This is a genomic window from Blastomonas sp. AAP53 (assembly GCF_000331245.1).
Taxonomy (GTDB): Bacteria; Pseudomonadota; Alphaproteobacteria; order Sphingomonadales; family Sphingomonadaceae; genus Blastomonas.
On sequence record NZ_ANFZ01000014.1, the window covers coordinates 114,878 to 172,548 of the forward strand.

Sequence of the window (57,671 nt, forward strand, 5' to 3'; positions counted from 1 at the left end):
GTAGCCCGCGGACACCGGCTTGTGGGAGATGATCAATTGATCGTCGATCCAGTGACCGCCCACGTGCCCTCGGGTATGAACGCAATGCGTCTTTGGCAGGATTCAGCGCACCGCCTTGGCGATACAGTTTCGGAAGGAGCGCGCATCGCTTCTGGATACGACAAATATTATGTGGACCTTGGCAGCCCGTCATCGATGGATAGTTCTCCTCTGGAGCTGGTGCTCGCCCTCGGCTGCGACCCGAGTCGGGACCGCCCGCACTACGTGTCGCTCAACAGGCAGCAGGCTACTGTCATGCTCTGCACCCATGTTTATCAGCGCCATGCGGCGTATGCGGCCGGTTACGCGCCAGCCGTGCTCGAGTGGAGCGCGCAAGTGGCCGTCAAGGTCCCCGTAATAGCGCTCGATCGACCAAACAATTTCGAGGCCCTCACCGGCATCTGCGAAGACATTGAGCGTCTGGTCGCAGGCCAGCAAAGCGCGGCGAGATGAGTGCAATCTGCGGGCTATGGCTTGAAAGGGGTCATTCCGACGCCGCTCAAGGCGTAGCAGCAATGCAGGCTGCCCTGGCGATGTACGGCCGCGACCGATCTGCCCGATGGGAAGGCGAGGACGGCTCCGTTGCCATTGCCTGCCAGCTCATGCGCCTGGTGCCGGAAGATCGCTTCGATCGGCAGCCCCTGGCGGATGAAACGGGGCGCTTTCATCTTGTGGCGGATGCGCGGATCGATAACCGCACCGAGCTGGCGGCAGATCTGGCCATCGCGCCTGAACGATTGCAGAGCATGTCCGACTCCGCGCTGATCCTGGCCGCGTGGACAGCCTGGGGCGCTGCCTCCATCGAGCGGTTGTACGGTGATTTTGCCTTTGCCGTCTGGGATCTCGAACAACGGCATTTGCACCTGGCCCGCGATTTTCCCGGTGGCAGACCGCTGTTCTATGCCCGAACACCCAACGGGCTCGCCTTCGCGTCCATGGCAAAGGGTCTTCATGCCCTGCCGGACGTCGCTTACGCAGCGAACATCACCACAGTGCGCGATCTTCTGGGCTTCGTGCCGATGAAGGGAACCGGGAGTTTTTTCGCAGGAGTCGACCGTGTCGAGCCAGGCACCCATGTCTGCTTCGCCGCAGGCGGCGAACGATCGATCAGGCGCTGGTATGTCCCGCCGCCACAATTGCCCGACACTGGCGATCCGCGGCCACAGATTGAAGCCTTTCGCGCAGTGTTTGATCGTGCAGTTGCCGATCGGTTGCGAGGGAACGCAGGCTTTGCATCGTTGTTGAGCGGCGGTCTGGATAGCACCGCCGTCACGACCTCCGCCGCGATGAAGTTGGCCGAAACGGGTCAACGGCTCACATCCTTCACCCATGCACCCCACCCGGATGCGCGCGTGCTTGAAAGGCCAGACCGCTTTGGTGACGAGAGCCAACACGCCCGCCGCGTGGCAGAGCTATATCCCAACATTGACCATGTCATTGATCATGCGCCCGGGCGGATGATTGGCGATGACCGCGATGCAAGGTTCCATTATCAAGAGTATCCGTCTCTCAATCTCTGCAACGAGGTTTGGATGACCGAACTCGCGCGGCAAGCGGGGGCGCTTGGCCGCGGAACGGTCGTCGTCACGGGCGCGTGGGGCAACATGACAATCAGCGATCATGGATTGGAGCGGCTGAACGCACTGCTTCATGGCGGCAAGCTGTTGCGCTGGCTGATCGAGGCATTCGCTGTACTGCGCAGGGGCGCGATGACCCCGTTGGCGCTGGCCAACTGGAGCCTGCGGCCTTTCTTGCGGCGCAAGCATTTCGAAGCACTGCAGCGACGGTTTGGCCGGCCAACAGGTCATCCGCTCAACGTTTCCCTGCTTCGCGCCGATCAGGTGTCTGAGGATCGATACGATAGCACCGGGAAAACCGCTCGTAGTCGGCGCGATCGGATCTTGGGGCTATTTTGGCAGCAGGAACTTGCTGCCCTGTCCAACAAGGGGCTGCTGGCAAGATTTGGGGTCGATTATCGGGATCCCACATCTGATCGGCGCTTGATCGATCTGTGCCTTGCCTTGCCGGACTCGCTGTTCTTGCGCCATGGCCAGCCAAAGTGGCTTTACCGCCAGGCGTTCCACGACCGGTTGCCAACTACAGTTCTGGAGGAGCGCAGGAAGGGGTTGCAGGCAGCCGACTGGGCCAGCCGATTGGCAGTGGCGCGCGACGACCTCCTCGATGAAGCGCTGCGTGCCCAATCCAACCTGCAGGCCCAGACGTTGTTTGATCTCGACGGCCTCGAGCGCCTCGGCCGCTCTATTCCGGATCCGGACAAGGCAGCGCCATCTGATGACCTGAAGTATCGATTGCAGTTTCTGCGCACATTATCGGCCACGCATTTCCTACGCAAAGTTCAGCGCGATAACTCCTGATTTGCGAGACGAACAGATTAAGGACCGCAATGACGCCGCGATGATCGATCATTGGTTTTCGTCCACTTTCACCGATCAGCGGAACTGAGGGGATATGCGCAGGCGATATTGGGCCGATCCTGTGCGCGGCCTTGTCATGGACAGTTATTGCAGCGCGAACGCTGCAAACTTCTCTCACGCGGCTTTCGTGAGGATTTTTCGTGGGAAATCCGCTACGGTGCGCATGAAAGCAGCGCGGAACGGGCTTTGACGGAGAACTGTTCAGGCCAACTCGAACAACAGCGCATGTTCTGTAACAGCGCCATCGATGCTGCGCTACACGGTCGCCAGATGTTTCCGGGCGTACTTCAGTTGCCTCACTTCAAGCTTGCGCTCGAAAACCCGGCCATTGGCCGCCACTTGACTGGGTGCCAAGTCGGCGTGTCGATGTCAGACGAGACCGCCATGGGGAGGCGCTGATGAGGAGCGGAACGATGCGGGAGCATTCATTGACCACCGGTCAGCCAAGCCCCCGCAATTGCGCACTCAGGAAAGAAAGCCCCCGTCCACAAAATCAGTGGGGGCAGCTGACATCGTGATGCTTACGATGTCGACTTCATCCAGGGTGGGCTTGCTCCAAGTGCGACGTGCTGAATTTATTTTATCATCTGCCGACTGCACCACACCATCAGTCGATCCGCAGTTAGCTTCAAGTGCATCAATACTCATGAGCACGTTCCCCTGTCCTGACCATTTACTGGTCTCGAGAGCTACCTAGCCCACATCAATGGGTCAAGGTTCTTTTGTGTTTCCGGCCCCTCGGGGGGTGGCGGCTTTCTGGAGAGGATGCTGCGCCGATCCCGACCTTATGAATTGGTTCGGGGGTGACAATGAAAAAGCGCTACGGCGCGGATTTCAGAGCCATCTGGCTGTTTGCATCATCTTGCCGCCCGCGTCGGCTTTGCCTGACGGCAGACTAACCAAGCGCCCGAAAAGTTGTCATGTTCCAATCAGGAAAGAATAGTCGAATCGGTAGTACCGGGGCCACCTGCCATTGTGACACTTGCGATGTCGACTTCGTCCAGGGCGGGCTTGCTCCAAGTGCGACGCGCTGCATTTATTTTGTCATCCGCCGACTGCACAACACCATCAGTCGATCCGCCTTTACCTTCAAGTGCATCAATACTCATGAGCGCGTTCCCTTATCCAAGCCATTTACATCGGTTTGAAGCTACCTAGTCCACTCCACGGGGTCAAGATTATTTTACATTTACAGCCGCTCAAGAGGTAGCGGCTTTCTGGAGAGGATGCGGCGCCAATCCCGACCTGATGGATGGGTTCGGGAATGAACACGACAAAAAAGCGTTACAGCACGGATTTCAGAGCCACCTGGCTGCTTGCATCACCTTGCGCCGGCGTTGTCTACGGCCCTGCGGCGAAGGCGCATCCAGCACAACTCTGACATAGGCCATGCCTTCACCCGGCAAGCCAGGCGCTGATCCGCGAAAGAGCCGTAGCTTCTGCCACGTTGTGCTCCGTGCGCACGTTGGCGATCAGGTCGGGAAGGCGCTGCTGGAGGAGACGGCGCCACAGCACCGGATAGCACATCACGATGGCCAGCGAATTGGGTGAGCGCGGGAACTGCTTGGCAAGCTCTGACGGCGCCGGAAAGGCCTTCGAAAGAACGAACGACAGCTTGCCCGCCAGCGTCGGCTTTGCCTGAACGCCCTCCAGGATCGCGACATCGTTTCTTGCAGCAAAGCTCCGCAACATCATGTCCGCTGCCTGATGGGCCACAGTGTCGTCAACATCCGCCAGCGGCAGCAGATCGTGCGGCTGGCCTTCCAGCGAGCCCGGCCATTGCTGTTGCAGCACCCGCAACACCAATGCCACGCCGCGGGTCACCCCCTGCTCTGCCGCATCGGCCCACACGGTCTTCCAATCGATGGAATGCGTTGCCAGCAGCCAGTGAAGATCCGGCAGGATCAGGGGGCCAATGTTGAATTGATGCTCGTAGACGGCATGGACGCACAGATGCACCAGCATGTCTTCGGGCGTGGGGAACCGGATATCGTGATGGGCAACGCGGCTGGACTGCGCGCGCGCCAGGACGGCCTCGGCCCGCAATGTCCGATGCGCGTCCGAATAGCGCGTGCTTTCGGTCAATTGCACGTGCAGTTCCACCGCCGCGCGGCCATCGGGCGCGATCAGGCGCGGCAGGTGCTTTGACCCTTCCAGATAGGCCTCGATATGCCCGGTATAATACGGATCGCGCGCAAACCCGGCTGCCTGCAGCCGCTCATAGGCGTCGATGGCCTCGGGCCTTGCCACAAGCACATCGATATCGCGCAGCGGTCGCAGGCTGGGCTCGGGATAGGCAAACTCGGCAAGATAGGCGCCCTTCAGAAAAACATGGGCAATTCCCGCATCCTCCAGCGTCTGGTGGACGCGAACCATATCGCCCTTCGCGGCCAGCGCCCGCAGGGCCATGCTACGGCGCAGCGGCTGCAGCTGGTCGCTGAGGTCTGGCGGAACAAGCTCGAGCAGATGCGCCTGCTTGAGCGCGTAATGCAGGTAGGGAAGGAAGCGATGCTCCTGCCCCCAATCGAAAATCTGGGCCCAGTCCGCTGCAGAAAGGGCACGGACCTTTTCCGGGCTCAGTGATCCGGGGCGGCAGATGAGCGCAAGCGCAAGCGCCTTCAGTGCGGTACGTTCCATTATGACCCTGCCTTGACCAGTCGGTCGCTGACCTGCGCCCAGGGACCGGCAGCAACGAGCCGGCCGTTTAGCATGACGAGGACCTGATCGGCAATCATCGCCGCCGCTGGTGTATGCCCGATCAGCACGACCGTCGTGCTCCCTCGCAGCGCAGCAACCGCTTCCAGAATGCGCGCTGCGGCCGCCGCGTCCAGCGCACTGGTGGCCTCGTCCAGGATCAGCAGCTGGGGTTGCTGCAACAACGCCCGCGCCAGCGCAATCCGTTGCCGTTCGCCACCGGACAGGCCCGCGCCGGCCTGACCGATCTGCGTGTCGAGACCGTCAGGCAGGTCCAGAACGAAGTCCGCAGCCGCCCGGCGCAGTGCCGTTGCAAGGCTGGCATCGTCAGCAGATGAACTCGCCCAGAGGAGGTTGTCGCGGATCGTGCCGGGAAACAGGAATATTTCCTGCGGCATATAGGCGATCGAACGCATCCAGCCTTGCCGGTCGGCGCCTGACACCGGCTTTCCGTCGACCAGCAACTGGCCGGCATCTGGCGTGACGAGGCTGATGATGACATCGGCCAGGCTGCTCTTGCCCGCGCCCGATGGGCCCATGATCGCCGTGATCTGCCCCGCCGTTATCGTCAGGCTAACCCCATCCAGCACCGGTTGTTCGCGACCAGGAAAGGACACGCGGACGTCGCGAAGCTCGATGGCCCGGGAAAGCGGAACGGGTCGAGGCTCGCTTGCGATATCCGTCTGCCGGGCAGCGCGGCTGGCAGCCAGAAACTCGGCGACCTCGGCAAAGGCAGGCAGCATGTTGATGCTCCGGCTCGCGTGCTGCTGCGCGTTCATCAGCAGGGGCATGAGCCTGGCAAACACGATTACCAAAGTCAGCAGCTCCGGCAGAGGAACCGCCAGCAGCTTCAGGCCCAGATACACATACAGCGCGAGCAGCGCGCCCCCGCAAACCTGGAACATGGCCCGCGACAGCGATGTGTTGCGGGCAAACGACAGCTGCGCATGGCGAACCCCGGCAATCGCATCCTTCACCCTTGAAAGGTGACGGCGTTCATTCCCCAGTACCTTGGCCAGCTTGATGCTGCCAATGCTGTCCTGCAGGGTCTGCAGCAGGCTCCGGTTGGCCGTGCCCTGCAACTGGCCCAGCGCATAGGCTTCACGGTTGAACCGCCCCAATGCCAGAAGGATCACTCCGCTCGAAACAAGCACGATGGCCGTCAGGCCGGGCGCGATGATCAGCGCGGCACCGAGATAGGCGAGCGCTGCAGCAATGGCCGCAAGCAGGGCCAGTGCAGACTGGACACCAAGGCCGACCCGGCTCATTTCGACCAGCATCAGATTGGCAAGGTCTGCAGGCCGATGCGGCGCAATCCAGCGCCATTCGGCTGACAGAAGCGCTTCAAAACAATCCTGCCTGAGCCCATCAACAAAATCGAACTGCAGCTTGACGATGGCTTGATCGCGGGCATAGCCCACGGCAGACTGCAACGCGATCAGGCCGACAAATACGCTGAGCAGCCCCTCTGCGGTTGCAGGAATACCCAGATAGGCCAGAGCGGCCATCACGCCGTTGATGACGGCGTTGTCCGTCACCTGCCCCCCGATCACCGACAACAGTTGCACGAGCAGAATGACGCCGACGCCTTCTGTCGCGCTGGCCGCTATCGTCAGCAGCAAAACGCCCGCCGCTCTGCCCGCCGGCACGCGGGCAAACAGAGCCGCAAGGTCAGGCAGCGCCTTCAGCCATGGCATCAGCGCGTCAGACCCTGGGGCACGTACATGCCAACCACCGTGAAGGTCGAAAAGCTTTCATTGCCCGTAACCTTCACCGGTCCGGTGGCAACCCAGGCATGCGCCTTCAGGCCGGCGGCGAGCTGGTCACGCGCGACGCCGAAAAACAGCGCATAGGGTATGCGGTACAGACCCAGCAGCGCGCGTGCGGCCAAAGCCTGAGTAAAGCAATTGGCATCGAAGGGCGTGTAGCTGGCCGCCAGACGAATGACCTGTCCGATGGCATCTGCGCGCCTGCATTGGGCCTCGGTCGCCAGTGGAACCCACGCATTGACCCCAGCTGGCACGCCTACAAAACGCCCAAGATGACGGAAGGGCACCAGAAGCACAGCAAGCCGCGCGATCCCCAGGGCCAACCAGGTCGGGGCCAGCCAGAGTTTCTGGAAACGCGGCAATGCCAGAAATGTGGCCACCTTGCGCGAAAGCCGGAATGTCATGTCTGTTACCTGTCGTCCCTGCGATGTGTTCGCTCCGGGCTAGGTATCTGGTAAACAATGCGAAGGATAGTCCGTCAAATGGCGGCTGATCTCATTCTGCACGTGCTGGCGCAGGAACGACCGCTAACGGGCGTCTCCCCGACACAGAGCGATGCTGGCTGCAGGGTGCTTGCAGCAGGCGCAGGCACCACTCAGCACGCGAAGATCGGCCACGTGTCCGCAGATGCCGCTTGATGGCCACGAAAGAACTTGAGCCGCATGTCAGCGTTCAGCAAGAGACCGGCGGCTGCGGCATGTACAATGGTGGGTGGAGAGATGCCGCCGAACACGACGTCTTGTGAATGCGCAGATTTTGAAGCATAGGGAGTGCATAGACGGACTTGCGCACGGCGCGAGTGGCTCGGCCCGGCGCCTATCCCCGGGACAATCCGGCATCTTCCTGCCGATGATCGTATCTGGATTTCTTCATGAACTTTACTGCCACGCTTCGCCGCGACTGGCTTTCGAACCCGCGGGCCGAGATTCTGGCCGGCATCGTCGTTGCACTTGCACTGATACCCGAGGCGATCGGATTTTCGATCATTGCAGGTGTCGATCCGCGCGTCGGGCTATATGCCTCGGTGGCGATCGCGATCGTCATTTCCTTCACCGGCGGGCGGCCCGGCATGATCTCTGCGGCGACCGCTGCGGTGGCGGTGCTGGTGGTGCCGCTTGTCCGCGATCATGGGGTCGAATACCTGTTCGCCGCGACGATCCTGATGGGCATCATCCAGATCGTGGCGGGACTGATCCGCCTCAACCTGCTGATGCAGTTCGTCTCGCGCTCGGTGATTACCGGCTTCGTCAATGCATTGGCGATCCTCATTTTCATGGCGCAACTGCCACAGCTGACGAACGTGACATGGCAAGCCTATGCAATGGTCGCAGGCGGTCTTGCAATCATCTACCTTTTGCCGCGCCTCACCACTGTCATCCCCGCGCCGCTGGTCGCGATCATCATTCTGACCATCCTCGCGGTGTGGACCGGCGCTCCGGTGAACACGGTTGCAGACATGGGCAATCTGCCCGAAGGCTTGCCCAGTCTCGTGTGGCCTGATGTGCCGCTCACCTGGCAAACGCTCCAGATCATTGCGCCCTATTCGGCAGCGATGGCGGCAGTCGGGTTGCTGGAATCGCTTTTGACCGCGCAAATCGTCGACGACATGACCGACACAGGCAGCGACAAGCGCCGCGAATGCGCCGGGCAAGGCACAGCCAACATCGCAGCCGCGCTGGTCGGTGGCATGGGCGGGTGCGCCATGATCGGGCAATCGGTGATCAACGTCACGTCCGGCGGGCGCGGACGGCTTTCGACCTTCACCGCAGGCGCGGTCCTGATGTTCCTGCTGGCGGTACTCGGCCCCTATGTGGGGCAGGTTCCGATGCCCGTGCTGGTGGCGATCATGATCATGGTGTCGATCAGCACTTTCAGCTGGAACTCGATCCCCAACCTTCGCCGCCACCCCTGGCCATCATCCGTGGTGATGCTGACCACAGTCGCGGTGGTGGTTGGCACCCATGACCTCTCGCTTGGAGTGCTGGCGGGCGTGCTGCTTTCGGGGATCTTTTTTGCCGGCAAGGTGCAGCGGATGTTCGGCGTGGAGCGGACGCTGTCGGAGGACGGCCAGACCGCGCACTACCGGGTTCGCGGGCAGATCTTCTTCGCCTCGGTCGAGCGTTTCGTTGATGCCATGAATGTCGAGGAGGCCGCCCCTAACGTCACCATCGACATGACGGCGGCGCATTTCTGGGACATCTCGGGCGTTGCCGCGCTTGACAAGATCGTCGCCCGGCTGAGGCGTGACGGTCGCAATGTGGAAGTGGCGGGCTACAACCGTGCAAGCGCGGACATCGTCGACAGGTTCGCGCTGCACGACAAGACCGGCTTCGAGCTGGGGGCGAGCCCGCACTGATGCAGTGATGGCAGCGGATGGACACCTGCGGACAGGCAGTATCCAGGCAGACTGGCGCCAACGCGGACGTTGACGCATAATCCCTTCGGCAAGTCTGAAAGGATCGGTGCCGGGTCCCTGGCCGAGTGGCGGGTGTCGAGCGGCGAGAAGCCAGATGCGCGCGTTCAATCTGCCAGTTGGCAATCGGCAACCGCAGCCCTCGACCTCGGGCAGGTCATTCCCTGCGGCAATTCGAGCAGCTTCGGACCTTCTGCCGCCACCGCAAGCCCTCGCTCACGGACCACAACAGGAGCATCGGCTCTGTGCCGCTGGGCTTTGGCGGTTGCCGACCACCCGCTGTTTGCGGAATGCCGGCATGAGGGCTGGCTCCTTGGGGTGGACGTCATGCGAGAAACAGAAACAGTCCGAATAATAAATGCGATTGACTCGCATTAGCGAGCCTGGTTAGGCGCTCCCTATCAACAGGGGAGTTCCATGAAGTATTGCTTGTTTTTGTCCACCTCGGTCCTCGCCACGCTTGCGGCCCCCGCGGTCGCAGCGGAAGACACCTCTTCGGATCAGCAGAACGAAATCATCGTCACGGGTGAAAAGGCGGCACGCAGTCTGCAGGAAACGACGGCATCCGTCAGTGTGACGACGGATGAAAGGCTGGTCGAAGAAAATATCCTGACGATCCAGGACGTCTACAATCGCACCGCGAACGTCTCGGAAACCTATGGCGCGTCCGGTTTTTCGATCCGTGGCATTGATCAGCGCGGCGTTTCGGGCGGCGGTGATGCGGCCACTGCGACGGTGTTCGTCGATGGCGCACCCGTGCCACAGGATGTGCTCTCGAATGGCCCGACCGACATGTGGGACGTGGCGCAGGTCGAGATCTTCCGCGGGCCGCAATCGACCATCCAGGGTCTCAACGCACTGGCAGGCGCCGTGCATATCCGCACGCAGGATCCGACGTTCGACTGGAGCCTCAAGGGCCGTGCCCTCGTTTCATCATTCGACACGACGCAATTCGCGGTCGCTGGTGGCGGCGCCATCGTGCCCGGCGAACTGGCGTTCCGCATATCGGCCGAAAAGCGCGATTCCGATGGGTACATCCGCAACATCACCCGCAACGCGCCGGAAAGCGGCGTGGATTCCACGTCGATCCGGGGCAAGCTGCTCTGGACGCCGTCTGCACTGGCCGGTTTCGAAGCGCGCCTTGGCTATCACCGTTTCGAGACAAAGGGCGGATACCTCTTCCCCTATGTCGATCGATCGGTCGGGGATTATTTCGACAACCGGACCAACCCGTCCGATTATCCCAACAGCAGCGATGTCGACAACGACCAGGTGACGCTGGACCTGCGCTATGATCTGGGTGGCGGGCTGACGCTGAGCACGCTCGGGACATATACGGATACGGACTTCATCCGCCAATATGATGGCGATTCCTCGGCCGCCAGCGTGGCCTATAGCGACATCGCGGGCGGGGCTGAAACCTTCACCCAGGAATTGCGCCTCAACTACGAGAGCGATCGGTTGAGCGCCCTTGCCGGGCTTTTCTATTATCATCGCGACCAGTATCGCCGCTCGCATCAGGTGACGCTGGTGCCGACGCCCGGCCCGACCATAGCAAACCTGCTGGCAGGCGCGCTGGGCGCGCCGTTGGCGGCGCAGGTCGCCGCGCTCTACACCGCTGCGCTGCCCAACATCCCGGTCGATTACACATCGGACTTTCCGACGAGGGTCGAGACGATGGCAGCGTTCGCCGACGCGCGCTATCGCCTGACGGATCGGCTCTCGTTGCTCGGCGGTTTCCGCTACGACCGCGAACGCAACACGATTGGCGGCGAAGCCATCGCAACATTCGTCGGCACCCTGCCCGATCCTGCGGCGTATGGCCCGTTGGCGCCGGTGTTCGCCAGCGTCAATTCCGCAGTGCTGGGGTTTGTGACCGACGCGAATGGTTCGACACCGGCGGGGACGCGCACCTTCAACGCCTTTCTGCCCAAGGGCGGCGTGGAAATGGCATGGACACCCGATCTTGCCACCGCCTTCGTCGTGCAGCGCGGCTATCGCTCGGGCGGCAGCAGCTTCAACACTGCCCGTTCGCAACTGTTCGCCTATGACCCCGAATTCACCTGGAACTATGAACTCTCGCTGCGCTCGGCCTGGCTCGACGGTCGGCTGACGCTGAACGCGAACGCCTTCTACATCGACTGGACGGACCAGCAGACCAACGCCAATTTCGGCAACGGCACCTACGATACGCATACGGTGAATGCCGGCACGTCGCACGTCTACGGGTTCGAGCTGGAACTGGCCCACCGTGTTTCATCGGCCTTCGACTGGTATGCCAGCCTGGGGCACACGCGCACGAAGTTCGATGAATTCGTAACCGACGTCGGCTCCATCACCGACCTGTCCGGTCTGGAATTTCCGTATGCGCCCAAATGGACGCTGGCGGGCGGTGCCAATGTGCGGTTCGGTAGCGGCTTCAACGCCAACCTCAACGCCAGCTACCGCAGCGCGGTCATGACCGACGTGTCCATCCCGCAATCCGCCAGCCGGGTTGGCGCGCGCACATTGGTCAACGCCCGGATCGGATACCAGGCCGATCACTGGAGCCTGTCGCTGTTCGCCAACAACCTGCTGGATGAAAAGTACGATCAATATATCAACGACTTCACCGATTTTGCGATCATCGGCGCGCCGCGTAGCGTCGGCGTGGTGCTGGAGGCAGGGTTTTGACCGGCACGGCCTTCCTGGGTGCGCTGGCGATCATGCTCGCCGGCGCTATCGCGGGAACCTCACTGCTGCGCCGCGCCTGGGCATTGAAAGCCGGCAAGTCATTGTGGCGCAGGGGCGGCTTGGCTTTGCTGTGCATTACGCTCCTTTGGCCCGCATGGGTCTTGGGAGAGGCGCGCGGTCCCTTCATGGCGCTGACGCTCATCTGCGTTGTTGCGCTCTGCGTCATCGCTTCGGGCTATACCTATAGACCGGCGAAGGCGAACAAGGCCATCCGGGAGGGACTTGCGCCCGAACCGGCAGAGCGCGCGTCGAGCGCGTGGCGGACCACGCTGCGCTGGTCGCTGGCAGGCCCCATCGGCATGGTCGCGGCGCTGGGGCTGGGGATCAGCTATGCCACCTGGGCACCCGGTGAAATTCAGACGCGGCTGCTGATCGGCGGACTGATCGTGCCGTTGGCGTGGGGCGGTGCGATGGCGTGGACGCTTGCGGACAGCCGCATTCTACGCGCAACCGCCGTGTTGGTGGGAACGGCCGTTATCGGCGTCGGCGCGGCCATGCTGAAGGGGTTGGCATGACGAAGACGGGAAAAAAAGGCGCAGGCTTCCTCTCATCCGATCTCGTGCGCGCTGTGCTCAAGGGACATAGCGGCCTGGGTCTTGCCTTCGCCGCGCTGCTGTATCTGGTGTGCCTGACCGGCACGATCGCCGTTTTCACCCACGAACTTCAACGCTGGGAAAATCCCGGGGCTGAACCCATGGAAACGATGTCGGCAGACGCGGTTCAGGCCGCCTATCACGAGGCAATGGGGCGTGCCGACGGACCCGTCGAGCACGTGCTCATCCTGATGCCGAGCGAAGATCGCCCCTGGCCCAGCCTTCGGATCGATGCCGAGGACGGAAGCCAGACGACCTGGATCGCAGACAGCACTGGTCGCATTACCGGCAAGATGCGCGAGGGCTGGACCAAGTTCCTGACGCGCCTGCATATCAATCTGCACCTGCCGCAAAGCTGGGGCATCTTCATCGTCGGGCTGACCGGCGTCGCCCTGCTCTCGTCGCTGATCTCGGGCCTGCTCGCGCATCCGCGCATCTTCCGCGACGCCTTCCACCTGCGGCTCGGCGGATCACGGCGGCTGCAGGAGGCCGATCTGCACAATCGCATCGGCGTATGGGCCCTGCCCTTCCACATCACCGTATCGCTGACGGGTGCGCTGCTCGGCCTCAGTTCGATCATCATCGGCGCAATCGGTCTGGCCGTGTTTCAGGGCGATACGGCCAAGGTCTATGCCATCTTCACCCCGCCGCATCCGGCAGAAGACGCGCGGCCCGCACCCCCGCTCGACCTGCGGCCCCTGTTCGCCACCGTGGCCACGAAAACGCCGGGAGCGCGCATCAGCTATCTCGTTGTCGAACATCCCACCGAAATGGGCGCGGCCGCCGTCTTCGAGGTGGAGGACGGCTCCTCGCGCCTGGCCAATGCAGACAGCTTTGCGTTCGATCGCAGTGGCAGGCTCTACCATCAGCAAAAGGCTGAACGGAATAACGTCGGCCAACAGATTCTCGGCTCGCTGGGGCAGCTGCATTTCGGCTGGTTCGGCGGCGGCGTGGTCAAGATCGCGTATGCGCTGCTGGGCCTTGGCCTGACCTATCTCGCGGCGGGCGGCGTCAACATCTGGCTGGCACGGCGACGCGACAAGGGGCGACCGGCGCCAGGCTGGGAGCGTGTGTGGGCCGCTGCGGTCTGGGGACAGCCCGTCGCATTGGCGGGCGCCGCGTTCGCTGCGCTGTTCACGATGTCGGTCGCGCTGCTGATCTGGACGTGGGCCGCGATCAGCAGCGCGATGCTCGGCGCTGCGATATTCCTGCCGCCAGTCGCGATCTCGAGGGCTGGACGGACCGGAACGGGCATGGTGCTGATCGCCCTTGCCGCGGCTCACCTGGGCTTCATGGGCACCGGCGATCGCATGGCCCTGATTGTCGATGGCGCTTTCGGTCTGATCGGTCTCGGCTTGCTTGCGACCGTTGTTGCGCAGGTTCCAATGCTCAGAAAAGCGTTGTTGCCCGCATGACCCAAAGCGCGGTCCGACAAGACACTCATTGATGGCGGGGACAGCGAGGGATGCAATGGGCGTGGATCGATCGGATGCCCTTTCCGACAAGGGCTATTTCAAGCGTGAAGGCCGCCGGCGCAGGCCTTCACCTGCCGGTCTGGGCGAGCGGCAACGCCAGCGTCACCATCGCCCCCTGACGCCCGAGGTACTTCAGCCGTTCAGCCGTCCAGCATGCCAGCGCAGATGGTCCTCCATGAAGGTCGAGATGAAATAATAGCTGTGATCATAGCCCGGCTGCATGCGCAGCGTGAGGTCTATGCCTGCTTTCTCGCACGCCTGCGCCAGCAGCTCAGGCTTGAGCTGTTCGGCCAGGAAATTGTCCGCCTCGCCCTGATCGACCAGCAGTGCAGGCACGCGCGCGCCATCCTCGATCAGCGCGACGGCATCATGCTTGCGCCACGCCGCGCGGTCCTCGCCCAGATAGCCGGCCAACGCCTTCTGGCCCCAGGGCACCTGCGAGGGCGCGACGATCGGCGCGAAGGCCGATACCGCCCTGAATCGCTCGGCCAAGGTCAGCCCGATGGTCAGCGCGCCGTGGCCGCCCATCGAATGGCCCATGATCGACTGGCGATCCATGTCCGCAGGGAAGCAGTCGCCGATGATCTCGGGCAGTTCCTGCGTGATATAGCTCCACATCCTGTAATGCTGCGCGAACGGCTCCTGCGTCGCATCGACATAGAAGCCCGCACCCAGGCCGAAGTCATAGGCTGCGTCGGGATCGTCGGCGACACCCTCACCGCGCGGGCTGGTATCGGGCGCGACGAAGATCAGGCCCAGTTCGGCGCAGGCACGACGAAAATCACCCTTTTCGGTGACATTGGCCTGCGTGCAGGTGAGGCCCGACAGATACCAGACCACCGGTAGCTTCGCGCCCTCGGCATGATCGGGCACGAACACCGAAAAGGTCATGTCGGTGCCGGTCACTTCGGACGCATGGCGCAGCACCGCCTGCTCGCCCCCGAAGCTCTTGACGCTCGAGACGGTTTCGACTGCGACCGGCATTAGTAGACCACCACGGAACGGATCGACTTGCCCTCGTGCATCAGGTCGAACGCGGTGTTGATCTCTTCAAGGCCCATCACGTGGGTGATCATCGAATCGATCTCGATCTTGCCGGTCATGTACATGTCGACGATCTCGGGCACGTCGGTGCGGCCCTTGGCGCCGCCGAACGCGGTACCGCGCCAGTTGCGCCCGGTGACCAATTGGAACGGACGGGTGCTGATTTCCTTGCCCGCTTCGGCCACGCCGATGATGATCGAGGTGCCCCAGCCGCGATGGCACGCCTCGAGCGCGGTGCGCATCACTTCAGTGTTGCCGGTGGCATCGAAGGTATAGTCCGCGCCGCCATCGGTCATCGCCACGATCTTCGCAACAATGTCTTCGCGGCTCATGCCGCGGGTGTTGAGAAAGTCGGTCATGCCGAACTTGCGGCCCCATTCCTCGCGATCCGGGTTGAGATCGACGCCGATGATGGTGTTCGCACCGGCCAGCTTGGCCCCCTGCAGCACATTGAGGCCGATGCCGCCCAGGCCGAACACCACGACATTGTCGCCAGGCTGGACCTTGGCGGTCTTGGTCACCGCGCCGACACCGGTGGTGACGCCGCAGCCGATATAGCAGGCTGACTGGAACGGCGCATCTTCGCGGATCTTCGCCACGGCAATCTCGGGCAGCACGGTGAAATTGCTGAACGTCGAGCAGCCCATGTAATGATAGATCGGCTGGCCCTTGTAGCTGAACCGCGTGGTGCCATCGGGCATCAGCCCCTTGCCCTGCGTCGCGCGGATCGCGGTGCACAGGTTCGACTTGCCCGAAAGGCAGGTTTTGCACTGGCCGCATTCGGGGGTGTAGAGCGGGATGACATGGTCGCCGGGCTTGACCGAGGTGACGCCGGCGCCGACCTCGCGCACGATGCCTGCGCCCTCATGGCCCAGCACGCTGGGGAAAATGCCTTCCGAATCGAAGCCTTCGAGCGTGTAGGCATCGGTGTGGCAGATGCCGGTCGCCATGATCTCGACCAGAACCTCGCCCGCCTTGGGGCCTTCCAGATCGAGTTCGACGATTTCGAGCGGCTTCTTGGCTTCAAAGGCAACGGCGGCGCGGGTCTTCATGCTTATCCTCCCAACAGTCGCACAAGCCCTTACTATTGTTCCATCAGTGAGATAAAGACCTGCTGTGGGATTTCTGTGTTGCACAGCAGGGATAATAGATGGATCGCTGGCGCGGACTTGCTGAAATTGTTGCCATTGCCGACTGTGGCACCTTTGTGGGCGCAGCGAGCAAGCTGGGCGTGTCGACTTCGCATATCAGCCGGGCCATCGCAGATCTCGAGGCGAAGCTCGGCACTCGCCTGGTCGAACGTACCACCCGCTCCGTGAGATTGACCGATTCTGGTCGGACGCTTGTGGAGCAGAGCCGTCGCATCCTCGCCGACTGCGACGAGGCGCTTCAACTGGTCAGCCATCAGGCAGACATGCAAGGCGAATTGCGGATAACCTGTTCGATAGCCTTGGGCGAAGCCTTCGTAGTACCCATCGTACGCCAATATCTGCTCGACAACCCCAGCATCTCCGTGACGCTGGAGCTGACAAATCGCGTGATTGACTTGGTTGGGGAGTCATTTGACGTCGGCATACGGACCGGCCATCCCAATGACAGTCGCCTATCGGCCATGCAGATTGCCACCCGATCAATGGAGACCTGTGCCTCGCCAGCCTATCTTCAACGCGCGGGCGTTCCGGAACGGCCCGCTGATCTTGATCGGCACCAATGCCTGGTCGGGACCAATCCGGTCTGGCACTTCAAGGAAATGGGCAAGCGCATCGCCTTTGTTCCCAAAGGACGGTGGCGATGCAACAGCGGCACGGCACTGGTCGATGCGGCACTGGCCGACATGGGCATCTGTCAGCTGCCGGCCTATTACGTTCAGGATCATGTAAGGGCTGGACGACTTGAGCGTGTTCTTGCCAGGTTCAACGATGACGCAGAGATTATCTGGGCAGCTTATCCCCAGCGCCGGTACCTCATTCCGAAGGTGCGTCGAATCGTCGACATGCTATCCGACAACTTGCCCGGTATGGTCCCATAGGATGCACCCGAGGTGCTGAGGATTGATCGGAGCCCCGTCTTCCGGCGGGGTAGTTTCCATTGCCTGGCGCGCTGCGCATCGACCTTCCAGCGTTGCATGCGCCATTGTCGTCAGGCCCTGCTGTTCTGAATCCGCAAGGCGCTCCCGGCGATAGCTGCGCAGGCTACTTCCGCGGGACCGCGCGGATGGCCGGGTCGGTGGGCGAAGGTGATCTGGCTCCCGGCCTACCGATCGGATGTTCTAAAGTTGAGCGGCGCGGGCATAGCGCTCGCGGGTCGTGGCAACATTGCGGCGGGCCGCCTCAACCGCCTCTTCCTCGGTTGCAAACAGCAGATGATCGATCACCGATGCCATGTGGCCGCGCATCGCGGTTCGGGCTGCCGCCGGGTCGCGCGCGCGCAAAGCGTCCAGCACGGCACGGTGCTCCTCAACGACCGGCTGGACATTGGCGGTGCGCGCCTTGTCCAGCAGCAATGCGCAGTTGGGCGAGGCCGATCGCAAACGCCACATTTCCTCGACCTGATTGCGGATCACCGCGTTGCGCGTGGCAGTCGCGATCATCATGTGAAAGGCATGATCGGCCTTGGTGCTGACCCCAGGCAGACGGTTCTCGTTGTCGATTTCCGCCACCAGCCGCTCAAGTTCGTCGAGTTCATCGTCATGGATGTGCACCGCCGCGAGCGCAGCAGCCTCGCCCTCGATCAGCAGGCGCGCTTCCATCAGCTCGAATGCCGTGACGGTGAATCCCGGCGAATCCGCTTCCGAAGGCAAGGCGCGGACATAGGCGCCCGAGCCAACCCGTACCTCGATCATCCCCTGGACTTCCAGCGCGATCATCGCCTCGCGAACCGCAGGGCGGCTCACATTATACTGGATTGAAAGCTCGCGCTCGGCTGGGAGCCGGTCACCGACTGCGTAATTGCCATTGGCAAGTTCGGTGAACAGCTGCCGCGCAAGTTTCTGGTACAGCCGCTCAGGACCATTTGCCAACTGGAGGGTGGCGTCTTTTCTGGGTCGTACCATCGCAAATTCCTCTCCTGATCCCACGGGTCTTACCAATGACACCGGTTTCGGGAAACCTATCTGATCGGTCCATGTGGCTGGCCGTTTCAATTCGGACAAGCCTTCATGAATTATCCACGCGGCAATCTGGATTGCCAGCCAAAGGCGGCAATTGCCAGATAACAGGCAACCGGTATGGCCAGGGCCGACGCCAGCGTGGCGGAATCGGCCACGACGCCGCAGATCAGCGGAATGATGGCGCCACCGACAATACCCATGCACAGCAGGCCGGACCCCTGTGGAGTGCGGTCGCCCAACCCTTCGGTTCCCAGCGAGAAGATGGTCGGAAACATGATCGAGTTCATCAGCCCGACGGCCAGCAGCGCATAGCCAGCCAACGCACCGCTGGTCAGCCCCGACATGGCTGCCAGCGATGCCGCACCCATCGCAACGCCAGCCAGCACCAGTCCGGGCGATGCCAGCCGCAACACAACCGCGCCGATGAAGCGACCGACCATCGCGCCGCCCCAATACAGCCCGATCAGCCCTGCGGCACCTTGTTCGCTGACGGCCAGGATTTGGGGCTGGGAGAGATAGTTGATCAGCATTGAGCCGATCGCAACCTCGGCACCGACATATAGAAACAGAGCAATCACGCCCCCGCGCAAGCGGGGCTGACGCAGCAGACCGAACGATCCTGCAAGCGAAATGGCCTCCTCGCGACCAGCCGGAAGCTGGGCACGGCGCAACCAGAAGAATACAGCCACCAGCACCAGAATGGCAGCAATCGCCAGATAGGCATTGCCGATGACGGCGCTTTCGCGGGCCAGGAATGCCGATCGTTCCAGCACCGGCAAAGTGGCAGGATCAACCGCTGCCATCGACCCCAGGATGATCGCCCCCCCGATCGGCGGGAAAATCGTGGTGCCCAGAGAATTGAACGCCTGCGCGAGGGTCAATCGGCTGGACGAGGTGGCGGCGCTGCCCATATTGGCGATCAACGGGTTGGCCGCCACCTGCAGGATCGTAATGCCCGCGGCGAGCACGAACAGCGCGCCCAGAAAGGTCGCATAGACACCCGACGACGATGCCGGGATGAACAGAAGGCACCCCACCGCCATCGTGCCCAACCCGATGACGATGCCGCTCAGATACCCGACCCGGGCGATGAGATTGCCTGCCGGCAGCGATACCAGAAAATACGCCATGAAAAAGGCGAACTGGGTCAGCATCGCTTCGGTGTAGCTGAGCGAGAACAGGCCCTTGAGCTTGGGGATCAGCACATCGTTGAGCGATGTCAGGCCGCCCCAGATGAAGAACAGCGCCACCACCGCCAGCACGAGCGCACGCGGTGCCTCGTGACCAGCGGTGGGGCCGGCGCTGCTGCGCTGCGCTGCGGGGATGGGTCCTGCTGCCATGTTCGGGTTCCGCCGTCCTTGCGATCAGGGCTTGATCTTGCGGGCGGGCAGTACCGCCTTGACCGGGGTGCCCAGTTGCTCGGCATTCTCGCCCAGCGCGAAGCTGTATGATCCCGGTGCGATTTCCCAGCCATTGCCGACATATTCCGCCACGATCCTGGGATCGATGCTGACGGTCACCGTCTGGCTGGCACCGGGTTCAAGTTCGACCCGCTTGAAACCGGCAAGCCGCTGCTGCGGCCCCGCAGGGTTGGCGGTCATGTACAGCTGGGCGACCGTGGCGCCTTTGACCTTGCCCGAATTCTTCACGGTGAAGGTGGCGGACAGCCCCTTCATCTTCAGCTGCGAGGTTTCAAAGCGCGAATAGCTCAGGCCAAAGCCGAACGGGAACAGCGCCTTGTGACCCTGCCTCGCGTTCCAGCGATAGCCAAGGTCCGAACCCTCGATGTCGTAATTGGCGGTCAGCGGTGCGGCTCCGGCGGGTTTGCGACCGATGAAGTCGGGCTCCAGGCGATCGAAGCCATCGAGCACCGGGCGTGGCAGATCGGCTTCGCTCGCGGGGAAAGTGATCGGCAAATGGCCTGACGGATTGGTTTCACCAAACAGCACCGATGCAATCGCCTCGCCGCCGCGAATGCCGGGGTACCACGCCTGAACGACGGCTGCCGTGCTCTCGAGCCAGGGCATCAGCACCGGGCCGCCAGTCTGCAGCACGACGATCGTGTTGGGGTTGGCTGCCGCCACCGCTGCGATCAGCGCGTCCTGCCCTTCGGGCAAGGCCAGATCTGCCTGATCGAAGCCTTCGCCCGACCATTGATTGGCGAACACGATGACGACATCGGCGGTCTTGGCAGCAGCGGCGGCTTCGGACACCGAACGGCCCGTGCGGAAGCGCAGTTTGGCTTCGGGCGCCATCTTTTCCATCGCCGCGAACGGAGATGACCGGTGATAGGCGATGTTGGCAAAGCTTGCGAACGGGCCAGTCCCGCCGAGCGGGATCGACGCGGCGGGGCCGCCCTCCCCGATCACCTGGCTGGACCCTGCGCCCGACATCACCCCGGTGGTGGCAAGCCCGCCAACAACCAGAATGTTCCTGGCCGTCTTGGCAAGCGGCAGCGCGTCGCGTTCGTTGCGCAGCAGGACGATGCCCTGGGCTGCGACCTCTTGCGCGACCTTCGCGTTCGCCTCGAAATCGATTCTACCGCCCGGCGCGACCGGGTTCTTGTCCAGCCCGGCAGCATAATAGGCCGTGAGGATGCGGGTGTTCATGTCATCAAGCCGCTTGGCCCAGGCCGGGTCCCTGGCAGCCGCAGCGGCCAGCTTGTCGCCGAAGAACACCTCGGTGTCGAGCTGCTCGCCCGATTGCTGGTCGAGCCCCTTCATCGCGGCGTTCAAATCGGGTACCGCGCCCCAATCGGACATGACAAAGCCCTTGAAACCCCAATCCTGCTTGAGCACCTTGTTCAGCAGCCAGTCGCTGGCGCACGCCTGCTCTCCGAGCACCCGGTTGTAGGCGCACATCACCGATCCCGGCTGGCCGATCTCGATGCCGATCTGGAAGGCGAGCAGATCGCTTTCGCGCGCATTGGCTTCGCTGATCTGGACATCAACGAAATGTCGTCCGGTTTCCTGACCGTTGAGTGCGATGTGCTTGATCGTCGAGATGATGTTGTTCGACTGCACGCCGCGAATGGCATGGCCGACCAGCGTTCCGGCGAGCAGCGGGTCTTCACCCAGATATTCGAAATTGCGGCCATTGCGTGGATCACGCATCAGGTTGACGCCGCCTGCCAGCATCACGTTGAACCCCTTGGCGCGCGCCTCGGAGCCGATCATGCGGCCCCCTTCCTCGATCAGCTGCGGGTTCCAGCTTGATGCCATCGACAGGCCCGAAGGCAGCGCGGTGGAGTTGTCCTTGCGCAGCCCGGCCGCATAGGACACCCCAAGGCTGGCATCGGTTTCCTTCAGTGGCGCGATACCCAGCCGGGCGATGCCGGGGATATAGCCCGCGCCGGGAACGGCGTCTTCCGGCATGACCATACCAGGCCCCAGCGGCAGCGCCATGATGCCGTGGGTCAGGACCGTCTTCTCCTCTGGCCGCATCGCTGCCACGGTTTCGCGAGCCCGCGCCTGCGCGGATCCATCATCGCCTGGCGATTGCGCCAGGACCGGCGATGTCGAACACAACAGGGCGGTCAACGTTGCAGACAGTGTGACGAATTTCATTTTGATCCTCGATTCATCAGAAAATTGCGGTGACAAAGGGCTCAGGGTGTCTTGCTGATCTCGATCAGCGAGACTGTGGCCTTGTCCTGCTTTGACTGGAATTGCAGATCGATTGTGCCATTCGACCGCATGGTGGTTTCATGGCTCACCGCAACCGCGCCTTCGCCAGCAGAGCCGTGCGTGATCTTGCGAAGCACCGGCTTGCCCGCCGCCAGAACATCGAACTGCCGCTCGTTCACGCCAGCAGGCAGGGTGAACCACAGCCGCACCTTGTAGCGGCCCTTGGGCATGGGGATGCGATAGGAAAAATCGCCTTCCCTGTAGGTCGCCAGCGCGTCGCGCGCGGGCGAACCCGATATGGGGGTCGGCTGGGCGGGCTTGCCGTAATCGGCTGGCTTGTCGATCGTGCGCGAAGTGCCGCCTGCGAAATAATGGTCCGACCCGATCGGCGACCCATAATCCTGCGCCGCCAGAATGGTGCCGGTGTCGATCGCCAGCCGCTCCAACGCGTCTGCAGGAAGCTCCCAGGCGACCGCGTCCTCTACCTGCTTGCCATCGAACGCAGCTTGCGCGCTGATCGCGTTCCGCCCGGCAGCGAGCCGGACATCCTTCCAGACGCAGGTGTTCTGCGGACAAGCGGTCATCGCGCCAAGCGACACGCCGTTCAGCATCAATTCGGTCGATGCAGCGTTGCTATAGACCTTGATATCTGTCGTCGGGTAGGCCCGCTGAACATGCCGCCGGCCGGTGATATGCACCGTGGGCTGATCTGACCAATTGGCCTTGTAGAGATAGAAGGCGTCCTTCTTGATCGACCTGTCATAGGTGACCAGCCCCTTGGTGTTGATGTCCTGCGCATCGCCCTCGGCACGGATTGTCGTCGCGAAATCGAACGAGTTCCACAGCCACGATGCGTACAGATACGGCCGGCTCTCGATCTGGGCCAGCGCGGTTTCGTGGATGTAGCTTGCATACTCTTCGGGCTGAGGCCGACCGCGCGAATCGATGGGACCGCCCAGCACGTTGTCGGTGTGCATCGATACGGCAGCACCCGCGCCATATTCGGTAACGCTCAGCGGCTGTTCGGGACGCTTGGCACGCAGGCTGTCCAAATGCGGCCCCAGATCGTCTGCGGTGCCGAAGTACCAGCCAAAATACCGGTTGGCTCCGCCCAGATCCGCCATATTGGACACTTCGGGGACAGACACATCGGCAGAAAAGAGCCGTCCTTCGCAACACGTGGCCAGCGCCGTCGGGCGCGAGGTGTCGGTCGCCTTGGCCAGCGCGTTGAGCTCTTCCAGCAATGGCAGCGGATCGGCATACGAGCCATCCTTGCGCCCGGTGATGAACGCGGGCAGCGAGTTGCCGAAGTCGACCTCGTTGGCGATGCCCCAGATCGCGACCGAAGGATGGTTCTGGTTCTGGCGGATCATTTCGAGCAGCTGCTGGCGTGCATTGGCGCGCAGCCCTTCGCTCGCTTCCAGCGATTCACCGACGGTCCAGGCGGAAACCAGCGGGATTTCATCCCACAGGATCATGCCGGTACGGTCGGCAATGTCGTGGATCGGCGTCCCATGCTGATAATGCGTGAGACGGATCGAGTTTGCTCCCATCTCGCGCAGCAGGGCGACGTCGGCTTCGGTGTCGGCAGGCGTGATCGCCCAGCCCTTGCCATCGCGATCCTGATGGTAGCCAACGCCGCGAAGCTTGTAAGGCTTGCCGTTAAGCAGGAAGCCGCGATCGGGATCGAACGCCATCTGGCGGATGCCGATGTTCTGTTCGACCGTATCGGTGGTCTGGCCACGCTGGTCCTGCACATCGACCACCAGCCGATAGAGATACGGGTCGATCGTGCCGTTCCACAGCCGGGGCCGCGCAACCGGAACCATCAGGCTGACCGACTGCGTTGCGCCCTGGGGCACATCGACCCGGGATTGCGACCGTCCGACTTCGGCGCCGCTGGCATCGAGCAGCCTGGCGATGACCACCGCATTGCGTGGCTTGGCGCTGCTGTTTGCGACGCGGACCTCGGCGGCGACCTCGGCACGATCGGCGGAGATTTTTGCAGTGTGCGACCGGATACCCGATCCGCCATGGTCCATCATGTCGACATGCAGGTCGCTGGTGGTGATCAGCTTGACCGGGCGGTACAGCCCGCCGTGCACGAAGAAATCGCCGGTCAGCGGCAGGACATCCGCAGTCGTGCTGCCTTCGACGGGCTTGGTGTTGTCAACCCTGACTGCAAGCAGGTTCTGCGCGCCGGGGCGGATTGCATTGGTCACATCCAGCCGAAACCGCGAAAAGCCACCCTGATGGGCACCGACCTTGACGCCATTGACCCAGATATCGGCGCTGCGGCTGGCGGCATCGAACTCCAGCCAGAGCCGCTTGCCCTTCATGTCGCCGGGCGCGGCAAAGGTCGTGCGATACCAGCCCTTGCCCATGTATTTGTCGACCGTCTCGGCGGTGTGCGTACCGCCCTTGCCGGTCAGGTAATAGCCGACCCGGTTCCAGCTGTGCGGCATGGTGACAGGTTGCCAGGCGGACACATCGGCCTGCTCTGCTTGTCCATCGGGAGCATCTGCCTGAACGAACAACCAGCCTGTCTCTAGAACTTGAGCGTCTCTCGCGGGCGCGGCCGCCAAGGGAGCACTTGCGATGCAAGCCGCCGCAAAACCAATTAGCGTTGACGCGCCAGATACCTTCATCCTCATCCTCCTGCGGAACATTCTTGGCGACCTTGCTCGGTCACTTGCCCGTATTGGTAAGACCTGTTTGCACAATCGCCATCGCTTGGCAAGCCTGCGACCTTCACGGGCGGGAGCTATCGAATAGGCCCAACCCTTGGATTCTCGTCGATTTTCGATCAGGCCGCGCCCTAATCGAGGCAGCCCAGCATAAATAGGACTGGCCACTTGCATGAAATTGGATTGACATTTATGGCGATTGGCAAGATTCGGCATGACCACAACGAATCACCATAAACTTGCAGGGAGGGGACCATGAAGTTTCCATTTTATTTGATGTCGGCCACAGCAGCGATCATCGTGCCCTATACGGCGCAAGCGCAGGACGTGCCGGTTGATGCCGACGGCGGCCTGACGGAAATCGTCGTTACCGCGCAAAAGCGCGAGCAGAACCTTCAGGACGTCCCCGTAGCGGTCACTGCGATCAGCGAAGAAACGCTGATCAGCCGCAATGTGAACACCGTTTCCGACCTGCCGCGTCTGGCGCCCAGCCTGACCGTGACGCAGGGCAACGTCCCCACCAACAACTCGATCAACCTTCGCGGCATCGGCACGACAGCGTTCAGCACCGGCATCGAGCCTTCAGTTGCGGTAATTGTTGATGACGTCGCCCTGCTGCAGCAGGCGCAGGCTTTTTCGGGCCTTAGCGACATTTCGCGCATCGAGGTTCTGCGTGGACCGCAGGGTACGCTGTTCGGCAAGAACGCGTCGGCCGGCGCGATCAATATCGTCAGCAAGGGCGCAACCGAGGTGTTGTCCGGTTCGGTCATGGGCCGGATCACATCTGATGACGAATACCGCATCGATGCCTCGATTGCCGGCCCGATCGGCGAAGGCATCGGCTTCCGGCTCAACGGCTTTTACGGCGATCGCAAGGGCCACATCCGCGAACTCAACAGCGGCGCTCGCCTCAACAACGACGAAAGCTATGGCATCCGCGCTCGCCTGGAGCTGGAGCCCGCCGATGGCATCAAGATCGACCTCACCGCCAGCCGTTCGGTATCCGAATCCAATGGCGCCGCCAGGACCTTCCGCTCGGTGCCCGCAGGCGCAGCCGTGTTCGGTGCTCCCCTCACCGCCAGCCTGGTCGGCATCCAGCCTGGCCCGGACAACTATTCGCTTCGGATCGATAAGCCGCTGTTCAACAAGAGCCGCCAGAACACCTTCGCTGGCCGCATCACGGTGGACCTCGGCTTTGCCGATCTGATTTCCGTCACCAGCTATCAGGACTGGCGCTTCCGCTTTCTGGAAGATTTCGACCTGATCACCGGCCCGGTGCTTGGCCTGCCGACGGGTATCGTTGCCGAAAGCACGTTCCATGCGAAGCAGTTTGCACAGGAAGTCCGCATCGTATCGCCCTCCACCGGCGACTTCACCTATGTTCTGGGCGGCTTCTATCAGGACGGCACCACCGACCGCACGTTCGCGCGTGGTCCCTCGGGGCCGGTCGTGGCGAACTGGGCTTCGCAGAGTGGAACCGAAAGCTACGCCGCATTCGGCCAGTTCACCTATGATCTGGCAGCCACCACGCACATTGATGTCGGCTTGCGCTGGAACCATGAGAAGGTCTCGGTCGAGTTCCTCAACAACGTGCGTCCGGCAACGCCGCCCGCCAACAACGCGACCTGCCTTGCCCTGTGCGCCGGGTCGGAGACTGACAGCGTCGTCACCGGCAAGGTCTCGCTGCGCCAGGATCTGTCCGACGCCGTCATGGCCTATGCCTCGTTCGCACGCGGCTACAAGGGCCAGGGCTATGACATCAGCAGCGGCTTCACCCCTGCGCGTATCGCCAACATCGTCCGGCCTGAAACCTCCGATGCGTATGAACTCGGCCTCAAGTCGCGCTTCTTCGACAACAAGGTGCAGCTGAACATTGCCGCGTTCCTCAGCAACTTCTCTGACTTCCAGGCGCAGTCGGGCATCCTTCTGCCGGACAACACCATCCAGCTGACGCTGAACAATGTCGGCAAGGTCCGCACCAAGGGCTTTGAAGTCGAGCTAAGCGCACGGCCGATCCCCGAGCTGACCATCGACGGTGCCTTCAGCTATACCGACGCCAAGGTCATCCGCTTCCCCGGTGCGCAGTGCTATACCGGGCAGGTTGCTGGCTGCGTCGATCTGGATGGGGCCGGTCCCTCGACCGTCCGCGGTCAGGATCTGGCTGGCAAGCGGTTGGGCAACGCGCCAAAGGTGAAGTTCAACGTGGGTGCGACCTATGATGTGCTGTTGCCTTCGCTGCCCTTCGACGCCTTCGTTCAGGCTGATTTCGCCTATCAGAGCGGCGTGAACTTCGACCTGCTGCAGAACCCGCTGACCGTCCAGGGCGCTTATGGCGTGTTCAACGGCAGCATCGGCATCGATCAGAACGAGCGTGGCGGCCTGCGCGTGGCCTTGTTCGTCAACAACCTGTTCGACAAGAACTTCGCTTCGAACATCAGCATCGCATCGGGCGGCAATGCCGGCCTGCTCACCCAAAACCTCACCCGCGATTCCCGCCGCTATGTCGGCCTGCGGGTCGGTTACGAGTTCTGACGCGACTGCAAGACAAAGCAGGCCATCGACCGAACAGGTTGATGGCCTGTCTTGCTAGATAACATGTGAATTCCCGAGAGCTGATCATCGGCATCATCAGATGCGCCATGCGGAGACTGCAATTGCCTGTTGTTCCCTTTCTGGCTGGCGCTCTCGTCGCATGAAACTCTCCGGACCAAAGCTGCGCTGGTGGATCATCGCCCTGGTAACGCTGGGCACGATCCTCAACTATCTGGCGCGCTCGACCCTGTCGGTCGCCGCGCCTACGCTCAAGACCGAATTTGCGATGACGACCGAGCAGTACAGCTGGGTCGTGCTGGCGTTCCAGGCGAGCTACACCGTCATGCAGACGGTCGCAGGATCGGTGCTCGATACGCTCGGCACGCGGCTCGGCTTCTTCCTGTTCGCGCTGGGCTGGGCGTTTGCCAATATGGCGCATGCGTTTGCCACCGGCTGGCAGAGCCTCGCGTTTTTCCGCACACTGCTGGGCGCAACCGAGGCAGCGGCGATCCCCGCCGGGGTAAAGACCGTCGCGACCTGGTTTCCGCCGCGCGAACGATCGCTTGCCACCAGCCTGTTCCAGATGGGCACCAGCGTCGGCAACATGATCGCCCCGCCCCTGGTCGCCTTCTGCATCCTCGCTTGGAACTGGCAGGCCGCGTTCATCGTCACCGGCGCGCTCAGCGTGGTGTGGGCCGGCATGTGGTGGGTCGGTTACCGTGACCCCGAAGATCATCCGCGCCTCACCCAGCAAGAAGCCGACCTGATCGCCAGCGGACGCAAGGATGATGTCGCGCACAAGCCGGCGACCAAGAAGGACGTTCTCAAGAGCCGCTCGTTCTGGGCGATCGCGACGCCACGTTTCCTGTCCGAACCCGCCTGGCAGACCTTCAACTTCTTCATCCCGCTCTATCTGGTTGCGGTCTGGAATCTCGACCTCAAGTCGATCGCCTTGTGGGCGTGGATGCCGTTTCTCGCGGCGGATTTCGGGAGCCTGGCGGCCGGCCTGCTGCCGACCTGGTTGATGAAGCGCGGCGCCTCGCTGCTCGCCTCTCGCAAGATCACGATGACGATCGGCGCGCTGTGCATGATCGGCCCTGCGTGCATCGGCCTGGCGACGTCGCCCGCGATGGCGATCGCCCTGTTCTGCGTCGGCGGCTTTGCTCATCAGATGCTCAACGGCGCGCTGATCACCTTGTGCTCGGACGTGTTCGACCAGAGCACTGCGGGCACCGCCAGCGGCATGGCCGGGACCTCCGCCTGGATCGGGGGCATGCTGTTCACGCTTCTGATCGGCCAGAGTGCGGACACGTTTGGCTACAACCCGCTGTTCGTGGCGCTGGCCGCGCTAGACCTGCTGGCCGCAGTCGTGCTGTGGAGCCTGCTCAGGGCGCCCGCGCCGGGATCGCGCCAGGTCGCATGATCGTCCAGCCGGCGAGCGCGTGACCCGCGCGCGCTGCGTCGGCGCAATCCGCACCATCGATCCGCGCGGCCAGATAGCCCGCGTTGAAGGCATCGCCAGCGCCGCTGGTATCGACAGGCGCAAGCACTGCCGCAGGCGCAATCACGCGGCCATCGGGCAAGCGGCATCCGCCCGCCCCCAATTTGACGACCGTTTCGGCGCACCCCATGCTTTGCCAATGCGCAGCGACGGCTCCGGCATCGCGATCGCCCGATAACGCGGTTTCGTCCTCGATCGTGGGCAGACCGATCGTCGCCACCGCGATGGCGGCATCGCGCACCTGCCGGGCTTCAGCGATATCGTTCCACAGGCGCGCGCGATAATTGCCATCGAACACCACCTGGCCGCCCCGATCGCGCCGTGGCGATCAGACGCGCGCGTGCATCGGGCGGCAGGATGGCCAGTGTGATCAGCGAAAAGCCCAGCACGTCGGCGTGGGCGGCCTGATCGAGCGCCTCATCGGATTGCGGCAGATCGAACATCGCGCGGGCAGCGCTGGTATCGCGCCAATAGGCAAAGCTTCGTTCACCGGCCGCATCGGTGGTGATCGCATACAGGCCGGAACTGCGCGAGGGATGCGCAAGCACCAGGCGAGTGTCGAGGCCCTCGGCCGCCCAGCGGGCCTTCATGTCGCCGCTCAGCGGATCGCTTCCGATCGCGGTCAGATAGGCTGTGTCATGCCCCAGCCGCGCAAGATGGATCGCGGTGTTGAGCGTATCGCCGCCATGGCCCAGCTGCCAGCCGGACCCGGCCCGCGCGAGTTCGAGCATCGCTTCCCCAATGAAGACCAGGCGCACCGGTCACCAGTTCCACATGGTTCCGTCTTCAAGCCGCGCGACCGGCAGGTAGGCGGGCTTGTAGGGATATTTGGCCGCCAGAGCTTCATCGATATCGACGCCATGGCCCGGCGTCTCGCCGCAGAACAATTCGCCAGCCGCGAAGTGGTAATCGTGCGGGAACACCGCGTCGGTTTCCTCGGTGTGGCGCATATATTCCTGAATGCCGAAATTGGGCACCCAGGTGTCGAAATGCAGCGCGCAGCCCATGGTGACGGGCGACAGATCGGTCGCGCCGTGGCTGCCGGTGCGGATCTGGTACAGTGCAGCGAAATCGGCGATCCGGCGCATGTGCGTGATCCCGCCCGCGCCGACGATGGTGCAGCGGATGTAATCGATCAGCTGGTTCTGGATGAGATCCTTGGCATCCCAGATCGTGTTGAAAATCTCGCCCACCGCCAGCGGCGTGGTGGTGTGGTGGCGCACCAGCTTGAACGCCTCCTGATTTTCGGCAGGCGTGCAATCTTCCAGCCAGAACAGCGAATAGGGCTCCAGCGCCTTGCCCAGTTGCGCCGCCTCCAGCGGGGTGTAGCGGTGGTGGCCATCGTGCAGCAGATGATGGTCGAAGCCATAGGTTTCGCGCAGCTTGTCGAACAATTTGGGTACGTAATTCAGCGCCTTGCGCGTATCCCAGCCGGTGACCGACGGCAGCTGCGCATCGGCAGGTTCGTAATACAGCTTGCCGCGCCCGACGCCATACGCATCCTTGACGCCGGGAACCCCGGTCTGCGCGCGAATGGCCTTGTAGCCCATGTCGATATACTGGCCGACCGCATCCACGGTCTCGGCAATATCGCTGCCATTGGCATGACCATAGACCATCACGCCATCGCGGCTGCGTCCGCCGAGCATCTGATACAGAGGCATATTGGCCATCTTGGCCTTGATATCCCACAATGCCATGTCGACTGCGGCGATCGCGCGCATCGTTACCGGACCGCGCCGCCAATAGGCTCCGCGATAGAGGTACTGCCAGATATCCTCGATCCGCCGCGGATCCATGCCGATCAGGCAAGGGATGACATGATCCTCGAGGTACGAAACCACCGATTTCTCGCGCCCGTTGAGCGTCGCGTCGCCGATACCGTAAACACCCTGATCGGTCATGATCTTGAGAGTGACAAAATTGCGACCCGGGCAGGTTACCAGCACTTTTGCAGCGGTGATCTTCATTGTCTCTCTCCTGATAACCTGATCGCCATATCGCCCAACCGCAAATATCATATTCGGTCAACCATTTTTTGCAGATTGGCTTTACCAAAAAATTTGCCTGGTCGCATTCGGATATGACCGGAGAATGTACATGGCGGCTCAATGTTGCCCGCTTCACGCAATCTCAACGTGAACAACACGAACGGCCCAGCTGCCATCGCTGTGCGTGACCGCTCAGGTGAGCAGGTACACTTGGGACGCGAACTGGGATAAGCCGGTTCGCATGATGCTCACTGGTCAGATCAACCCGATTGCTGGCAGGTGGAGGCTGGCCACCGAATGCCGGGTTGCGGGCAACGGGACGCATCATGCCAAAAATTGGCGAACAACTTGACCGGAGCCTCAGCACGGGAGGCTCCGTCAATTCGCTCGGGCCGATGGACTGGATTGGCCTATTGCCGTGGGACAGCCATCTGGCCGGGGCGTTCAGGAAGAAAGCCAAGATGTTGAACCAGCCCTTGTGCGGACGTCAGTCCGCCGGTCGCCTTGCCCATGTTCAAGATCTGCAGTTTTCGCACCAGCGCCTCAGCGCTGGTGGCGATGGGTCTTTACCGGTGCCGTTTCTTCAAATCGCACGCTGGCCACCTGCAGCGCGTTGCCACCCGGCATCTCGAAATCGACAAACGCAGTCCCCCCGGTCGCACAACAGCCGCCGTCGCCGGATCGCTTGACCGGGGCGGCGACCAACATATGCCTGAAATCGAAATCCACTCCCGCGGCCATCCGGAAGCCAGGCGGCAGCATCGCCGATGCCTCATCCAGCAGGGCATTGACGTCGAATGTCGTCCAGCCCTGCTCGTGACGTGACAGGAGAATATCGGCATTTCCTCCGCCGCTGCCGCCATATCGACCGGCGGCGTGGACAATCATCAGCGCGGCACTGTTTTGCACCAGTTCCGGCGGTGAGAACCAGCCATCAGTCTGGTGCGTCGACAGAATTATCCGGTCCAGTTGCTCGATACCTTCCACCAGTATCAGCATTTCGGTGCGCGGACCGTCCTTGGGATGCAGTGCCACGAGTTGCCAGGTCAGCGGCCGGCCCTGTTCGACCAGCTCGATCCGTCCAGTCGCCAGCGGCACGCACGGCGCCCTGCTGCGATACAGGCAGCGGATGGTGAGCGTCGCCGCCCAATCTTCTTCAACGACAATCGCGTTTTCGATACTCTCGCGGTCACAACCGCTTTGATATCCTCCGTCAGGGCACACCTGCACCTGTGGATTGGACGCTTCGGCCGGCTTGTCGAGATTGGCCGCTGTGGCTGGGAGCGTGGTCTGGGACGGCAGCAAGACTAACGCCAACGCTGATGCGATGGAGCGTCTGGCCCTGCCGATCCTGGCACTGATCATCACTTGCAGATTCCCAGCCATTCCATGACTCTCGCCATCGCACGCTCTTCGCTTTTCACATAGGCGGCATAGTGCCTGTCAGCATCGCTTGCAGCCTTGGCCTGCATCCGGTCGAAATAGGCGGCATCGTCATCCTCACCCATTTCCCGCCGCGCCCGACGCTGCCAATAGGTCTTGCGTCGGCTGGCATTCGCCGCGCTCAGTTCACGCAGGAGCGATCCTGTGAACCTGGGATCGCCTGCATTGCTCACCGTCTGGGTCCAGCGATCCCACATCGCACTGCATGTCAGCATTTCAGACAGGGTCTGCGGTGAAAGCCCGCTGCTGGCAGCGGCCTGATACGCCGCATTATGCGCCTGGGCGCTTGCCTCTGGCGCGTCGGCAGCGGCAGGACTGGACGCCAGTTCGATGAAGAGCAAGCCGGTGAGGATTTTGCGCAATACGGTCATGCCCCAAGCCTCCCCGCTTCGGCGCAACCATCCTGAATGCCAAGCTTGCATCCCAGGCCGAAGAACCTCTTGGCGGCCGGGCGGTCTATCGTTCCGCCTTGACCATCGCGTGCCATCATGCCTGCGTTCATGCAGGCTCCTGCATTACCGGTATTGCACGCCTTGCCGAAGCTGACGCGGGCCCCCGCCTGATCAGGCGCCAGGCCTGCCCCTGTATATTGCGCCACACCGAATTCGAGGCATCCGTCCGATTTCCCTGCCTTGCACGACAGATCGAACGATTTCGCTGCGCCTGCGGCATCGACAGCGCCGCCCTGGCCGTCGCGCTGCATCAGGGCCAGTGCATAACAGCCATCAGCGGCATAACCGGGGCACGATTTTGCCAGATACTGCCTTGCGAGTGCAAAGTCCGGTGCACGACCGACCTTGCCATAAAAATAGTTGGTGCCCAGATCATAACAGGACGTCGCAAGGTTTGCCTTGCAGGCGGTCGCCAACGGCGCAACCGACCCTGCATAATCCTGCAGACCACCGCTACCGGACTTGAGCATCGAACCGAACACTTCGCAGGATTTTGCCAGGCCGTTTGTACAGCCAAGCTGATAGGCCTTGCGCGCCAGCGCGAGATCCTTCGGACCGCCCTGCCCCTTGGTTGCCATCGAACCTAGGTTGTTGCAGCTTGCGCCTACGCCATCGGTGAAGCAGCCGAGCTGATATTTCGTGCGCGCAGTGGCAAGATCACCGGCATTGAACGCAGCCTGTCCCGCCAGAGCGTTGCCGCCCCCGCCTGGTTCGATGGCAACAACGTCCACCTTGGCGACTGCTGCCTGTTGGCTGTCTACTACCTTCTGCTCAGACCTTGGGTTGAGCGAGCATGGCTCATTCAAGCGCAGGGTCTTTTCGTGGTCGAGCGCCCAGCCGATCTCGTCATCGGTCACTTTGCGCCTGTTTGGCGCCGTGCTGTTGATGTTGGCAAAAATGCTATCGTATTTTGCCTTGCAGGCGCGTTCCTGCGGCGAAGACCGGTCGACCTGGGCGCTGGCGTCGGCCGCCATCGGTCCAAGCATCATTCCAAAGCCGAAAACGGCAGCCAATATGCGTTTCATTGATCTGGTCCTGACTGGTTGGTGGATCAGCGCCGACAGGTCGGGCTGCTGGAATTGACGGCACCGCCGCAATGATATTGGCGATATTGATTGCGCACCTGCTGGCGAACGTCGGCGCTGCTGGGAACATAGGCCGGCAGGCTGGGCGTATAGCTTCTGCTCGACGCGCCCATGCCCGCACGGCCATTTTGCGCTTCCCAGCGGCGCGAGCTTGCACCGGGGGTGTTCGAGCAGTTGAATATCCCGCAGTCATCCGACCGCTTGCGGCTGGCGATTTGGGATGCTGCGATGTTGGCGACCGGGCCGGATCGAAACCAGAATTCCAGAACATGGAAATGATCGTCCGGAATGCTCTGCAAGGCACCGGCGCGGGCCGCCGCCAGGGTTGCCGCCTCGGCCTGCGGTACGGAGCGGCTATGATACAGGGCGTAGTAGAGCGCCTTGTCATAATCGCGCTGCCCCATCAGGCTGTTGAAGATCGCTTCTTTCTGCGCGCGGGCATCCAGCGCGGCCTGACGCTGCATCTGTTGCTGCGCTTCAATCTTGCGGCGCCGTTCCTGCAATTGTCTGCCAAAGGCGCACACCTCGCGACTTTCGGGATCAGCGGGCTTGCAGGCCCCGAGTGCAACCTGCTCTGCGGGCAGATACTCGTTCAGCGTATAATAGATATGGGCCAGGTCGATGCATGACCGGCGGTTGCCAAAATCGCAGTTGATCCTGCGATAGCGCATCGCCTTGGCGACATCGAATTGCGGGGAGTCGCCATTGGTGAACACCGCTTCAGCCACTTCGCAGCCATCCCGATCCTGCCCGGCGCAGGCGCGCGTCGCAAAATTGGCCGCGCTTGCCAGATCGCGTTCGACATCGCCTTCGCCTGCGAAGAAAATCAGGGCGAGACGGCCGCAGGCCGCCGTCTCGTCGGCCGCGCAGGCCTGCTGCAGGAAGCGCAGGCTCATGAAGGCATCATAAGCCGGATCGTTGGGATCGGACAGGGTCATACCCACAGCCCGGCAGGCGGATGGGTCGCCAGCGTCACACGCGGCTATCCGTGATGGGAGATCGCTTGTCATCGCCGCGTTGGTAGGATCATGGCCAAGCGAGACAATCCACAGCAGGAGCATGACCGCCATGGCGCAACGTTTGGCGCTGCTTGGTCCCGCTGAAGGGACCTGGTGCATGGCCGACTTCATCGGCGGCACACCGAATAGGTTGCGGTCACGACCCCACGCTGATCGATCAATTTCCGGTTCTCGCACCCTCGCCCGATGGAGCCAACGGGCTGAGCTGTCGCCTGCCGCGCCTGTGCGGCGCGATCGTCGGCGGCGCGTTGTGCCCAGCGCTGGGCCTCTGCTTCGGTCTGCCGCTGCATCCGCATCCTGCGCTGATATTCGGCGAAAATCAGCCGGGTGGCGGGCGGATTGTACTGCCAGTAGAACTTGTTCGCGATCGCATATACCGCCTCGTCGCTCCATTTGCGCAGACCAGCGGCGCCCACCTCGACGATCAGCTTGCCCAGCAGGTCACCATCGGCATTGGCCTTGAACAGGTCTTTGCCATAGGGGTAATGAAACACAAGGTAATCGGCGACCGCGCCGTGATCGCCGGTGCGGTCTGCATAGCTGCGCAGGGCAGCAGCCGAGAGCGTGCCCATTGCATTCAGATCGCCTTCCTGCTGCACGGCCTGCCCGGATTTTTCGACGTACAAGTCTGCACAATCCTCCGCGACGAGCAGGACATATTTGTCCAGTTCGCTGCCGCCGTTCTTCTTCTTGTAGTCGCGCCAACTTGCATCCACCAATTGCTGGGCCTGGCGGCGCTGGGCTGCATCGCCACCGGTGACCTCGGCAAAATGCGTGAACGCGCGGTCGCTGCTGATTGGCAACCTCACGCCTTTTCTTGCCGCAAAATCGAGTGCCAGCGCACATTCATAGATGAGCTCTGAGTCATCGGCATTTGCCAGCGCGGCAGGCGATGCGACCAGCAGGCAGATAGCTCCGGTGACGATTGCCGCGATGCGTGAAGGTGTCATGGCGTGAGTTCCCGGCACTGCAGCCATCAGGATTGGATGACGGCCATCTCGCGGTCGCAGTCCTTCGACCGTGACTTCATGTGCGACAGCGCCTCATCGGCACCCATTACCCGCGCGCGCTTGTTGTACTTCGCCTTGGCCAGCTTGAGCGATTGCTCGCCATCGAGCCCGGTAACCCGTTCGAGCTGGCGGATAACATTCATCCAGTCCGCCGACCCGTATCGCAGCTTGACGTTGTTGCCCTCTGCGATGCTGACGACATAGGCACAGCCCGCTGCCATATCCATCAGCTTTTGCGGGCTGGGATCCTTGGCGCTGATTGGCACGATTGGGGTCGCGATCGCCACAATGGCCACACCAACCGCCAGCGAAATTGAACGCATGTCCTGTCTCCCCAAATGCAACAAGGAGAGCATGCAGCGCGGCCGCTCGAGTAGCCATGCACAAGGGCTGACATGAAAATGACAAACGCCGTTAGATTTCGCCTGCCCCTGACGAAAGCCGGACACGCAAGCGGCTGGATCACGGTCATCAGCGTTGCGCAACCAAGATCGGTTGCCCAGAGAAAAGGGTGCCAGCCTCGAAAGACTGACACCCCCCAGACAGTGAATTTGATCTGCGCTCGGGTCGCAATCTAACGCAGGTCTTCCACTGAAACCCAACCTCTTGTCCCGCAAGTGTCGGCCAACTCGCCGAACATTCCGTCCTTCCTGCCCGTCGGGATCAGCGTCGTCGCAGCGCGCAGCGGGCGGACCGACCGGGCACCAGCTGTGGCGCAGGCCAACATCTTGGGGTCGACAGCAACGGTGTAATTGGCTGCTGGCGCGGCTGCGGTTGTCCCATTGATCGCAGCTCCCGGCGAGATCGCCTGTGATGCCAACATGTTATATGCCGCCATGAATGCGCTGGTGGCCATCTTGCCATCGGCGAATGTACCATATTGGCCGGGCTGGCCTTGGCTGGCAGCACCCCAGTCTGAGCTGCTGAGGATTTTGATCGTCGATTTCTGGCTCTGCCCGCTACCCGAGAGGAGCGTCTGGTCGTGAGCGGGGGTCACCAGCCGCAGGCCTGCGGTCATCGTTTTCTTTCTCCCGCCCAAGCCGCCCTGCATCTGCCCGCCGAAAGGTACTTTGGAGATGAGTGCACCTGCCGCTCCTGATTGTACCAGGCCAGACGTGGGTGCGCTTTTGGCTACGTTCACTGTCTGGTCGATTTCTTCCTGCGACCCGGCCAGGGCGGACAGCAGATGTTTGGCAGGCTCTCCTTGTACAATCGCCCCGAACATGGCCTGAGAGCTGTAGAGTCCCGGCTTGGTCCAGCCCTGCGGATCGCCATCCGTGATTGCAGTGCTTGCATTAGGTACCGGGCAGGTCATCACCTCGACGTCGGCCGATCCCGGCTTTGCGCCCGCATAGGCAGGCGATCCAGCCATGGCCGCAACGGCGATGGCAGACAATGTCGCAGCAAACGGTTGTGTGCTGGTCATGGCTGCATGTCCTCGTTGTGGTTGATTTGCAGCCTCAAGGCTAGGCGCGGACAGACCGAAACGCCTGTTACAACCATTGACGGAAAGATGACAAAACGCGTTACCGCGGCGCCAGACGCAAACACGCTGGCAACACGACCGCGCGATTGCGCTTGCGACTAACGGAATTTGTAACAAGCATAATGTGCCAGCTTCGCTAAGGTCGTCTCGCCGACAGCTTGCCCTGCCCTTGTTGCTGCGGCAGTCTTTCGGGGCGGGAACCCACACGCGAATAGGACAGGCTCAACGACCATGCTGAAAATCCTGTATGTCGAGGATGATCAACGCGCGGCGGGCGAAGTGCAAGAGCTTGCAGCAGAAAATGGTGATCAGCTCGTATGGGAATCCACCGGCGCAGGAGGCCTGTTACGCGCCGGGCTGGAGAAGTTCGATGTCATCATCCTTGATCGGATGCTGGGTGATCTCGATGGCCTGACCATATTGCAGCGGCTTCGCGAAAGCGGGGTAGGCACACCCGTGCTGATGCTTTCGGCACTCGGCCGGACCAGCGATCGGTCCGAAGGACTGGAAGCTGGCGCGGATGATTATCTTGCCAAGCCTTTCGAAGCGCCCGAATTGATTGCCCGCATCCGGGCGCTCCACCGGCGGGCATCGGGACGCGAGCATAGCGCCGTCATCCTGTACGGCGCATTTGAGTGCCATGTGAAGGCGCGCACGGCGTTCCGCCAGAACCGCCACCTTTCGCTCAGCCCGCGAGAGTTCGAGCTGTTCCGCTATTTCATGGACAATGCCGGCGAGATCGTGACCCGAGAGATGTTGCTGCGCGACGTGTGGAACATGGCTTTTGATCCGCAAACCAACGTTGTCGATGTCAATATCGGGCGGCTGCGGCGCAAGCTGGAAGACGGCTATGCCACCGCGGCGCTGGAGACGATCTGGGGATCGGGCTACAGGTTGCTAGACGGCACATGATCTTCTCATCGCACCGTTCCATATTCACCCGCATCGTTGTCCTTGCCATCGCGCTGTCGGTGGTTCTGGTTGCCGGGCTGTGGTTGCTGACCGACCGCACGATTCGCGCTACGCTCGATGCATCGGCCCGCGAAGCGGTCGATGTTGATCTGGCCGGACTTGTCGACATTCACGCAAGCGGCGGGCAGCAGGAACTGGCCCGCCGCATCGGCGACCGCCTGATGATGAGGCCTGCCGATGGCAGCCTTCCTCACTACCTGCTCGCCGATGGTGCGGGACGGCGGATCGCCGGTGACATCAGCACATGGCCCGCCCTTGATGCGCGGGTTTCGGAAGGCGGCATGATCCGCATTGGCGAGGCAACCGACGCCTTCGCCCGGGCTACGCGATTGGGGCCTGATCTGCGGTTGGTGGTCGCCCATGAAGCGGCGGACGGACGACCGTTGCTGCAACGGGTTGCCCTCGTCTTTCTTGCAGGCGGTGGAGTGTTTGTCCTGACGGTCGGACTGTTCGGACGTACCGCCATCGGCCAGCTGCAACGCCGTATTGCAAGCATCAACCGCGCGTTTCGAGATCTGGATGCGCGGCATATCCGCATGCTGGCGGAAGGACGGCGCACCGACGAGATCGACGAACTCGCCGGGCATAGCGCGGTCGCTCTGGCCCGGCTGCGCGATTTGATGAAGGCCTATCGCGAAACCTCTGACCAGGTTGCGCACGAAATCCGCACGCCGGTGATGCACCTCGACCGGCGGTTGGCGAAGCTGCTTGCGGCCAAGCCCGACGCTGATACCGCCAATGCGCTTATCGCTGCCCGCACGGATATTCGCCATCTGGTCTCGACGCTGGAATCGCTGCTGGACATCGCGGCGAGCCGGGCACGGCGCGGCGACCGCATCGGCCTGAAACGCATTGATCTGTCCGCGCTGCTGGAGAGCATCTGCAACCTGTATGCCGACAGCTCGGAAGAATCGGGGCACCAGTTTGTCTGGACCATCGAACCAGGTGTGCATATCGATGGCGAGGAAACGCAACTGAGCAGGCTGATCACCAACCTGCTCGACAACGCCTTCAAATATGTGCCCCAGGGAGGGAGCGTCACAGTAACGCTTGGCGCCGGTCCGGTCCTCACTGTCGAAGACGATGGGCCAGGAATCCCCGAAGCGGACCGAGCCCGCGTGTTCGATCAATTCTACCGGAGCGACAATGTCGCTCAACACCAGCCGGGCAGCGGTCTGGGGCTGGCGCTGGCCCGCGCGGTTGCCGAACGCCACGGCCTGACGCTCGATCTGGTCGACAGCACGCAGGGTGCCAGCTTCAAGCTATCAAGGGAAACTCAATGATGCGCTTGCCAGTGCTTCTTGCCGTTGCTGCGTTCGTACTGGCATCGTGTACCCATGCGGCGCCAACCGCCGCGCCATCACCTTCCAGCCCTGCGGGCAAGGGATCGAACGCTGAATTGCTTGCCGATGCGCTGGCGCAGGCAGACCGGGCTGCATCGGCTGGAGACGACACTGGCCTGGCACGCCCGCTTGCGATGATTGCCGCACTCGATGCCCGTCCCCTGGACGCCGAGGGGCAAGCCGGACTGGAGCGCTGGCGGCGCAGGAGCCCCGACACGACTGCACCTCTGCGCGGTCGCACGCTGGGGCCTGGATATCGTCACGGAACGCTGAATGCGGGAGGCGATCTGCGGATCGAACAGACCTTCCTTTCGGGGCAAAAGGCATCGATCGCGCTCTCCACGCCCGATGGGGCGAAGCTGCGCCTGCAGGTCGTCGATGGTGCTGCGCATCCGGTGTGCCAGTACGAGGCGGCAAGCCCAAGTTGCGAATGGATCCCCATCTACACGCAACGGCATGTCATACGCCTCATCAATCCCGGCCGCCGGAAAACGCGTTTCTACCTTGTGATCGACTGATTGATCCCTAGTCTGCAAGAGACAGGGGGGAATTTGCATGCGTGTTTCGGTTGGACTGATGGCGCTTGGATCGTTTGTGCTCGCCGCGAGCGGGGCATCTGCATTGCAGGCACAGCAGCCTCCGCCGTCGCATCCAATTTCCAGCCCCGCCGCATTGCGCAGCGCAGCCGAGGCGATCGATCCCTTGGGCAAGGCGGCCGAGGCGGAAGCGGCATGGCAGGCCTATCTGGAAGCACTGGAGATCACGGGCGGTCCGGTCGCAGATCAGGCCTTCGCACTCAACCGCATGGGCGATTCGCGCTACTATCAGCAGAATATGCAAGGCGGTCTCGATGCCTCGCTCGAAGCAAAGCGTCGGCTGGAGGCTGCCAACGAAGCCGAAGGCGAACCGATGGCTGATACGCTGGCCAATATCGCGACCTTCCGCGGTGCGCTGGGTCAGTCGGACCTGGAACTTCCGCTGCAGGAGCAATCGCTGGCCATCCGCAAGCGCCTGTACGGCACGGATCCTACACGGCTACCTCCTGAACAGGCCAAGTCCTTGGGCCTGGGCTATCTCAACTATGCCAACGCCTTGTATACCGCCGGACGGTTCAGCGAGGCGGCCGATCTGGTCAAGCCATCGATCGACGGAGTCGTGACAGGCGAATTGCGCGATGCAACGCTGTTCGTGGCGATGTCCAGCGGTGCCAACATGCTGATTGATGCCGGGCGCACCGCCGAGGCGCTGGAACTGGCGCAGCGCGGAGTGACCACGGCGACTCAACTGCTGCCCGAGGAACATCCGTTTATCGGCTTTGCGCATGCAACGCTCGCCAAGGTTCTGTTGCAATCCGACCGGTTCGTCGAGGCGGAAGCGCCCGCGCGCCGGGCAGTCGATATCATGGTTGCCAAGCTGGGGCCGAACAATCGCAACACGATGACCGCCGTGCACAATCTGGGCGTCATTCTGGCGCGTCTGGGGCGGTTCGAGGAATCGATCGCCCTCACCATGGCCGGGCATGACGCAGTGCGCAAGATCGATCCCGGCAACAGCATCAACCAGCTGGTCAGCGCGTCCAACGCAGCGCACGAGGCAGGCAAACAGGACATGGCGCGGGACCTGGCGCAGCGCGCCGCCAGCGTTGCTGAAACCGTACCCGATGGCGACAGCCGGGCGGCGAAAGGGCTCACCGTGCTCGCGCTCCGGCAGGATGAGGCTGGCGATGCGAAAGCCGCGCTGCAAACGTTGGACAGCATCGTCGCCCGGCGTGCCAGAGCAGGCGTCGCGTCCAACGACACCGTGCTGGACCTCCAGCGCGGCCTTTTCCAGATCAAGGCAGGCGATCGCGAGGCGGGTTGGAAGCTCGCCTCACGTGCTGCCACGGCAATCGAGGCTGACCTGATCGCCGACGCCGAACGCTTCGAACTGGGCGCCGATCTGGCGAGCTATTACGAAACCATCATGCATATGGTCGAGGCCGCGTTCGCGGCAGACCGGCCAGATGATGCGCTGCATGCGTTTGAACTCGCCGGATGGGGCGTCAATGCCCGCACCCGGCAGCTACTGGCACTCAAGACCAGCGTCGAGGATCAGCCCGCGCTGGCAGGAAAGGTCGAGGCTTTCGAAACCGGCAGCGCGCGCCTGCGCATCCTGTACCGGGAGCGCGCCGCACTGCTGGCGAGCGACAAGACCGAGGCCGCAGCGGCGCGCGCAAGCGAGATTACCACGCTGGCGGATTCCCTTGCGCAGCTTCGCGCAGAACTTGTCACCGCAATCCCCGATTTTGGCCAGTGGGTCCGTCCGGCAACGCCAACGGTCCAGCAGGTGCAGGCACGGCTCAGCCCGGACGAGGCGATCCTGATTGCGATGCCCGGCAGAAGCCGTACGTTCACCATGGTCATCACCGCCAATGGGGCGGTCATGGCCTCAAGCGAGCAAGGTCGCCCGACTGTCCGCGCTCTGGTATCTGATCTGCGGTTGACGCTTGATGGCAAGCGACCAAGCGAAGTCGCCGGATTTGCCCGGAATGCCGCTGCGCTGCACGATATCGTTCTGCCCGAACGCGCGGCCGCCGCGCTGGCGGGGCACAAGCGGGTTGCAGTGGTCACCAGCGATGCCCTGTCGCGGCTGCCGTTCAGCGTGCTGCTTCCTGCAGTCCCGTCAGTGGATCAGAAAGACTTCAAGGGCATGGACTGGATGGCTCGCCGCCATGCCTTTTCGATCGCCCTCACCCCATCGGCCGCTTTTGCCAAGCGCGATGACGGCGCAACGCGGTTCAGTTTCCTGGGCGTTGGGGCACCGACCTTAAGCGGCGTGGCAGACCCGGCAAACGGATCGGTGAACCTGTTTCGCGGCGGGTCTGCCGCGATTGAGGATGTGCGGTCGCTGCGCCCGCTGCCTGCATCGGCTGGAGAAATCGCGAAGGTGGCCGCGATCCGGCAATTTTCGACACGCCTTGCGCTCACCGGGGATGATGCCACCGAACTGCGCGTAAGACAGGCGAGCGGGACAAACTACGCGGTGCTGTTGTTTGCTACCCATGGGTTGATGGATGGCGAAGTCGCAGGGCTGAACGAACCGGCGCTGGTGCTCACCCCGCCTGCCCAAGCAGGCAGCGCCGAGAATGACGGGCTGTTGCTGGCGAGCGAGATCGGGGCGCTGGGCCTCGGTGCCGATTTCGTGATCCTCTCTGCGTGCAACAGCGCCGCCGGTCGCAATGAGACAGCGCCCGCCTATACCGGACTGGCAAACGCTTTTCTGGGATCGGGTGCGCAGGGATTGCTGCTCTCGCACTGGCGGGTGCGGGATGATGCAGCGGCCTATCTCAGTACCCTCACCGTGGAGCGCGCGCTTGCCGGGACACCGCATGCAGAGGCTTTGCGTCAGACGCAGATCGCGCTGATCGACGGCAAGGCCGGCATAGCCGATAGCGCCAATCCCTCGATCTGGGCGCCGTTCGTCCTGGTGGAACGATAAGCACAGCGGCAGTCGAAGCTGCAGCCGCAGCCGCAGGCGCAGGCGCAGGCGCAGGCGACACGCCATAACGCGGTTTGTCATGATTTGCGCAACGCTTGTCACGGGCCCGAACGGGCGCGCTGGCCTATCCCTTCGCTTGCAACCAAACGAGGAGCAAGGGGGCCATCATGCGCATTTCCAATGTCATCACCGCATCGGCAGTTGCACTCAATGTTCTGGCCTATGCCGCGTTGACACCTCCCGCAGCGGCGCAGAGCGAAAGCGACCTGCGCCAGGCGATGGAACAGCTCAAGGCCGGGCAGGCAGAAGCCGCATATGCGACGTTGAAGGGGCTGGAGGCTCAGGGTGCTGGCAACCAGGATTATGACCTTGCGCTGGGCCTGGCCGCGCTGGAAAGTGGCCGCCATGGCGAGGCAATCATCGCGTTTCAGCGGATCCTGGCGCAGAACCCCGGCAATGCGCGCGCCCAGGCCGAACTTGCGCGCACCTATGCCGCCGCTGGCGATATCGACACCGCACGCGCCGAGTTCGATACCGTGCGCGGAGACCCTTCGATCCCCGATCCGGTCCGCAACCGGATCGACGGGCTTGTCCGCAACATCGACCGCCAGATCGCGGGCGGCGCAGCCGAACTGACCGGCTATGTCGATTTCGAGGGTGGCCGCGACAGCAACATCAACACCGCCACCGACGCGACATCGGTCACCTTGCCACTGTTCGCATTTCTGGGGCCGGCCAATCTGAACGGTGCCGCGCGGCAGCAGGATGCGGGATTCTACCAGATCCAGGCCGGGATTTCCGGATCTCTGCCGCTCGGCCGCCAGACCCGGCTGTTTGCATCGGCACTTGGCAACTGGCGCGACAATATCGACAGCCGGTTCGTCGATCAGGCATCGGTCGTGGGCACGGTGGGCATCGCGCACAGCCTTGCCAACGGGGATGTCATCTCCGGTTCCGCGCAGGGCCAGCGCTTCTGGCTGGGCCGCAATGGCTTTCGCACCAGCACCGGCGGTGATTTGCGTTATACCAAAAAGCTGGCGTCCGATCGCGCGCTGTCGGTCAGCGGGCAATTCTTCCGGCTGAATTTTGACGGCAATCCACTGCTCGATGCGGATCGGTTCTCCGGCAGCATCACCTATGCCGACAAGGCTGTCTTCGGCGGCATTGGTGGCGGCAAGGAAGAGACGCGGCGTGCAGGAGCCGATCAATTCAGCTTTGCCTTTGTCAACGCCCAGCTGGGTGGCGAACTCGATCTGGCAGACAAGGCAGCCCTGATCGGCGGGGTCAGCATTGAGCATCGCGACTATGACGCCCGCGACCCACTGTTCCTCACGGGCAGACGCGACACGCAATACGATGTGTCGCTGGGCGTGCGCTACCGGTTCACCGAGACATTGAGCGTCCGTCCGCGCGTCACCTACACCCGCAACGACAGCAATCTGGCGCTCTACGATTATGACCGCTGGACCGCCTCGATAGGCGCCCGCTTCAGCTTTTGAACCTTGACCGACCAGCTTTTGACCGACCAGCTTTTGGGAGACCACGCATGACCCGGACCCGCCACCGCAACACCTCTGTCATGACCGATGTGAAACTGGCCACCGCAAGCGCTCTGGCGACGACTGTGGTCATCTTGCTGGCGCACGCGACACCTGCCTTCGGCGCGGACCGGGTTTTCGCATCGGCAGGCGCAGGCAGTCCGTCTGCCGCCAATGGCGCGGGCGAACAGCAGATCGCATCGGGGACAGTGCAGCTCCGGCTTGATGACGGGACCTTGATCAGCATTGTCGGCCCGGCGCGCTATGCGATCGATGCCGGCGGGCAGATCAGGGTTCTCAGCGGCAGCTTCACCGCCGCTGCACCCCAGGGCAGTTTACCAAGACCCATTGTTGCCGGCAGCGGCAGTCAGGTGACGCTGAGCTCCGGCGGCAGCACGAGTGGCAAGATTGGTGCAGATGGCGGATTTTCAGGCTTTGCCCTGACCGGATCGATGCAGATCGCCAGCGGAGGAAAAACGCGAGGCTTCTCCGCGGGTAACGCCTTCCGGGCCGGTGCAGGCTCACCTCCGTCGGCGGCAATAACCGCCGGGGCGCAACCCAATCGCAGCGGTGGCCAAACCGCGCTGCAGCAAGTGTATCAGGCGCAGGCGGCGGCTGCGCAATATCTGGCCAACCCCAGCCAGACCACGCCTGCGGCACTTGGCTTTGCCGGGGTGTCGCAGACGCAAACGTTGGTTCCCGGTACGCTGCAAGCAGCGACAACGCCTGCGCAATTTCAGTCGTTGGTGCAGGCGCAAACCGGTCAGCTTGATCCCGACATCGCGTTGCGGTTCATCACCGAAATTCTGACGGCCGCCAGAAGCGGGACGCTGGGGTCCTATTCCGGTCTGACGCCGACGCAGATTCAGGCGTTGCTGTTCAACCTCCAGACCTTTGGTGCCCCCGCCAGCCTTTCGCAGACGCAACTGGAAGAGTTTCTGCGCGCACTCGGCGCGGCAGGCTATGCCATCTCCGGCATCAGCGGACAGGGGCCAAGCTTCGGGTCTATCGCCGATCTGCTGGCGCTGGTCGCGTCAGGCGGAACAATCCCGCCAGGCGATCCGACGGTGCAGGCTCTGGTCGACCTGCTGTTTTCGGGCCTGTTCCCTCCCGGCCTCGATCCCAATGAACTGGCGCGGCTTTTCCGTCTGGCAGGCTATACTGTCCCGCCGCAGTTCGGTGGCGGTTCGGGTGGTGGCACCGGAGGAGCGCCAACACCCACTCCAACGCCAACGCCCACGCCGCCCCCTCCCCCGGTGCTCACCGCATCCGATGGCATGCGGCCCGATGGAACGCGCAGCGATATCAACCTGGCCTTTGCGATCCTGACAGAAACCGGACAGGCATCCCCCGTCACGCTTCTGTTCGACAATGGGGCGTTCGTGGGCTTCCGTCGACCAAGCGGGTTCGAGCAGCTGTTCACGGGTCGAACCGAGGCAGAGAAGGGCGGCGACAAGGGCGTGATCGGATGGACCCGCCTCACTGGCGGGACACGCGCGCTGGGAGCCGTGCGTGGCCCCAATAGCGGCGATCATTTCATCTTCGGCGTGCCAATCTCCAATGCCCCGACAGGCGGGCTAATCAGTTATGACTTGATCGGGTATACCAGCCCCACGCTGCGAGATGACAGTTCGGCGCCAGGCTCGTTCAACGGCAAGTTTTCCGTGAGCTTTGGCGGGGCGCAGACACTGGCAGGGCTGGAGGCGACGATATCGCTCGCGGATTCGGTGTATAACGTCATGTCGTCGGGGGGTGTTCTGGCGCCCAGCGTGCCGGTTCTCGGGCGCGAGGGCAGATTCAACGGAACCATCGATCTGCCCGATGGCCTGGGCATTGCCTGCAACACCGGCAAGTGCCGCTTCGTCTTCAACGGCTTTCTGGCAGGTGACGGGGCCAGCCATGCAGGCTTTGCCTATACCATTCGCGACGATGCGCTGAATGTTTTCAAATGGATCGACGGCACTGCGGCCTTCGCCCGCGCCGCCAATACTGGCGGGCCCGCCAACCCGATCACCAAGACCTTCCGCGGGGTCAAGGTCGACGGGTCCTTCACCCAGCCAGGCATGGGCAACTTCGCCTCGGCGCTGGATGTTTCGAGCAACTTCCTGACTCGAGGTGAAATCCAGGCAGACGAAGGCCGCGCCATCCGCATTGCCGGCTATGCCGATGGGCCGGCCGGAAACCTCTCGGCACTGTCTGCAGTCACCGTCGATGCTGGCATCGGCAATGCGCAACGCACCATCGGGACCGCGCGCAATGCGGACAATGGCGCGATCGGCAATGTGCTGGGCTGGACCCGCTGGACCGACGGGGAATTTGCCAACACCAAGGGTGGCAAGCGTGTCCTTTCGGGCAGTGAATCGATCCATTACATTTACGGTTCGCGCGCCACGGGCACCTTGCCTGCAGGCCGCGCCGAATATGCCGTGGCCGGCGGCACCCGCCCTACCCGCGTCGATGGGATGGGCAGTCCGGGAACCTTCCAGGGGGGAATCGCAATCGACTTTGCGACATTGAAAATGGGATGGGACACGATCATCGGCATGGGAGATGACCGGTTCAACTTCCTCTCGAGCGGCGGGCTGCAAAACCTGTCTGTCAATGTCAGCAATCTCGGCAATGGCAGAGTGAGTTTCGCCGGCGATGGCACGGTGATCTCGGAAAAAGGCCGCTGCCAAGGCTGCACCGGAACAGCCAGCGGCTTTGTCAGTGGTCCAGATGGCCGCTTTGTCGGCTTTTCCTACCAGATTGGAACGGTCGACTTTGGCTCGCTCCACGGCGTTGCAGGATTTACCCGGCAATAGGCTGACGGCTTCCATCACAGGCGCCATGCTGCCCCTGCGGATCAGATTTACGCGCCCCCCTAGCAATGATAGCCCAGTAATGGGGCAAGGGGGAGATGCCGATCATGCATTCCATATTCACAAGCGCTGCGATTTTCAGGTGGTTGCTGCCATTCACGGCATTGGCGATGACCAGCATCGGGGCACCGCTCAACGCTCGTACCGCCGATTGCGATGTTGCTGCACAGCAGCAACAGCGAGCCAGAGCGCGTGTGGGGGCCGTTCGTGGAATGCCGGCCCCCGCCAGCAACGCGGGGCAGACATCCACGACACAGCTCGCAAAGCGGCTTGAACGTCAGATCGAAGAGGGAGGGCTGCCGCCGACAACCGCACTTCTGTTCTACACCCGAGCCGCTGACGGCAGCCTCAATGTGTGCCTGGTCAACCGCAATGGGCTGGCGGCATCAGCGCTATCCGAAACCGATGAAAGTTCGCTTCTCAAATCGGTGCAGGCGCTTCGCTGGGCCTATGGCGTTGAAGAGCTGCAGCAGGTCCGTGCCGCGCGGCGATCGGCCGACCCATTGCCGCCCCCTCCGGACGTTCTGCTTGCACCCGAAACAGCCGAAACCGATCTGACCCGCGTGCTGCTGCCACCATCCATTGCGTCGATGCTGGCGGGCGTGGAACATCTCATCATTGTACCTGCAGGCTCGATTGGGACAGTACCGTTTCCGGCACTGAAGCCGTTCGGCAATACCGATGCTCTTGTCGATCGCACGTCGATCACCATCGCGCCAAGTCTGGCCGAGTTTGAAAACAGCGGCAGCACATGGGCAGCCTCTGCGGCCTTCGCGCGTCCGCTCGTGGTTGGCGACCCCAGCCTGCCTGTCAGCGATGAATGGGTGATTCCGCCATTGCCGGGCGCTCGGGCCGAGGCAAGAGGCGTGGCAAGACGCCTGAAGAGCAGAGCTCTTTCCGGCGACAAGGCGGTCCGCTCTGCGGTCGTCGAGCGTGCACCGGGGGCAAGCGTGATCTACGTCGCTGCCCATGGCGCGTCCGACCCGGCACGCCCACTGGACGGCGGCTTCCTCATGCTTTCCGGGCCGACCCTGGAAGCCGGGTGGTGGACTGCGCGCGAAATCCAAGGCAGCAAGCTTCCAGCAGAACTGGCGGTCTTGAGCGCATGCCAGACGGGGCTGGGCCAGGTCCACGATGGTGGCATGATCGGTTTGGCGCGGGCGTTCCAGCTGGCCGGAACACATCGGGTCATCATGAGCCTCTGGAATGTGGATGACGCAGCGACACAGGTGCTGATGACGCGCCTGATCACATATGCCGAAGCGCACCCTCCTGCAGAGGCACTGCGCCTGGCCATGATCGACACGAGGAAGGATTATCCCGATCCCGCGCTTTGGGCATCGTTCCTGATGTTCGGATCGGCCCGCTAGGGCCGTGCGGTCTTGAGCTTGCCCGGCCTGTAGCTCCAGCCAGATGTGGCGTATGAATGCGCGTCACCTCGTCCAAAATGCCAGACTGTAGGTTCACGCGCACTGGACCGGGGCGTCCGCATGGGGCAGGCGCAATGCAACGAGAATGACCTGTGGAGCAAATTGATCATGCCCGTTGAGATCGACCCTTTTCACGCCATCACGATCAGCCGCACGGCGCATCGCATGGGGGCCGAAGGGCGGTCTGTGATTCACATGGAGTTCGGCCAGCCTTCGACGGGTGCTCCCGCAGCGGCGATACAGGCCGCGCATCGCATTCTCGATGCCGATGGCATGGGCTATTGGGAAAGCCCGGAGCTGAAGGCTCGCATCGCGGCGCACTACGCGGAAATGTATGGCGTTGCCGTGGATCCGGAACGGATCATTCTCACCTGCGGTGCGTCCCCGGCCTTCGTGCTGGCGTTGTCCTGTCTGTTTTCGCCGGGCGCCAGGGTTGCGCTCGCCCGCCCGGGCTATGTCGCCTATCGCAATACTTTGAAGGCGCTCCATCTGATACCGGTCGAACTGCCCTGCGGCGAGGCGGAACGCTACCAGATCACGGCCGCCGCCATCGAGCGGTTGGAACCGGCGCCGGAAGGGTTGATCATCGCGAGCCCTGCCAACCCCACGGGCACGATCATTCCACCCGATGAGCTAGCGGCCATCGCCGCGGTGTGTCGCAGGCGGGGGATCGCATTGGTCTCTGACGAGATTTACCATGGCCTGAGCTACATAAGTCCGGCAGATTCCATGCTGCAGCATGCGCCAGACGCGCTGATCGTCAACAGTTTCTCCAAATATTTCAGCATGGCCGGATGGCGCCTTGGCTGGCTGGTGGTGCCCGACCATCTCGTTGACGCAGCCCGCGCCCGCATGGGCAATCTGTTTCTGACGCCCCCCTCGCTGGCCCAGCACGCCGGGCTGATCGCGTTTGACTGCCGCGACGAGCTGGAGGGCCATATCCAAACGTATGCCCGCAATCGCGATCGCCTGCTTCAAGCGCTCCCGCAAATGGGCCTTGGGCGGATCGCGCCGCCCGATGGAGCTTTTTATATCTACGCCGATGTCGGTCACCTGACAAACGATAGCCTGTCGTTCTGCGAGGCCCTGTTGCACGATACCGGGGTTGCGCTTGCTCCCGGGCTGGACTTTGATCCGGTCGATGGCAATGGTTTCATCCGCTTCAGCTTCGCCGTTTCCACCGATCTGATCGCAGAAGCGGTCCGGCGGATTGAACCCTGGTTCGCTGCGAGACAGGGTTCTGGTTGATATCTCGAAGGGGTTGGCATCGCGCCCAGGGCTGTTGATCGGAGCGAATGACGGCACCTGCCCGGGGCCGATTGATCGACCGTCCGCGCTCTCATCAAATCGCAGCCCTGCACGTTTGCAGATTGCCAAGGTCGCAGGTGCGCGGCATGATTGGCGGGCAAATGGACGCACCCGTCACCGTCGCCTTTCGTGCCCCCCGGCCTGAGCTGGCCCCCTATATCTCAAGCTATTACGAGCTCACCGTGCAGGGTGACACACAGGTGGAGGATTACCTTCACCCGGAATGGGGCAACATCCGCATTGCACTCGGCAATCCCTGGATCATCGGGAGCGATGCAAACGGTGCTGGCCGATATTCGGGAGACCCGTCCATTCTGCATGGGTGCACCAGCAAGCCGACCTATCTCAGGGGCTGTGGCAGAAGCTTCGGGATCGGCATTCTGCCACTGGGCTGGAACCGACTGTTCAAGGTGGATGCCAGCAGCCTGGCCGACCGGATCGTTCCGCTGGCATCCGTGCTGCAAGACAAGCAGGGCGCGAGCTTCATCGAGGATATGCACGGCGCGCGCGATCTCGATGCCCGCAAGGCGGTTGCCGACCAGTTCTTGTGGGACCGGATCAGCGCCAGCCGGCCCGATCGCAGCTCGCGCCTGATTCCCGGACTGCTGGCCTTGCTCGCCGATCCCGACAATGCCACCGTCGAGCATCTGACCGTGCCGCTGGGCATTAACCAGGTGCAACTGGCGCGGCTGTCCAAACGGACGCTGGGCTTTACGCCCAAATTGTTGCTGCGGCGCCAGCGTTTCCTTCGGATGCTGGGCATCATGTACGGGCGGCCCTATGCGGAGTGGCGCGACTTCATCGACCCGCAATATTCGGATCAAAGCCACCTGGTGCGCGACTTCCAGTATTTCGTCGGCATGAGCCCGAGGGCCTATTTCAACATGCCCAGACCCATCCTGACTGCGGCGGCCGCAGCGCGAGCGGCCATGTTTGGCCAGCCGCTGCAGGGACTGCACGGCGCGCCGGACGCGAAAACATGGATTTCGTCCAAGACCAGCTGACAACGCCTCGATAGCCTGTGTCCATTGGATCGCGGGACAGGCCCCCTTCCCGCTCCAGACCGACGAAGCTCAGCTGGGGGGCAGCGCGAGGAGCCAACATGCGGGTTGCGGCGATGATCCTGGCGACCGCCATCGCAACGGTCAGTCTGGCGCAAGCCTCCATCAGCGAGATGGGTGCCCGCGATGGTGGGTCGCCCCCCCGCACCAACGGATAGACGGATATTGAAGGCCCTGCATCGTTGCGACCCGTGCAGTGTCATCAATGGGGAGCGCGGCCCAACCGCCGCGCTCCCGCACAGCACGGCGCTGCGGGCCGGTGCCCCTGCGCAAACAGCATCGACACCGGATCAGTTCTGACGGGCAGGAGCGCGCGCATAACCATGCAGACAGGCGTAAACGCGCACGCGCGGCGGACGCATATCTGAGCCAGGGCTAGTCCAGGGCTTCGGGCAGGCGATGCTCAAAACTCGCGACGACACAGGCACCGACAGCGATGGCGAAACCTGCGCTCGCCCCGATGCATCAGCCGCATGCATCGACGCTGGCTTGCAGGTCACGCAAGACCCGCATGCCCTGCGTCCCTCTTGCCGCCATCCGGCAGCCGTGCGACAGGCGCGACCCTGCGATGCACCCGCTGCACATTCAACGGACACAGGACGCACCATGAACAGCAAATTGCCGCCAAAGGCGTTGGGCATCGATTTTGGCACGACCAACACCGTCGCGGCAGTCTCTGCACCGGATGGCGACACGCAGCTTGTCCCATTCGGCACGGACGCATCGGCCAGCGCCGTCTTCAGATCGGCCTTGTGCTTCTGGGAGGACGAGCGGGCATGGCAAGGCGTGGCCCATGAGGCCGGGCCGTGGGCGATCGAAGAATATCTCCAGTCGCCGCTCGACTGCAGGTTCATCCAGTCGTTCAAAAGCGTGGCGGCAAGCCCGCTGTTCGAACGCGCGATGATCTACAACCGGCCCTATCGGTTCGAGGACCTGGGCCGCACCTTCCTAGACCATCTGGTCTCGCACGCCCAGGGCGCGCTGGATGCCCGGCCCGCCAGGGTGATCGTCGGTCGGCCGGTCGAATATGCCGGCGCCAGGGCGGATGCGCAGCTGGCGCGGCAGCGCTACGACCTGATGTTCGAAGCGCTGGGCGCGCAGCCCTTGTATGTCTTCGAACCGCTGGGCGCAGCGCACAGCTATGCGACGAGGCTCGACAAGCCCGCCACGATACTGGTTGCGGACTTTGGCGGCGGCACCACCGACTTTTCGGTGGTCACGATTGCCGAACCCGGCGCTGCCCGGCGTTGCGTACCACTAGCATCGGCAGGCATTGCCATTGCCGGCGACCATTTTGACTATCGCATCGTCGATCACCTGGTGCTGCCGCTGCTGGGAAAGGGCAGCCAGTACCGGTCGTTTGGCAAAGTCCTCGACATTCCCGGCGGCCACTTTTCTGACTTTGGCAACTGGTCGCGCCTCGCGATGATGCGCAACCGCCGCACGCTCGACGAGCTGCGGCGGTTGCAGCGCGATGCGCTCTTCCCGGACCAGATTGGCCAGATGATCGCGCTGATCGAGAATGAACAGGGGTTTGCCCTGTATGACGCCATCGGCAAACTGAAGCGCGCGCTCTCTGAAAGCGAGACAGCGCGGTTTGCGTTTGCCGGGGGCGGGGTCGAGATCGAGGCTGAGGTACTGCGCAGTCAGTTCGAGCAGTGGATTGCCGGCGACCTGCAGCGCATCGAAGCGGCGATGGACACGGCGCTCGAACGGGCACGCACAACCACCGGTGCCATCGACCGCGTGTTCCTGACCGGAGGCTCGTCGCTGATCCCGGCTATCCGCGCACTGTTCGAACGCCGGTTCGGTTCGGATCGCATCGCCACAGGCGGCGAACTGACGTCGATCGCGCATGGCCTGGCGCTCATCGGCATGGAGGACGATCCTGCCCAATGGGGCGAATGACGCGGGCCGAACATGACCGGATCGGCATAATCAGCGCCACTCGGGTCCTGCAACAGCAAAGCCGCGTGCCTCAAGCTGGTCGAGCACACCCTGCTTTTCGGCGAGCACCCCGAGCGGGACGACGGCCATCGTCACCCCCTGGGTGCTGGCAGCCTCGGTGATCATCCGGGTCCACTGATCGCGGATTTCTCCGCCCAGGTCTTCATCGGCCCAAGGCCAGCAGGTGTTGAGAGCGATTTCGAGCGGATTGGCCATCACCGCCGGGATGTCGAACCTGCGCCAGTCATTGCCGCGCGCCTCGATAATCGGCTTGCCCGCTTCGGCCGCCGTCATCGCGGCCTCCAGACAGGGAATGTGGCTGGCAGGCGGTGCTGCAGCCAGATTGTCCAGCAGGTCTTCACCGCGAAACCGCTCTGGCCGGACGATGACTATACCCGCCTTTTTGGCGGCCTTCTGCACGATGTCGGTTGCATCGTCGGTGGTATCGTCCGCGAAATCGAGCCGGCGCGCCAGCAGATCGAAGGCGGACATCAGAAAGCTGCCCCGGTCATAGTCCGCCTTGTAGCGGGTCTCCAGTTCGGCCAGTCGCGCGCGCTGGCGAACAGTCAGATAATCCGCCGCCACGCGTTTATCGGGCAGCTTGGTGAAGCTGCCCCCGCGAAAGATCAGGCGCAGGACATCGCCCGGCGAAAATTTGGGGGCCGCACGCAGGATGACCCGGCCTGCCTCGGCAGTGGCATCGCGCAATCGCTCGGGCTCCCATGGCGTGCTCTTGGGCACCGCGCGGATTTCGCCAACGAGCAGGATGGTGCCGCTGGGCGTGTCGATCGTCCACATCGGCGCGCCTGAGCGCTTTGCGCTGACCACGATTTCGTTTTCGGTGGGTGCTGTGGACGCAGTTTGCGCCTGCACAGGCATAGCGCAAATGCCCATGGTTGCAGCGATTGTCAGACACGTTGCTTTCATCGCCCTGGCTTAGCGACGCGCGGATGGATGGTCCATGAACCGTCTGACGCCAGATCGGCACCGGCGATTGTCGCACAAGCAGCCCTGCCCATCGGGATCCTCGAACGTACCGCAATACCGGCGGGTTTGGCTAGCAACGGCTTAAGTCGCACCACGCTGTGCTGCCATCGGGCGAATGCTGCAAACCGCGCAATCCGGCTTCAACCGGCACTCGCCAGACGCGGTTGCGGCTTCCGGGCGACATATGGCTGGAACCGATAGCTCGGTCGCGCCAGCACCGTCCGGGGTGGGTATGCGCCGTTCAGTTTGGATCCGCGCTTCGACCCGGGCCTTGCCACCCAGCTTCCTGCGGCAATGCCAGCGTTCGCGGTTCCCTCGTTCAACGTCCAGCCACGGCTGGCCAGCAGAGCGGGGCCTGCGGCAAGATCGAATATCGTGAATGACGTGAAGTCCGGGGGAGCGGCCGGCACAAATGTTTGAACTGGACGGATCGCAACGACCACCGAGCGACCCTTGGCAAAAGCATGATCTTTCTCACGCAATGTCGCGATCGCGCCAGCGTGGCCAGCAAGTGACCGCCAAATCACGAACGCAGAAAATGCTGCAGCGCAGGAGAAAACCATAGCGTACATGGTTGTAAGCATAGCAAAATTCTCCGTAATGAGGCAGGTCGTTCCCTCGCCTCAACTTGTGTATAACATTGTGGACAACTACTGTCCAATTAATTAGACACGCGAAGTTATAAATGCTGAATTTGGCTGCAATTTGGCCATGGGCAGCGTGGACTTTACGGCAATTTGGTCGTGACCAGCGGTGGAGCCTGCGATCAGCGTCCCCCCTCCTGCCCGCACAAGTGCAGCCATCCGCGAGCCTGCCAAGAGGCGGCCCATGACGGCATGTTTCACGATTGGTTGAGCGATCTGGCTCACCGGCAAACCGGGAGTGTCGATGCCCCAGCGCAGCAGCGCCGCGTGTTCCGAAAGGCCCTGACCGGACCATGGATCGGCAACTTTGCCGTTCTTCCGAACTCAGCCGGTACCGCCCGGATCGAGCCTGACGCCGCAGACGTCGCGGCATAGACATTCGGCCCGGGCACCCATCACGCCACTCGGCGGGCTGCCTCCGCAGCGGCGACCTGGGCCCTGGGCTCCTGCTGCTCATAGCGCATGTCGGCAATCAGGGCGTCGACCAGCTCTATGGCCACCGGGCGACTGAAGAAATAGCCCTGGATGTTGGTGCAGCCCTGCGATCGCAGCGCTTCGAGCTGGTCGCAATCTTCCACGCCCTCGGCAATCGTTTCCATGCCCAGCGCCCCGGCCAGCGTGGTAATCGCCCCGATGATGGCGCGGGCGCTCTGGTCGGTTGCGAGATCGTTGACGAAGCTCTTGTCGATCTTGATCTTGTCGAACGGAAACGAGCGCAGATAGTTGAGCGAGCTGTAGCCGGTGCCGAAATCGTCCAGCGCGATGCGAATTCCGCACTCCCGCAGGGCGTTGAGCATCGTTGTGGTGCGTTCGACATTATCGATGAACAGGGATTCGGTGACTTCCAGTTCCAGGCGGTTGGGCGAAAGACCCGCCGCGTTGAGCGCCTGCATCACCATGAGGGGAAGGCTGGCGTTCTTGAACAGAACCGGCGACAAGTTGACCGCAATCCGCACGTCCTCGGGCCAGTGGCGGGCACGCTGACAGGCCTCGTTGATCACCCATTCGCTGATCGGAAGGATCATGCCGGTATCTTCGGCCAGCGGAATGAAATCGGCGGGTGAGACCAGCCCGTGTTTCGGGTGCTGCCACCGGATCAGCGCTTCGAAACCGACGACGCGGTTCTTGTCCAGGCTGAACAAGGGCTGGTAGTTCAGATGGAACTGCCCCTCGCGGACCGCCTCGCGCATGTCGATTTCCATCTGGTGCCGCTTGCGCGCTTCCAGATCCATCGTCTGCTCGAAAAAGCACGAGCAGTTGCGCCCCTCGTTCTTGGCCCGATAGAGCGCAAGGTCGGCATTCTTGATCAGTTCGTCCGGGCAGCTGCCATCGCCGGGGGCCACGGCGATACCGATGCTCGAGCTCGTCTCGAGCGTGTGATCGGAGAGCAGGAACGGGGTGTGAAAGACCGAGATGACCTGATCTGCCAGCAGCGCCAGATTGGCACCGGGCTTGATCTGATCGACCAGTATTGCAAATTCGTCACCGCCCTGACGGCTGATCAGCGCTCCGCCAACGGTCTCCCGCAACCTGTCGGCGACCGCCTTGAGCAGCTCGTCGCCCACCGGGTGGCCCAGGGTGTCGTTGACCGCCTTGAAGTTGTCGAGGTCGAAATACATCACCACGATCCGCTCGTCACGGGCGCGGCGTGCGAGCGCAAACTCCAGCTGCTCGCCAAACAGCTTGCGATTGGGCAGGCCGGTCAGCTCGTCATGCAGCGCTATGTGGGTGATCCGCTCCTCGCGTTCGGTGATTGAATCGACCATCGAGTTGAAGCTGCTGGCCAATCGTCCCACCTCGTCGGATGAGGTGATCGCAACCTTGCCGCGCGATCCGTCGCTGATCGCCCGCGCTGCCCGTTCGAGCGTGGCGATCGGCCGCGTGATGCCGCGTGCGACAAACGCACCGATAGCGGTCGAAATCAGAAGGCCCAGCCCGCTCAGCGCGATCAGCAGATATTTGATCGGCGCATATTGTTCCAGCGCTGGGCCCAAAGCGTAGCGCAGCACCAGACGCGGGCTGCTTTTCTGGTCGAAAGAGGCAAGGCGACGGGACCAGTACAAAGTGGGCTCGCCCTTGATTTCAACCGTCACGGGAGATTTGCCACTGGCCTGCGCGAGGCTTACGCCTCCTGCCAGCGTGCCGCCTGCACGAATGCTGGCGGACATGCCCTCGGGGGCCAGCTTGGCCATCTGGCGCATCGCTGCTCTGTCGAGCGGGCGCGCGAGGACGAGCCAGCCTGCAAGGTCCGGTATCATGATGGGAGCTGCAGCCGCGTTGTAATAGCGTCCGCCAACCTGGAACACACCACGATCGGCACCGGAATCCACCGCGCTCCATAGCGCGTCGTGTTCGGCAGGCAGCAAGGTGGTGCCGGTGCTGATGATGTCCCCCTGCAGCGGGATCATGATCGCCACAGAGGCGCCTGCGCGTTGGCGCAGGCTGTCAAGCGCGCTCGCGATCGTCGGCTCGTCGGCGATCGCAAAGGCCTCGCGAAAGCCGAAATCGGCCGCCAGCACATCGGCCGACGTCCGCATCTGCGTTGCTTCCAGCTCAAGGATCTTGTCGAATGTCGCACCATTGGCCGCCATTTCGCCGGTGGCGACGCCCTTGGCATAGCGCTCGACCCCACCGGTCGCGACGACAATGAAGGCGCCAAATGTCGCAGCTATCACCACGGCGTACCACATGGTGATCCGCGTCGAGAGGGACCGAAACCGACCCTTTGGAGAATGGACTGTGACTGTCATCTGGGGTTACTTGGTCGCGCGCAGTTCGATCGTGATGGCGCGCGATGCCGCCTGCCCTGCAGCCAGCGTCACCGCCTCCTGATGCTCGCCGGTGCGGCTCCGCAAGGCGGGGTGCCACAGCTTGACCGTCGCAGCTCCCCCAGGCAGCTGGGCGAGCCTCACCTGGCCATTGTGATCGGTCTTGGCGGCATAGGGCGTATCGACCACCTTGATGTAG

At 62.6% G+C, this 57,671-nt stretch carries 43 protein-coding genes, 1 pseudogene and 1 other annotated feature (2 of these 45 running past the window's edge); of the genes and pseudogenes, 20 read left to right on the forward strand and 24 right to left on the reverse strand.

Annotated features, from left to right (window positions below; translation table 11 throughout):
• The 3 genes from D618_RS19100 to D618_RS19730 all read left to right on the forward strand — a co-directional run.
• A protein-coding gene (locus tag D618_RS19100) for a hypothetical protein (RefSeq protein ID WP_081590518.1) crosses the window boundary here: on the forward strand, positions 1–492 show its 3' portion. The gene continues 441 nt to the left of window position 1, outside the view; 492 of the gene's 933 nt are visible here — the last part of the coding sequence; the start codon falls outside the window, past its left edge; it ends in the stop codon at positions 490–492.
• A 62-nt stretch (positions 493–554) separates the two neighbouring features.
• The gene (locus tag D618_RS0113280) at positions 555–2,414 is read left to right on the forward strand and encodes an asparagine synthetase B (RefSeq protein ID WP_017672017.1); all 1,860 of its coding nucleotides are present in this window, start codon (positions 555–557) and stop codon (positions 2,412–2,414) included.
• Positions 2,415–2,561: 147 nt separating this feature from the next.
• On the forward strand, positions 2,562–2,873 hold the full coding sequence (locus D618_RS19730; protein WP_152414725.1) for a hypothetical protein: 312 nt from the start codon (positions 2,562–2,564) through the stop codon (positions 2,871–2,873).
• Positions 2,874–2,939: 66 nt separating this feature from the next.
• On the opposite strand, the gene D618_RS19735 is transcribed toward D618_RS19730, so the two are convergent.
• The 5 genes from D618_RS19735 to D618_RS0113300 all read right to left on the reverse strand — a co-directional run bounded on the left by D618_RS19735 (position 2,940) and on the right by D618_RS0113300 (position 7,341).
• Positions 2,940–3,122, reverse strand: a complete 183-nt coding sequence (locus D618_RS19735) for a hypothetical protein (RefSeq protein WP_152414726.1) — start codon at positions 3,120–3,122, stop codon at positions 2,940–2,942.
• 281 nt (positions 3,123–3,403) lie between these two features.
• A complete protein-coding gene (locus D618_RS19740; RefSeq protein ID WP_152414727.1) occupies positions 3,404–3,583 on the reverse strand; it encodes a hypothetical protein in 180 nt (59 codons plus the stop codon).
• A gap of 286 nt (positions 3,584–3,869) precedes the next feature.
• Positions 3,870–5,111, reverse strand: a complete 1,242-nt coding sequence (locus D618_RS0113290; protein WP_017672019.1) for a nucleotidyltransferase family protein — start codon at positions 5,109–5,111, stop codon at positions 3,870–3,872.
• Positions 5,111–6,865 (reverse strand): ABC transporter ATP-binding protein, encoded by a 1,755-nt coding sequence (locus tag D618_RS0113295; RefSeq protein WP_017672020.1) that lies wholly within the window; start codon positions 6,863–6,865, stop codon positions 5,111–5,113. Before D618_RS0113295 ends, D618_RS0113290 begins: the two co-directional genes overlap by 1 nt.
• On the reverse strand, positions 6,865–7,341 hold the full coding sequence (locus D618_RS0113300) for a lasso peptide biosynthesis B2 protein (protein WP_017672021.1): 477 nt from the start codon (positions 7,339–7,341) through the stop codon (positions 6,865–6,867). Before D618_RS0113300 ends, D618_RS0113295 begins: the two co-directional genes overlap by 1 nt.
• A 373-nt stretch (positions 7,342–7,714) precedes the next feature.
• Positions 7,715–7,770: a sequence feature (sul1 is cis-regulatory element that is thought to sense ions involved in sulfur or methionine metabolism; They are found in Alphaproteobacteria), on the forward strand.
• Positions 7,771–7,808: 38 nt separating this feature from the next.
• Between D618_RS0113300 and D618_RS0113305 the strand changes: the two genes are divergently transcribed.
• The 4 genes from D618_RS0113305 to D618_RS0113320 all read left to right on the forward strand — a co-directional run bounded on the left by D618_RS0113305 (position 7,809) and on the right by D618_RS0113320 (position 14,091).
• The gene (locus D618_RS0113305; protein ID WP_017672022.1) at positions 7,809–9,293 is read left to right on the forward strand and encodes a SulP family inorganic anion transporter; all 1,485 of its coding nucleotides are present in this window, start codon (positions 7,809–7,811) and stop codon (positions 9,291–9,293) included.
• A gap of 474 nt (positions 9,294–9,767) precedes the next feature.
• Positions 9,768–12,023 carry a TonB-dependent receptor gene (locus tag D618_RS0113310; RefSeq protein WP_017672023.1) on the forward strand — a complete coding sequence of 752 codons (2,256 nt, stop codon included), beginning with the start codon at positions 9,768–9,770 and terminating at the stop codon, positions 12,021–12,023.
• The gene (locus D618_RS0113315; RefSeq protein ID WP_017672024.1) at positions 12,020–12,598 is read left to right on the forward strand and encodes a hypothetical protein; all 579 of its coding nucleotides are present in this window, start codon (positions 12,020–12,022) and stop codon (positions 12,596–12,598) included. The genes D618_RS0113310 and D618_RS0113315 overlap by 4 nt, the downstream gene beginning before the upstream one ends.
• Positions 12,595–14,091, forward strand: a complete 1,497-nt coding sequence (locus D618_RS0113320) for a PepSY-associated TM helix domain-containing protein (protein ID WP_017672025.1) — start codon at positions 12,595–12,597, stop codon at positions 14,089–14,091. The genes D618_RS0113315 and D618_RS0113320 overlap by 4 nt, the downstream gene beginning before the upstream one ends.
• 192 nt (positions 14,092–14,283) lie before the next feature.
• Here the strand turns inward: D618_RS0113320 and fghA are convergent, their stop codons facing one another.
• Both fghA and D618_RS0113330 read right to left on the reverse strand, forming a co-directional pair.
• Positions 14,284–15,135 carry an S-formylglutathione hydrolase gene (gene fghA, locus D618_RS0113325; protein WP_017672026.1) on the reverse strand — a complete coding sequence of 284 codons (852 nt, stop codon included), beginning with the start codon at positions 15,133–15,135 and terminating at the stop codon, positions 14,284–14,286.
• A complete protein-coding gene (locus D618_RS0113330; RefSeq protein ID WP_017672027.1) occupies positions 15,135–16,247 on the reverse strand; it encodes an S-(hydroxymethyl)glutathione dehydrogenase/class III alcohol dehydrogenase in 1,113 nt (370 codons plus the stop codon). Before D618_RS0113330 ends, fghA begins: the two co-directional genes overlap by 1 nt.
• A 98-nt stretch (positions 16,248–16,345) precedes the next feature.
• Here D618_RS0113330 and D618_RS0113335 point away from each other — a divergent pair, with 98 nt between their 5' ends.
• Positions 16,346–17,224, forward strand: a complete 879-nt coding sequence (locus D618_RS0113335) for a LysR family transcriptional regulator (RefSeq protein WP_017672028.1) — start codon at positions 16,346–16,348, stop codon at positions 17,222–17,224.
• Between the two features lie 240 nt (positions 17,225–17,464).
• Here D618_RS0113335 and D618_RS0113340 read toward each other — a convergent pair whose 3' ends face one another.
• From D618_RS0113340 to D618_RS0113355, 4 genes are all read right to left on the reverse strand, one after another.
• Positions 17,465–18,214 carry a FadR/GntR family transcriptional regulator gene (locus D618_RS0113340; protein ID WP_017672029.1) on the reverse strand — a complete coding sequence of 250 codons (750 nt, stop codon included), beginning with the start codon at positions 18,212–18,214 and terminating at the stop codon, positions 17,465–17,467.
• A gap of 143 nt (positions 18,215–18,357) precedes the next feature.
• Complete coding sequence (locus tag D618_RS0113345) at positions 18,358–19,644, reverse strand: sugar MFS transporter (protein WP_017672030.1); 1,287 nt, start codon at positions 19,642–19,644, stop codon at positions 18,358–18,360.
• 24 nt (positions 19,645–19,668) lie between these two features.
• Complete coding sequence (locus tag D618_RS0113350) at positions 19,669–21,870, reverse strand: glycoside hydrolase family 3 C-terminal domain-containing protein (RefSeq protein ID WP_017672031.1); 2,202 nt, start codon at positions 21,868–21,870, stop codon at positions 19,669–19,671.
• A 41-nt stretch (positions 21,871–21,911) separates the two neighbouring features.
• Complete coding sequence (locus D618_RS0113355; RefSeq protein WP_152414728.1) at positions 21,912–24,833, reverse strand: glycoside hydrolase family 2 TIM barrel-domain containing protein; 2,922 nt, start codon at positions 24,831–24,833, stop codon at positions 21,912–21,914.
• 60 nt (positions 24,834–24,893) lie between these two features.
• Here D618_RS0113355 and D618_RS0113360 point away from each other — a divergent pair, with 60 nt between their 5' ends.
• Together D618_RS0113360 and D618_RS0113365 are read left to right on the forward strand one after the other, a co-directional pair.
• Positions 24,894–27,149, forward strand: coding sequence for a TonB-dependent receptor (locus D618_RS0113360; RefSeq protein ID WP_238550679.1), 2,256 nt, complete (start codon positions 24,894–24,896; stop codon positions 27,147–27,149).
• A gap of 160 nt (positions 27,150–27,309) precedes the next feature.
• Positions 27,310–28,572, forward strand: a complete 1,263-nt coding sequence (locus tag D618_RS0113365) for an MFS transporter (RefSeq protein WP_017672034.1) — start codon at positions 27,310–27,312, stop codon at positions 28,570–28,572.
• Here the strand turns inward: D618_RS0113365 and D618_RS18385 are convergent.
• The 9 genes and pseudogenes from D618_RS18385 to D618_RS0113410 all read right to left on the reverse strand — a co-directional run bounded on the left by D618_RS18385 (position 28,535) and on the right by D618_RS0113410 (position 37,076).
• Positions 28,535–29,381: pseudogene (locus D618_RS18385) on the reverse strand (sugar kinase). The gene D618_RS0113365 and the pseudogene D618_RS18385 sit on opposite strands and share 38 nt — an antisense overlap.
• Before the next feature lie 30 nt (positions 29,382–29,411).
• Positions 29,412–30,620, reverse strand: coding sequence for a D-mannonate dehydratase ManD (gene manD / locus D618_RS0113375; protein ID WP_017672035.1), 1,209 nt, complete (start codon positions 30,618–30,620; stop codon positions 29,412–29,414).
• A gap of 564 nt (positions 30,621–31,184) precedes the next feature.
• Positions 31,185–32,027, reverse strand: a complete 843-nt coding sequence (locus D618_RS18390; protein WP_193746719.1) for a hypothetical protein — start codon at positions 32,025–32,027, stop codon at positions 31,185–31,187.
• The gene (locus D618_RS0113385) at positions 32,006–32,455 is read right to left on the reverse strand and encodes a hypothetical protein (protein ID WP_017672037.1); all 450 of its coding nucleotides are present in this window, start codon (positions 32,453–32,455) and stop codon (positions 32,006–32,008) included. Before D618_RS0113385 ends, D618_RS18390 begins: the two co-directional genes overlap by 22 nt.
• Positions 32,452–33,561 (reverse strand): tetratricopeptide repeat protein, encoded by a 1,110-nt coding sequence (locus tag D618_RS0113390; protein WP_193746720.1) that lies wholly within the window; start codon positions 33,559–33,561, stop codon positions 32,452–32,454. Before D618_RS0113390 ends, D618_RS0113385 begins: the two co-directional genes overlap by 4 nt.
• A gap of 26 nt (positions 33,562–33,587) precedes the next feature.
• A complete protein-coding gene (locus D618_RS0113395) occupies positions 33,588–34,559 on the reverse strand; it encodes a sel1 repeat family protein (protein ID WP_017672039.1) in 972 nt (323 codons plus the stop codon).
• A gap of 188 nt (positions 34,560–34,747) precedes the next feature.
• A complete protein-coding gene (locus D618_RS0113400) occupies positions 34,748–35,590 on the reverse strand; it encodes a hypothetical protein (protein WP_017672040.1) in 843 nt (280 codons plus the stop codon).
• Between the two features lie 26 nt (positions 35,591–35,616).
• Complete coding sequence (locus D618_RS0113405; RefSeq protein WP_017672041.1) at positions 35,617–35,973, reverse strand: hypothetical protein; 357 nt, start codon at positions 35,971–35,973, stop codon at positions 35,617–35,619.
• A gap of 251 nt (positions 35,974–36,224) precedes the next feature.
• Entirely contained in the window at positions 36,225–37,076 is an 852-nt protein-coding gene (locus D618_RS0113410) for a hypothetical protein (RefSeq protein ID WP_017672042.1), read from the reverse strand.
• A 291-nt stretch (positions 37,077–37,367) separates the two neighbouring features.
• Here D618_RS0113410 and D618_RS0113415 point away from each other — a divergent pair, with 291 nt between their 5' ends.
• From D618_RS0113415 to D618_RS0113440, 6 genes are all read left to right on the forward strand, one after another.
• On the forward strand, positions 37,368–38,048 hold the full coding sequence (locus tag D618_RS0113415; protein WP_017672043.1) for a response regulator transcription factor: 681 nt from the start codon (positions 37,368–37,370) through the stop codon (positions 38,046–38,048).
• Entirely contained in the window at positions 38,045–39,391 is a 1,347-nt protein-coding gene (locus tag D618_RS0113420; RefSeq protein WP_017672044.1) for a HAMP domain-containing sensor histidine kinase, read from the forward strand. Before D618_RS0113415 ends, D618_RS0113420 begins: the two co-directional genes overlap by 4 nt.
• Positions 39,391–39,969 (forward strand): hypothetical protein, encoded by a 579-nt coding sequence (locus D618_RS18395; protein ID WP_152414730.1) that lies wholly within the window; start codon positions 39,391–39,393, stop codon positions 39,967–39,969. Before D618_RS0113420 ends, D618_RS18395 begins: the two co-directional genes overlap by 1 nt.
• Before the next feature lie 37 nt (positions 39,970–40,006).
• A complete protein-coding gene (locus D618_RS0113430; protein WP_081590521.1) occupies positions 40,007–42,928 on the forward strand; it encodes a CHAT domain-containing tetratricopeptide repeat protein in 2,922 nt (973 codons plus the stop codon).
• Between the two features lie 167 nt (positions 42,929–43,095).
• Positions 43,096–44,427 (forward strand): tetratricopeptide repeat protein, encoded by a 1,332-nt coding sequence (locus D618_RS0113435; protein WP_017672047.1) that lies wholly within the window; start codon positions 43,096–43,098, stop codon positions 44,425–44,427.
• A 47-nt stretch (positions 44,428–44,474) separates the two neighbouring features.
• Entirely contained in the window at positions 44,475–47,270 is a 2,796-nt protein-coding gene (locus D618_RS0113440; protein WP_017672048.1) for a hypothetical protein, read from the forward strand.
• Here D618_RS0113440 and D618_RS19905 read toward each other — a convergent pair.
• A complete protein-coding gene (locus D618_RS19905; protein WP_193746721.1) occupies positions 47,257–47,448 on the reverse strand; it encodes a hypothetical protein in 192 nt (63 codons plus the stop codon). The two genes, D618_RS0113440 and D618_RS19905, sit on opposite strands and share 14 nt — an antisense overlap.
• On the opposite strand from D618_RS19905, the gene D618_RS0113445 reads away from it, so the two are divergent.
• The 4 genes from D618_RS0113445 to D618_RS0113465 all read left to right on the forward strand — a co-directional run bounded on the left by D618_RS0113445 (position 47,438) and on the right by D618_RS0113465 (position 53,034).
• Complete coding sequence (locus D618_RS0113445; RefSeq protein WP_193746722.1) at positions 47,438–48,697, forward strand: CHAT domain-containing protein; 1,260 nt, start codon at positions 47,438–47,440, stop codon at positions 48,695–48,697. The genes D618_RS19905 and D618_RS0113445 overlap by 11 nt on opposite strands.
• Positions 48,698–48,865: 168 nt before the next feature.
• Entirely contained in the window at positions 48,866–50,005 is a 1,140-nt protein-coding gene (locus D618_RS0113450) for an aminotransferase class I/II-fold pyridoxal phosphate-dependent enzyme (RefSeq protein WP_026091667.1), read from the forward strand.
• A 146-nt stretch (positions 50,006–50,151) separates the two neighbouring features.
• Positions 50,152–51,069, forward strand: coding sequence for a hypothetical protein (locus D618_RS19105; RefSeq protein ID WP_017672051.1), 918 nt, complete (start codon positions 50,152–50,154; stop codon positions 51,067–51,069).
• A 663-nt stretch (positions 51,070–51,732) separates the two neighbouring features.
• A complete protein-coding gene (locus tag D618_RS0113465) occupies positions 51,733–53,034 on the forward strand; it encodes an Hsp70 family protein (RefSeq protein WP_026091668.1) in 1,302 nt (433 codons plus the stop codon).
• Positions 53,035–53,064: 30 nt separating this feature from the next.
• Here D618_RS0113465 and D618_RS0113470 read toward each other — a convergent pair whose 3' ends face one another.
• From D618_RS0113470 to D618_RS0113480, 3 genes are all read right to left on the reverse strand, one after another.
• A complete protein-coding gene (locus D618_RS0113470) occupies positions 53,065–53,901 on the reverse strand; it encodes a TraB/GumN family protein (RefSeq protein ID WP_238550680.1) in 837 nt (278 codons plus the stop codon).
• Positions 53,902–55,099: 1,198 nt separating this feature from the next.
• Positions 55,100–57,454, reverse strand: a complete 2,355-nt coding sequence (locus tag D618_RS18405; RefSeq protein ID WP_081590522.1) for a GGDEF domain-containing phosphodiesterase — start codon at positions 57,452–57,454, stop codon at positions 55,100–55,102.
• Positions 57,455–57,460: 6 nt separating this feature from the next.
• Positions 57,461–57,671, reverse strand: the end of a protein-coding gene (locus tag D618_RS0113480) for a methylamine utilization protein (RefSeq protein WP_081590523.1). 434 nt of this gene lie beyond the right edge of the window; the window shows 211 of its 645 coding nt (coding positions 435–645); the start codon falls outside the window, past its right edge; it ends in the stop codon at positions 57,461–57,463.

Coding starts and splice junctions, on each gene's coding strand:
- D618_RS0113280 (WP_017672017.1), top strand. CDS start 555: ATGCAGGCTGCCCTGGCGATGTACGGCCGCGACCGATCTGCCCGATGG.
- D618_RS19735 (WP_152414726.1), bottom strand. CDS start 3,122: ATGAGTATTGATGCACTTGAAGCTAACTGCGGATCGACTGATGGTGTG.
- D618_RS19740 (WP_152414727.1), bottom strand. CDS start 3,583: ATGAGTATTGATGCACTTGAAGGTAAAGGCGGATCGACTGATGGTGTT.
- D618_RS0113290 (WP_017672019.1), bottom strand. CDS start 5,111: ATGGAACGTACCGCACTGAAGGCGCTTGCGCTTGCGCTCATCTGCCGC.
- D618_RS0113295 (WP_017672020.1), bottom strand. CDS start 6,865: ATGCCATGGCTGAAGGCGCTGCCTGACCTTGCGGCTCTGTTTGCCCGC.
- D618_RS0113300 (WP_017672021.1), bottom strand. CDS start 7,341: ATGACATTCCGGCTTTCGCGCAAGGTGGCCACATTTCTGGCATTGCCG.
- D618_RS0113305 (WP_017672022.1), top strand. CDS start 7,809: ATGAACTTTACTGCCACGCTTCGCCGCGACTGGCTTTCGAACCCGCGG.
- D618_RS0113310 (WP_017672023.1), top strand. CDS start 9,768: ATGAAGTATTGCTTGTTTTTGTCCACCTCGGTCCTCGCCACGCTTGCG.
- D618_RS0113320 (WP_017672025.1), top strand. CDS start 12,595: ATGACGAAGACGGGAAAAAAAGGCGCAGGCTTCCTCTCATCCGATCTC.
- fghA (WP_017672026.1), bottom strand. CDS start 15,135: ATGCCGGTCGCAGTCGAAACCGTCTCGAGCGTCAAGAGCTTCGGGGGC.
- D618_RS0113330 (WP_017672027.1), bottom strand. CDS start 16,247: ATGAAGACCCGCGCCGCCGTTGCCTTTGAAGCCAAGAAGCCGCTCGAA.
- D618_RS0113335 (WP_017672028.1), top strand. CDS start 16,346: ATGGATCGCTGGCGCGGACTTGCTGAAATTGTTGCCATTGCCGACTGT.
- D618_RS0113345 (WP_017672030.1), bottom strand. CDS start 19,644: ATGGCAGCAGGACCCATCCCCGCAGCGCAGCGCAGCAGCGCCGGCCCC.
- D618_RS0113350 (WP_017672031.1), bottom strand. CDS start 21,870: ATGAAATTCGTCACACTGTCTGCAACGTTGACCGCCCTGTTGTGTTCG.
- D618_RS0113355 (WP_152414728.1), bottom strand. CDS start 24,833: ATGCCGAATCTTGCCAATCGCCATAAATGTCAATCCAATTTCATGCAA.
- D618_RS0113360 (WP_238550679.1), top strand. CDS start 24,894: ATGTCGGCCACAGCAGCGATCATCGTGCCCTATACGGCGCAAGCGCAG.
- D618_RS0113365 (WP_017672034.1), top strand. CDS start 27,310: ATGAAACTCTCCGGACCAAAGCTGCGCTGGTGGATCATCGCCCTGGTA.
- manD (WP_017672035.1), bottom strand. CDS start 30,620: ATGAAGATCACCGCTGCAAAAGTGCTGGTAACCTGCCCGGGTCGCAAT.
- D618_RS18390 (WP_193746719.1), bottom strand. CDS start 32,027: ATGGCTGGGAATCTGCAAGTGATGATCAGTGCCAGGATCGGCAGGGCC.
- D618_RS0113385 (WP_017672037.1), bottom strand. CDS start 32,455: ATGACCGTATTGCGCAAAATCCTCACCGGCTTGCTCTTCATCGAACTG.
- D618_RS0113390 (WP_193746720.1), bottom strand. CDS start 33,561: ATGAAACGCATATTGGCTGCCGTTTTCGGCTTTGGAATGATGCTTGGA.
- D618_RS0113395 (WP_017672039.1), bottom strand. CDS start 34,559: ATGACCCTGTCCGATCCCAACGATCCGGCTTATGATGCCTTCATGAGC.
- D618_RS0113400 (WP_017672040.1), bottom strand. CDS start 35,590: ATGACACCTTCACGCATCGCGGCAATCGTCACCGGAGCTATCTGCCTG.
- D618_RS0113405 (WP_017672041.1), bottom strand. CDS start 35,973: ATGCGTTCAATTTCGCTGGCGGTTGGTGTGGCCATTGTGGCGATCGCG.
- D618_RS0113410 (WP_017672042.1), bottom strand. CDS start 37,076: ATGACCAGCACACAACCGTTTGCTGCGACATTGTCTGCCATCGCCGTT.
- D618_RS0113415 (WP_017672043.1), top strand. CDS start 37,368: ATGCTGAAAATCCTGTATGTCGAGGATGATCAACGCGCGGCGGGCGAA.
- D618_RS0113420 (WP_017672044.1), top strand. CDS start 38,045: ATGATCTTCTCATCGCACCGTTCCATATTCACCCGCATCGTTGTCCTT.
- D618_RS18395 (WP_152414730.1), top strand. CDS start 39,391: ATGCGCTTGCCAGTGCTTCTTGCCGTTGCTGCGTTCGTACTGGCATCG.
- D618_RS0113430 (WP_081590521.1), top strand. CDS start 40,007: ATGCGTGTTTCGGTTGGACTGATGGCGCTTGGATCGTTTGTGCTCGCC.
- D618_RS0113435 (WP_017672047.1), top strand. CDS start 43,096: ATGCGCATTTCCAATGTCATCACCGCATCGGCAGTTGCACTCAATGTT.
- D618_RS0113440 (WP_017672048.1), top strand. CDS start 44,475: ATGACCCGGACCCGCCACCGCAACACCTCTGTCATGACCGATGTGAAA.
- D618_RS0113445 (WP_193746722.1), top strand. CDS start 47,438: ATGACCAGCATCGGGGCACCGCTCAACGCTCGTACCGCCGATTGCGAT.
- D618_RS19905 (WP_193746721.1), bottom strand. CDS start 47,448: ATGCTGGTCATCGCCAATGCCGTGAATGGCAGCAACCACCTGAAAATC.
- D618_RS0113450 (WP_026091667.1), top strand. CDS start 48,866: ATGCCCGTTGAGATCGACCCTTTTCACGCCATCACGATCAGCCGCACG.
- D618_RS19105 (WP_017672051.1), top strand. CDS start 50,152: ATGATTGGCGGGCAAATGGACGCACCCGTCACCGTCGCCTTTCGTGCC.
- D618_RS0113465 (WP_026091668.1), top strand. CDS start 51,733: ATGAACAGCAAATTGCCGCCAAAGGCGTTGGGCATCGATTTTGGCACG.
- D618_RS18405 (WP_081590522.1), bottom strand. CDS start 57,454: ATGACAGTCACAGTCCATTCTCCAAAGGGTCGGTTTCGGTCCCTCTCG.